Source organism: Pirellulales bacterium, from assembly GCA_035499655.1.
In the GTDB taxonomy this organism is placed as follows: Bacteria; Planctomycetota; Planctomycetia; order Pirellulales; family JADZDJ01; genus DATJYL01.
In genome coordinates this window covers 1-40,859 of sequence record DATJYL010000213.1, presented here as the reverse complement: position 1 = coordinate 40,859, position 40,859 = coordinate 1, and the positions used below count along the sequence as shown (strand labels likewise).

The 40,859-nt window shown below is 57.2% G+C and carries 33 protein-coding genes and 1 riboswitch; of the genes, 13 read left to right on the top strand and 20 right to left on the bottom strand.

Annotated elements, in window-relative coordinates:
* The 3 genes from VMJ32_16060 to VMJ32_16050 form a co-directional block, all read right to left on the bottom strand.
* Positions 1-678, bottom strand: a 678-nt coding sequence (locus VMJ32_16060; GenBank protein ID HTQ40541.1) for a hypothetical protein, incomplete at its 3' end; no start/stop codon positions are given.
* A gap of 33 nt (positions 679-711) precedes the next feature.
* Positions 712-1,641 carry a DUF1559 domain-containing protein gene (locus tag VMJ32_16055; protein ID HTQ40540.1) on the bottom strand — a complete coding sequence of 310 codons (930 nt, stop codon included), beginning with the start codon at positions 1,639-1,641 and terminating at the stop codon, positions 712-714.
* A gap of 67 nt (positions 1,642-1,708) precedes the next feature.
* Positions 1,709-1,944, bottom strand: a riboswitch (cobalamin riboswitch).
* A gap of 37 nt (positions 1,945-1,981) precedes the next feature.
* Entirely contained in the window at positions 1,982-2,890 is a 909-nt protein-coding gene (locus tag VMJ32_16050) for a site-specific DNA-methyltransferase (protein ID HTQ40539.1), read from the bottom strand.
* Between the two features lie 191 nt (positions 2,891-3,081).
* On the opposite strand from VMJ32_16050, the gene VMJ32_16045 reads away from it, so the two are divergent.
* The gene (locus VMJ32_16045) at positions 3,082-3,903 is read left to right on the top strand and encodes a sugar phosphate isomerase/epimerase family protein (GenBank protein ID HTQ40538.1); all 822 of its coding nucleotides are present in this window, start codon (positions 3,082-3,084) and stop codon (positions 3,901-3,903) included.
* An 85-nt stretch (positions 3,904-3,988) separates the two neighbouring features.
* Here the strand turns inward: VMJ32_16045 and VMJ32_16040 are convergent, their stop codons facing one another.
* From VMJ32_16040 to VMJ32_16025, 4 genes are all read right to left on the bottom strand, one after another.
* A complete protein-coding gene (locus VMJ32_16040) occupies positions 3,989-5,137 on the bottom strand; it encodes a DUF1559 domain-containing protein (GenBank protein HTQ40537.1) in 1,149 nt (382 codons plus the stop codon).
* 31 nt (positions 5,138-5,168) lie between these two features.
* Positions 5,169-6,284 (bottom strand): phytase, encoded by a 1,116-nt coding sequence (locus VMJ32_16035; GenBank protein ID HTQ40536.1) that lies wholly within the window; start codon positions 6,282-6,284, stop codon positions 5,169-5,171.
* Complete coding sequence (locus tag VMJ32_16030) at positions 6,284-7,393, bottom strand: hypothetical protein (protein HTQ40535.1); 1,110 nt, start codon at positions 7,391-7,393, stop codon at positions 6,284-6,286. Before VMJ32_16030 ends, VMJ32_16035 begins: the two co-directional genes overlap by 1 nt.
* 868 nt (positions 7,394-8,261) lie before the next feature.
* Positions 8,262-10,406 carry a hypothetical protein gene (locus VMJ32_16025; protein ID HTQ40534.1) on the bottom strand — a complete coding sequence of 715 codons (2,145 nt, stop codon included), beginning with the start codon at positions 10,404-10,406 and terminating at the stop codon, positions 8,262-8,264.
* Between the two features lie 323 nt (positions 10,407-10,729).
* On the opposite strand from VMJ32_16025, the gene VMJ32_16020 reads away from it, so the two are divergent.
* Complete coding sequence (locus tag VMJ32_16020) at positions 10,730-12,049, top strand: hypothetical protein (protein ID HTQ40533.1); 1,320 nt, start codon at positions 10,730-10,732, stop codon at positions 12,047-12,049.
* 108 nt (positions 12,050-12,157) lie between these two features.
* Here the strand turns inward: VMJ32_16020 and VMJ32_16015 are convergent, their stop codons facing one another.
* The 3 genes from VMJ32_16015 to VMJ32_16005 form a co-directional block, all read right to left on the bottom strand.
* A complete protein-coding gene (locus VMJ32_16015) occupies positions 12,158-13,540 on the bottom strand; it encodes a PDZ domain-containing protein (protein HTQ40532.1) in 1,383 nt (460 codons plus the stop codon).
* Positions 13,541-13,615: 75 nt separating this feature from the next.
* Positions 13,616-14,422 (bottom strand): hypothetical protein, encoded by an 807-nt coding sequence (locus VMJ32_16010; GenBank protein HTQ40531.1) that lies wholly within the window; start codon positions 14,420-14,422, stop codon positions 13,616-13,618.
* 26 nt (positions 14,423-14,448) lie between these two features.
* Positions 14,449-15,030 (bottom strand): RNA polymerase sigma factor, encoded by a 582-nt coding sequence (locus VMJ32_16005; GenBank protein HTQ40530.1) that lies wholly within the window; start codon positions 15,028-15,030, stop codon positions 14,449-14,451.
* A gap of 344 nt (positions 15,031-15,374) precedes the next feature.
* On the opposite strand from VMJ32_16005, the gene VMJ32_16000 reads away from it, so the two are divergent.
* Positions 15,375-17,252: a heavy metal translocating P-type ATPase gene (locus VMJ32_16000; GenBank protein HTQ40529.1), complete on the top strand. Its 1,878-nt coding sequence runs from the start codon at positions 15,375-15,377 to the stop codon at positions 17,250-17,252.
* A gap of 159 nt (positions 17,253-17,411) precedes the next feature.
* Here the strand turns inward: VMJ32_16000 and VMJ32_15995 are convergent, their stop codons facing one another.
* Positions 17,412-18,296: a rhamnogalacturonan acetylesterase gene (locus tag VMJ32_15995; protein ID HTQ40528.1), complete on the bottom strand. Its 885-nt coding sequence runs from the start codon at positions 18,294-18,296 to the stop codon at positions 17,412-17,414.
* Position 18,297: 1 nt separating this feature from the next.
* Positions 18,298-19,581: a rhamnogalacturonan acetylesterase gene (locus VMJ32_15990; GenBank protein ID HTQ40527.1), complete on the bottom strand. Its 1,284-nt coding sequence runs from the start codon at positions 19,579-19,581 to the stop codon at positions 18,298-18,300.
* A gap of 97 nt (positions 19,582-19,678) precedes the next feature.
* Between VMJ32_15990 and VMJ32_15985 the strand changes: the two genes are divergently transcribed.
* Positions 19,679-20,167 (top strand): type II toxin-antitoxin system VapC family toxin, encoded by a 489-nt coding sequence (locus tag VMJ32_15985; GenBank protein ID HTQ40526.1) that lies wholly within the window; start codon positions 19,679-19,681, stop codon positions 20,165-20,167.
* Positions 20,168-20,351: 184 nt separating this feature from the next.
* Entirely contained in the window at positions 20,352-20,792 is a 441-nt protein-coding gene (locus tag VMJ32_15980; protein ID HTQ40525.1) for a hypothetical protein, read from the top strand.
* 436 nt (positions 20,793-21,228) lie between these two features.
* On the opposite strand, the gene pckA is transcribed toward VMJ32_15980, so the two are convergent.
* The gene (pckA, locus tag VMJ32_15975) at positions 21,229-22,806 is read right to left on the bottom strand and encodes a phosphoenolpyruvate carboxykinase (ATP) (GenBank protein HTQ40524.1); all 1,578 of its coding nucleotides are present in this window, start codon (positions 22,804-22,806) and stop codon (positions 21,229-21,231) included.
* A gap of 387 nt (positions 22,807-23,193) precedes the next feature.
* Here pckA and VMJ32_15970 point away from each other — a divergent pair, with 387 nt between their 5' ends.
* From VMJ32_15970 to VMJ32_15950, 5 genes are all read left to right on the top strand, one after another.
* A complete protein-coding gene (locus tag VMJ32_15970) occupies positions 23,194-23,871 on the top strand; it encodes an ABC transporter ATP-binding protein (GenBank protein ID HTQ40523.1) in 678 nt (225 codons plus the stop codon).
* A 111-nt stretch (positions 23,872-23,982) separates the two neighbouring features.
* Positions 23,983-25,299 (top strand): FtsX-like permease family protein, encoded by a 1,317-nt coding sequence (locus tag VMJ32_15965; GenBank protein ID HTQ40522.1) that lies wholly within the window; start codon positions 23,983-23,985, stop codon positions 25,297-25,299.
* A gap of 67 nt (positions 25,300-25,366) precedes the next feature.
* Positions 25,367-26,656: a hypothetical protein gene (locus tag VMJ32_15960; GenBank protein ID HTQ40521.1), complete on the top strand. Its 1,290-nt coding sequence runs from the start codon at positions 25,367-25,369 to the stop codon at positions 26,654-26,656.
* Between the two features lie 64 nt (positions 26,657-26,720).
* A complete protein-coding gene (locus VMJ32_15955; GenBank protein HTQ40520.1) occupies positions 26,721-27,470 on the top strand; it encodes a DUF4190 domain-containing protein in 750 nt (249 codons plus the stop codon).
* Positions 27,467-28,162, top strand: a complete 696-nt coding sequence (locus tag VMJ32_15950; protein ID HTQ40519.1) for a DUF3299 domain-containing protein — start codon at positions 27,467-27,469, stop codon at positions 28,160-28,162. The genes VMJ32_15955 and VMJ32_15950 overlap by 4 nt, the downstream gene beginning before the upstream one ends.
* Before the next feature lie 188 nt (positions 28,163-28,350).
* On the opposite strand, the gene VMJ32_15945 is transcribed toward VMJ32_15950, so the two are convergent.
* Positions 28,351-30,432: a hypothetical protein gene (locus VMJ32_15945; GenBank protein HTQ40518.1), complete on the bottom strand. Its 2,082-nt coding sequence runs from the start codon at positions 30,430-30,432 to the stop codon at positions 28,351-28,353.
* Positions 30,433-30,643: 211 nt separating this feature from the next.
* Positions 30,644-31,333, bottom strand: coding sequence for a methyltransferase domain-containing protein (locus VMJ32_15940; GenBank protein HTQ40517.1), 690 nt, complete (start codon positions 31,331-31,333; stop codon positions 30,644-30,646).
* A 402-nt stretch (positions 31,334-31,735) separates the two neighbouring features.
* Between VMJ32_15940 and VMJ32_15935 the strand changes: the two genes are divergently transcribed.
* The 3 genes from VMJ32_15935 to VMJ32_15925 all read left to right on the top strand — a co-directional run bounded on the left by VMJ32_15935 (position 31,736) and on the right by VMJ32_15925 (position 35,845).
* Positions 31,736-34,696, top strand: a complete 2,961-nt coding sequence (locus VMJ32_15935) for a Tex-like N-terminal domain-containing protein (GenBank protein HTQ40516.1) — start codon at positions 31,736-31,738, stop codon at positions 34,694-34,696.
* A gap of 91 nt (positions 34,697-34,787) precedes the next feature.
* On the top strand, positions 34,788-35,273 hold the full coding sequence (locus tag VMJ32_15930) for a hypothetical protein (GenBank protein ID HTQ40515.1): 486 nt from the start codon (positions 34,788-34,790) through the stop codon (positions 35,271-35,273).
* 128 nt (positions 35,274-35,401) lie between these two features.
* Positions 35,402-35,845, top strand: coding sequence for a hypothetical protein (locus VMJ32_15925; protein ID HTQ40514.1), 444 nt, complete (start codon positions 35,402-35,404; stop codon positions 35,843-35,845).
* A gap of 180 nt (positions 35,846-36,025) precedes the next feature.
* Here VMJ32_15925 and VMJ32_15920 read toward each other — a convergent pair whose 3' ends face one another.
* From VMJ32_15920 to VMJ32_15900, 5 genes are all read right to left on the bottom strand, one after another.
* Positions 36,026-36,457, bottom strand: coding sequence for a hypothetical protein (locus tag VMJ32_15920; GenBank protein HTQ40513.1), 432 nt, complete (start codon positions 36,455-36,457; stop codon positions 36,026-36,028).
* Positions 36,458-36,566: 109 nt separating this feature from the next.
* Positions 36,567-38,825 (bottom strand): penicillin-binding transpeptidase domain-containing protein, encoded by a 2,259-nt coding sequence (locus VMJ32_15915; GenBank protein HTQ40512.1) that lies wholly within the window; start codon positions 38,823-38,825, stop codon positions 36,567-36,569.
* A gap of 18 nt (positions 38,826-38,843) precedes the next feature.
* Positions 38,844-39,335: a rod shape-determining protein MreD gene (gene mreD / locus VMJ32_15910; GenBank protein HTQ40511.1), complete on the bottom strand. Its 492-nt coding sequence runs from the start codon at positions 39,333-39,335 to the stop codon at positions 38,844-38,846.
* 45 nt (positions 39,336-39,380) lie between these two features.
* On the bottom strand, positions 39,381-40,397 hold the full coding sequence (locus VMJ32_15905; GenBank protein ID HTQ40510.1) for a rod shape-determining protein MreC: 1,017 nt from the start codon (positions 40,395-40,397) through the stop codon (positions 39,381-39,383).
* The coding region (locus tag VMJ32_15900) for a rod shape-determining protein (protein HTQ40509.1) at positions 40,384-40,859 on the bottom strand (476 nt) is incomplete at its 5' end. The genes VMJ32_15900 and VMJ32_15905, both read right to left, overlap by 14 nt.

The window sequence follows — 40,859 nt, the reverse complement described above, 5'->3', positions numbered from 1 at the left end:
CTCAGGATTGCCTCCATTCTGATAACCATTCAGATCAGCCAGTGCCGCCAGCATCGCCGAAATATCACCGGCATCGGTTGCCCCGTCGAGACTGAAATTTCCCTTGTTCGATTCAGAAACTGCCAGCGGCGTCCGCGGCTTGATCGAATCGTCCACAAACGAATTGTAAAAGCCGATGATGCCCGCAGTTCCCAAATAAGTATCAGGGTCGAACGTCGGGCTGGCCGAAAAATTATCCGTCGTTAGCGAGGAAAGTCCGGTGTCGGAAGTATTCCAGGAAATGCCGCCGCTGCCGTAACTGCCAACTTCCAATCGCCAATAATCGCTCTCATTTCCTTGCTCTGCTCCGTACTGAAAATTATCCACGTACGAACCATACGTTGGGTCGTCGATCACCGTGGGCTGGAGCGAAACACAGCTCGCGCTTTTGCCGCCGGCAAGGTCCTGCACCACCGTGCCGAAATCGGTCGGCGTGCTCCAGCGATAACCGAAGGCGTATGCCCCGCCGCCGGTGTCCGCAAAATCGATAATCACCAGCGAAAGATTCGGCCCGCTCCCCACGGTATACTCGGCGTTCAAAAAACCACCGGGCAAAGGCACGTCGCTCAGCGGCGCTGCCCCAGCGTGTTGGCACACCGTAAACACCACCCAGGTAAATATCGCCACGATTTTTTTCATAAGTTGCGCTCCTCTGATCAAAAAAGTAATCGCTTAATACGCATTGGCCGGAATCACCTCTTGTCCAGCGCGCGTGCACAGTGCAAATAGCACGCTGGTTTGCATTGCCTCCGACAAAAACCGTGCGGAGCCGTCGCAAAACGCCACGTTCACGCCCCCCGCATGGTCGCTCCACAATTCGTTGTTTTGACTTCTATTGATGGCCACGGTCACGTCGAAAATGTTTTGCCCGTCGACCCACTCGCCGTTCAGCAAAGGTCCCCGCCCGCTGTCTTCTCCAACCAGAATGGTTTGCGATAGGCCGTCGGTAATCTGCTGTACGGAAATGGCCTTCTCGTAAATCATGGCGCCGTTGCCCAGCACCAAATTGCCCTCCATCGCATAGCCGGCCAGGCTCGGCGGATGCCCGAACATGCCGCCGTAATCGATGTACGCCAGGTCGTCGCCCGGATCCCATTGCCCGTTGCCATTCACGTCGCCGGTGGTCAAGCCGGTGCGCTGCGGAGCCCTAACCGTGGAGGGGCACAAATAGGTCGCAATAATCGTTCGGGCCGCTTCATGATTGGCCGCGCTGTTGTACGGCTGCGTGGTGTCAAAAATTTCCCAAGCATGTTTTTCTTCGATGTAGGGAAGCAGATACGCGCTCCAGGCAATTTGCCGTAGCGGCGCACTGCAGCCTGGAACGGAATTGCAGCAAATGCACCCGATCGGAAATTCTCGCTTGGCTGCGTTGTAATGGTGCAGCCCGACGCCGATCTGCCGCAAATTGTTCAGGCAGGTCGCTCGCCGAGCCGCTTCCCGCGCCCCTTGCACCGCCGGCATGAGCAGCGCCACCAGCACGCCGATAATCGCCAGCACCACCAGCAGCTCCACCAGCGTGAATCCGCGCTCAACAATCAAGAAGCAATCACCCCCAAGCCCCAGGCTTTGCCGGGGGATCGTAGCGCGCAATCGCAAGCGCATGGCATTCATCCCAGCACAACATTTCAGCAAAATGAAATCGTGGGCCGATGCTGTCCCTCGCAGCACATACGGCACAAAAAGCGCTGGTAGGTCTTCTGACTTCCGAGCCGCACGTCGCCAAAGCCTTCTCGCCGCCGCAGCCAAATTGCTTTCACAATTTGAACCGCACAGCAATGGCAATTAGAAAACGACGTGCGTTACCGCTCGGTTACAGCGGCGGGGCCGTCCCGGATTCGCACCGGAGTTCCCTGTTTGTCGGCCGAAAATCAAACGCCTCGGCCAACCACCAACGCACTGATAGGCACTTTAGCGTCACATTTGACGACTGTCAACGGTCCAATTATCGTTTGGAAAGAACCGTTTTACGTTTGCCCGTTGATTTTCGCCGCTTGCCATTCACCGTCGCCGGCGCGCTGGCCAATGGATCGGCCGCGCCGTTCAGCGATTCGCCGACCGACGCCCGTTCAATCCGCTCCGTCGCCTGCCGCACATATTCTTGCGAAAGTTCGCAGCCAATCCAACTGCGTCCCAATTTTTTCGCCACCGTAAGTGTCGTGCCGCTGCCGGTGAATGGATCGAGCACCAAATCGCCGACATTTGAGCTGGCCCGCACAATCCGCCCCAACAATTGCTCGGGCATCTGGCAGCCGTGAAAGCCGGCCCGCTCTTTGAAAGTCCCCGCCACGCGCGGAAAATACCACGTGTCGGAATCTTCGCTGAAGCCGCCTTGCAAATCTTGCGGCCGCAAAATCCACGTATCGTCCGGCAACCGCCCCTTGGGATTGGCCCGAGCATCGGCATACACCAACTGCCGGGCCGAGGGAACGCGAATTGCCGGATCGTTCTCGTTGAATGTGAACCGCTTCGGGTCTTTCAAAAAATGGAACAGATGGGCGTGCGAGCGGTTGAACTTCCGTGTGCAGTTCACGCCGAACGTGTAATACCAAATCACCCAGCTCCGGCAACTGAAGCCCAAATCGCGGGCCGCCAGTTTCAGCTCCGCCGCATATTCATCGCCAATCGCCAGCCAGAACGTGCCATCGGGCCGCAAGGCCCGGTGCACGCCGGCCATCCACTCGCGCGACCAATCCAGATAATGCTCGTACGCCTTGCGGTCGTCGTACACGTCGTACTCGTAGCCGATGTTGAATGGCGGATCGGCAAATGCCAGATGCACACTGCCCGGCTCCAGCTTGGCCAGCAGTTCGACGCAATCGCCCTGATGAATGCGGTTGGGTTTCAAAGCCACACAGACACCTCTTGTGTCAAATTACGCGCCCGGTGAATTGGCATTCTACCAGAAAGTGGGCGCATGTACATATATTACTATCGCCGTGGAAAGACGCAATAATCTAATCCTTTCCGCACGGCTTTAACAGTGTGTGGAAAACAACCAGCCTGTTTCCTTGGTTCCTCACTCCTCACCCCTCACTCCTCGCCATGTTCCGCTACGCCATTTGCAACGAAACTTTCCAAGATTGGCCCTTCGATCGGGCGTTTGCTTTTGCCCGCGAGTGCGGCTATACCGGCATTGAAATTGCGCCGTTCACGCTGGCCCGGTATGCAACCGAAGTTTTGCCGCGCCAGCGCGCTCAAGTGCGGCGGCAGGCTGAAGCGGCGGGTTTGGAAGTCGTTGGCCTCCACTGGCTGCTGGCCAAGACCGAAGGATTTTATCTCACCTCGCCCGATCGGGCCGTGCAAAGTAAAACGGCCGACTACCTTTGCGAGCTGGCCCGGCTGTGCCGCGACTTGGGCGGCTCGATCATGGTCCTCGGCTCCCCGCAGCAGCGCAATCTGCTGCCCGGCGTCACCAAGCCGCAAGCGATGGGTTACGCGGCCGACGTTTTGCGGGCCGCGCTGCCGGTGCTGGACGAATGCGGCGTAACCATTGCCTTGGAACCGCTGGGTCCGGCCGAGGGAGATTTTTTGCTCACTGCCGCCGAGGGGCGCGAACTTATCAACCTTGTCAACTCGCCGCACGTGCGGCTGCATCTGGATTGCAAAGCCATGGCCAGCGAAGCGCAACCGCCGGCCGACATCATCCGGACCAACCGCGACATCATGGTTCACTTCCACGCCAACGATCCCAACCGCCAAGGCCCCGGCATGGGCCAGCTCGATATGAAGCCGATCTTTCAGGCGCTGAATGCCATCGACTGGCGCGGCTGGGTCTCCGTGGAAGTGTTCGACTACACCCCCGGCATCGAACACCTTGCCCGCCAAAGCATGCAAAACATGTTGGCCGCCGCTGCAGTTACATAATGCCGCTGTGTTAGTCAGACTGCACGCTGATTGTCATGCCTGGACGATTCGACGGGCACTTCGCGCGAACCCAGTATGCGCCGTGTCACGGATTCATTTCTGCTTCATTTCCGGCGCGTGTCGATAAAGCTTGCCAGACAGCAAGATCGATATTATCGACGAAGAAAGTTACCGAGCCGTCTCCCATAGCCGCCACCACACCTCCTGGATGACCGCTCCGCGCAGCGGCCCAAAGCTGGCCATCTATTTGGTTTTGGGTGCAATTCAATGGGTTGCTGGAGGGAATTGTGGAATCACAGCCGATGATGGTGTCGGGCATTACCGAATTCGGACCTGTTTTTGCCAGAAACGTCGATGCGCCCGGGGAGCCACAGGACCAGACTCCACGGACGTCTTTATAAGTATCCCAAATTTGCACTTCGGAAATCATGAGCGTTTTCGAAAGTCCGTCGGTGACTTCTCGCGGTTTTACCCCGCGATTGCGAGCCATTTTGAAAACTCCCTTTTGCTGGCTGGAAAAAAATGGCACTGGCAGCGAAACGACTTCAAACAGACCTGCGTTGCGCACGTCGTAATTGATACCGGGCATGCCGGCCATGCCTGGCGCCGCCGAATTAACGTAGGAGTCTTTGCCAAAATTTGCCGCGTAATTGCCCTTGGCCAAATTCTCCAAGCCGGCAACCGAGTCGCTGCCGCCGATCGTTCCACCCAAACCATTGACCACAGGGTCCTTACTGCCGAACAAAATCGACATACTCGAAGCGCTAGGGCAAAGATAGGCAGCGACCGTCATGCGAGTGGAGCCGCCGGTGCCAGGAGCGCCCCCTGCATCATCGTGCTCGCAATCGTCGCAAATGTGTTTATTGTACTGGGCGCACGCCCAGATGCGATCGTTGAAGAATTTTTCGCCTAAGAAATCGAAAATGTTCGACGCCCAACTGGGACCTTGGCAGGTTGCCATGTAATCGCCCATTTGCGCACCACCGCTTTCCCATTGGGAAGCCAAGGGAGAACAGTTCGGCAATCCAGGCGGAAAGGCCTTGTTGGCAGAAAGAAATGCATGAATTGCCAAAGCAATTTGCTTGGTGTTGTTGGTACACTGCATGCGGCGCGCCGATTCGCGAGCCGACTGCACCGCAGGCAACAGGAGTGCCACTAGAATTCCGATGATAGCGATGACCGCCAACAATTCGATCAAAGTAAACGCCTGCCGACGACAAGTGTGTGCTGACATCGGATAACCACCTTCGCCACACACTAAGAAACTATTTCGCCGACGCATTGGGATCGGTCAAGGCACTTCCAAGTTGTAGGGCCTTCGCACAGTCGGCCCAAGAATAATATTTGAAATCTTCGCTGGCGTTGGGATTGATGTGGTCGCGAATGAGCAATAACCCTTCGGGAAACTCGGGCAGCGGAGCGCTAGTCACGGCGACCGCGGATGCGAATTCGACGCCGTTGCCGTCTGCGGCCGATGGAATGATCGCACCCACAAAATGGTAGTCTTGGCGGTCATACACGTTCACTCGCGATCGGTCCGTCTTCTTGCCTTGGCCAACGACCACCAGGTAGCCTTTTGAGCCAGGCAGCGAATAGAGACCAATCCCTTCGACGTCGGGAATTAGCCCATGCTCACCAACGCTGATTACTTTCGCGCCTTGTTTACCTGCCTCAGGCTCGGCGTTGAATCGCCAGACGCCTGCCTTTTCTTCAGAAAAATAGACCACGCCGCGCTCTTCATCGGCGATGCATCCGTGAGTTTTACTAGGCACGCTGAAGTGGCAAACTGGCGTGGCCGTAACCTTGCCGTTCTTGTCGCTGGTAAGTTCTAACTGGTCGATCTCGCCCTCTTTTGACGAGACGAATACGTAGAACTTATCAGTCTTACGGCTGTGATAGGCGGCAATACCGTGAGGTTCGGGATTGTCCGGCACAACAAACTGGTCGCTGTCTAGCGGCTTGAGTTTGGCTTTTTCAGCCTGAATGCACCACATTTTCACGCCGCTCACGCGCTCATCGGGATAGGTTGCAAGCACCAAGTCGATCGGTTTGCCGGCGAGTGGAAAACCGTGCAAGATTATGATCGAATCAGTCTGAAAGCCTTCGTCCAAATGCTTGAGCAAGTACCCGGCCAGATCATGAACTTCGATTCCGCGGGACTGGTTGGTGATAATGACGCGACTTTCTGCCGCGTCCAGCGGATTGACCCAAATCGCAGCGCCGGTCAGTCGGTTAACCGGGGCCGGCTGCGAGCAATGCAGTGGCACTGGTACGGCTACGACCTCGGCTTCCGGAGCAACGGCTCCTGGCCCATCGGCGTCGGCGATAGCCATTGAGCCGGCCATCAACACCAGCATCCCATAAACCGTCAAAAGGCGCATTAACGAACTCTCCAACGACGGCAACCGAGGAAGAAAGGAATCGCTGCGGCTAGCAGAGTAACGGTCGCCGGTTCAGGAACGCTAAGAATTGCCATCCCCCGAAAACTCGCTGTACCACCGATAGTAAGGTATGGTGTTGGTGTTGTCGTGGCGAACGAGGCGCCACCGAAGCTGCTGTTGATTCCATTAGTGTCGGTAAATTGAAAGAGTTGACCAAGCTGCGTGGCTGCGAGCAGTTCGACATTGCCTTGATACACAAAAGCTTCGAGCGAGTTGATGTTGTTGATGCTAGTTTTTGTGCCGGTCCAGGTTCCAACCAAGTTCCAGTTCGTGCCGTCGAAATACCATTTTCCCAACAGATTTTTGCCGTCAGTCGAGTAAGCGGTTTCGTCTGTGCCGTCGTTATTCAAATCGAGGAAGATCACGTCGCTTTTCACGTAAGGACTATTCATCGTGCTGATTTGTGGAGCAGCGGAAGTTGGCAGGCTGTTACCGTAGTTTGTGCCGCTAGTGCTGCTGGAAAACGACCACAATTGGGTGCCGACAATTCTGTTACCGCGAGCATCGTTTCCTGTGATTAGCGTCTGCGTGGTGGTGGCGCCACTGGCATCAATGTAATATTGCCCGCCATCGGTGCCTTGATCGCCCCCCGTCCAAAAATGCTTTCCATCGGTCGAAACCACAGAACGCAACGATACACCTGTGTAATTGCTGACGGGGACCGTGGTAACGTTCCAATTGGAATCGACTACGCCAACCTCGTGAGCCGAGCCGGAGGTAATGACCGATGCGGTGCCTACGGCCGCCTGGTAGCCGCCAAAAGTCAGAACGTTGTCGTTCGTGCTTAAGTGAAGCAAACCGTCATGATCGTTCGCTCCGGGCAGCGTAAGCCCCGAAATAGAATGAGCGGTGGGCGTTGTGCCAAAGGTGCCTGTCAATGAATTGTAGGGATAGTCGTACAGTGTAATGGCGCTAGCGGCAGTGTCGGTATCTGTATTCGTGGCAGTACTTAGGATGACAAGATCGCCACCAATAAAGCCTGCGAAACTTGGTACCGCAGTTCCAATGATAATCGCAAAAAAACAAATCCACGGTGCATATCGAATCATCAAAATCCCCTCAAGCTCGAGAAAACAGGGTGAACAACAACAATCCAACTCGCCGTACCTTTTCGTTGAGCCGGTCCTCAATGCAAAAAGTAGGCCAAACTTGTGGAAGACGCATAAGTTATGCTTACCCCGATGATTTGAATTGTTGGCGCAACGACAAATCCCGATTGTGACAGCAGCGCTGCGACACTTCAGAACAAACAGCGGTGAAAAAAGCGTCTCGCGTGGCTATTCGCTGTCCATGTCCATACGCCTGAGTGGCCCAAATATTGATGAGATTTTTAGGCCACCGATCGAGTAAATTTCTCTTCGGAACTCTGTGTCCCGTCTGTCGATCCTTGGCAATTTATTTAATTCCGCTCGCATTGGACCCGGGTTATTGACCTAGGCAAACGATCGCTGTGCGCGCCTCGCCGCTGTTAATTTTGCGCCGGGCTTTCTCTGCAATGCAAAGTCAGAGCAGATTACTGGTTGCGACGTTTTCTCGGCGCAACTGCGAATCAGAAATGAAAGCCAATTCTTAGAATTTTGCTCGGTGATAACGTTCTGAACGCCGAGAATTTCAGCTTGCGGTTTGGAACGGCCGTGCAAAACGAGTCGAGTTTCGCACGAAAAATCGATTTCCTGCGGCGACGTGCAAAATTGCCCAACGGGCTATCTGCGCATGAAGAGGCCCCGGTGTTGCTTGTTGCATCTCGGGGGGGAGGTTCTGCAGCAACACCGGGGCGTGGGGATTGCGTGCTAATATACACATTCCTCGCCCGAGGCGGTGTTAGAACTCTGTCAGCTTTCGGCTTGAGAAATTGAACGAAACCGAAGCGTTCGGTGCGGTGCCGCAAAGTCGCAAGCGGATGGCAGCGCTGGTGCATCAATCCGGCAGCCACAGCGAAGATTTTTTTTCGCCGCCGGGTTGCGGAGCGTCGGGCGTCCACAATTTGCCTGGCTCGGCAGCGGCGCCGGGAACCACCAGCGGCGAGGCAGCCCCGGCCGCAGCGGCAGCCGGCGGCGCAGCGCCCACGGCCAGCCGGCCATCGGGCGTAATCAAGCCCGTTTGCATCAGCAGTTGCACCAGCGCCTGCGCCACGCCTGGTTCGCGGGCGTGCTGACGTTGAATGTGGTCGATGAGTTGCATGACCGCCGGTCCTTCGTCGCGTTGAATGCGGAACGAAAGCTCCATTAAATCCCAGGAGGCGGACGATTGCTTGTTCGCTTCCGCCAGTTTTCGGGCTTTGTCGATGATGCCGAGCGCCTCGGTCGAATTCGCCGCCGCTCGAACCAACCAACGATAAGCGGAAAGTTTGAATTCGGGGACCGGAATGTTTGGCCGCTTGACGACTTCGGGAGCCAAGCGTTTTAAGGCCAGAGCAAAATTCGCGACGACAGCCCGATTGAACGCCTGCTGCAGTTGCTCGTCGGTCAGCGATTCAGCCTTTAGCCGGCACAGGCGGTTCAAGGGAAGTCGGTTGACATCGAGCCCGGCGGAATCCAAATCGAAAAGTTCCGGGAAATTCAGTTCACGGCGGAGTTGATTATAGGTGTCGGGCGAACTGTCTGCATCGGATAATTGCAGCAGCAAGATCGCCGCCAGTAAGCGCGTGCGATATTGCGGCTCGGCGGCAGCTTGCTGCGGCGTGCGGCCGCCGAACAGGGGCAGCGGCAATTGCGGCCAGCGCTTGAGCACCAGAGCTGTTCGCTGTTCCAGCCCTAGCTTCAGCCGCACGTCTTCCGGCGTATCGTTAGGCATTCGCCAGTGCCAACTTAGTGCGTGTTCTACCTGGCCCAAATGGCCAATCGCGGTTTCCGAGGTGGGCGTGCCGAGCGCTTCGCCCAGGCTTTCGCGCAGCAGTTTTTGGGCGGCGGGCAATTCCGGCCGAAACAAGAGCAGTTCCAATCGGGCTTCGCGATCGGTCTGCTTGCCGAACAACAGCAATTGACCCAGCTGATTGGGAATTTGATCGGGCGTAATGTCTTTTCCGCTGGCCAGTGCCGGACGATCCAGCAGCGAAAAGGCGGCGCGCGGCGGCGGCTCGTTCTGCTCGGTCCACGGCCGAGCGTCCAGCGGCAGCCGTTCGAAGCGGCGATCGGCGGCAAACTTTTCCTGGGCAAGCTCGGCGCTGGCAATGTTGTACGTGAGCGAGATTTCGTCGACCTGGCCCTCGGATTCTTCCTTGGAAAGCAACTGTGCTGTTGCTTCGGCTTCCACGGAGTCATCGACGTTTGTTTCCAAGGCCGATAACTTACGCAAGGCTTCGACTGCCGCCGCATAGTTCCCCAAAAAGCCGTGAAGTGTGGCCAAATTTCGCCAGAAAGCCGACGACTTCAGGGCTTGTGCAGTCAGCGCCGCGAATTGCTCGGCCGCTTTTTTCCAGTGGCCGAGATGAGCCTCGCCCAGTGCCGCTTGAAACGCGGCGCCCCAGGCAACGTTCGTAGGCGCGGGCTCAAACGGCGGAGTGCTTTTCAGCAGCACATGAACGCCGGGTGCTCCTTCCAATTGCAGCAGCGCGGAAACGGCCCGTTCGTCGCGCGCTTGTGATAAACCCAATTGCAATTGCAAGTGTGCCCGGGCCGGAACAACATGGCCTGCCGACAGCAGCACCAAAGCCAACGCGCCGATGGCGTCGTAAACCTGGGCCGGCATTTCGGTCCCGCAGGCTTCAATGGACCGTTGCAACCACGCAATGCCGGCCAGCGGATCGCCTTGCGAGGCGGCGTGCAGCGATTGTTCCGCCAGCGCCACGGGATTTTCGGGATGTTGTTTAAGAAAGGACGCCAGCGTGACCTCGGCGGCGGCGGCATCGCCCGCGGCAGTTTCCAGCGATACCCGCATGCTTTGCAAGCAGGCGCGGCCGGGAAACTTTTCGTCCAATTTGCGAACGGCATCCAGGCAAGCGATCGGTTGATTCCCTTCCAGCATGCGCTGCAGCTTATCGAGCTCCTGCACCAAATCGGGGCAGCAGAATTTCACCTTTTTGCCGGTGCCACCGGGACACGGAGAGTAAGGATCAATGGGCATATCTCGTGGAAGTTAGCAACAAGTGAAGAGACGGCGATGGAATTTTTGCCCGTTCGTATCGAGCTGGAACGGCAATGGTAGCAGACGGGTGGCGAGTCTGCTACCAGCGTTAAGCCGTTGTGCGGGAACCGCTTGTGGATTTGGGGAACTGGAAAGTTTAGGAAGACACTGAGAATTTTGCCGATTCCAACGACTATTCCTGTGGCGTAAGTGGTACGGCATCCGATTCTTTGGGGAAGAAAAACCGGATCGAGGTGTATCCGGATATGCAACATCCAATCGAAGTTCATTGGTTCAGGAACTAAGGTGTGGAGGATCGTGGAGTGAAACTCTCGGCCTGGCATCTCACGGCGGTCACCGGAGCGCTACTTATGGCGGCAGGGTCGCTGCGCGCTCAAACGCCAGAGGTGTTGCCCGAGCCTGGCAATCCATCTTCCATGATTGCGCAGCCCAGTATATCTATTGCGCAACCCACTACATCGCTGTTTGAAACCCAGCCCGATTTACACCCGAGCGACGTTCCGTCTCAATCTGGCGATACATCGTCGAAGTTGGCCATCGAAGGGGAACACATCGAAGGCGGCAGCGCGGAAGACGCCATGGCTCCTGAACCGCGCGCTTACCCTGCCAGCTCCGGCTATTGGTGGCGCGATGGCTGTTGGTACGGTGATTTTGATTTTGTCATTTGGAATCGGACCAGGCCAGCGAAGCAAATCCTGGGTGTGGAAGAGAATTCCAACAGTCAGCTAACGGGAAATTTTTTGAATGCCCAGGGCCATGCGTTGCCATTGGATGCTGGCGGCCGCGGCACATTGGGTTATATTCTTGATCGCGATAGCGAAAATCGAGACCACAGCATCGAGTTCACCTATTTAGGGTTCAACAATTGGGAAGGAACCGATAGCCTTGCGGCGCAGGGAGGCAACTCGTTGGCGATTGTGCCATTGGGTCTTTCCTTCCCTGGATTTACCGGCAGCAGCGCCGCCACTTACACCACCACGTATCGCTCCGACCTGCAAAGCATGGAGTTGGATTACCGCGTTCGCAATCGTCCGGGCCGAGATCAAATGATGATGGGTCCCGACGGGTTTTGGTCGCGGCACCTTTCGCAGGGGCGAACCGAATCATTCTTTGTGGGCCTGCGCGGCATCGCGGAGGAGGAGAAATTCAATTGGATTAGCGGCACCTTTCCCGCTTCACCAACGACGTTTAGCGGCGACTACCAACTGAATACCAAAAATCATTTATTGGGATTCCAAGTGGGGGGCGATTGCTACGACGTGCATGAAGGATGGTACTGGGGAGTTAAGGGAGACGCCGGAATTTATTGCAACTTTGCCGATGGCTTTGCACACGTGGTCGGAATTGACACCTCCCAATCTTCCACGCCGTTTATCATCGGGGGCAAGGCCGACAATCAAACGGCTGCATTCTTGGGCGAGCTTAGCCTGGTGGCGGGCTACGACATCAACGATCATTTAATGCTTCACGCCGGCTGGGATTTGGTGCAGCTTGGGGGCCTGGCATCGGCCCCGAACGAAGTTTCCTTTACCTCTTTCCTGACCGAAGTCACGCCGTTCATTCGCAACGATGGACAGATTTTCTACAACGGCTTGTCGCTGGGGTTAGAAGCCTATTGGTAAGCGTTGTCAGCGGCGAGCGTTCAGTGATTGAATGCGAGGGCTTCCGGAAAAACATAAGCCCAGGGGTTGCAACCCCTGGGCTTTATTTGTTCGATTCAGCGACGCCGCCTATTGATCGTTCGGAGGGGGCTGGCGACCCGGGCCATCTGGCGGCGGATCTTGACGGTTGCCGTCGCGCGGCGGTGGATTACCATCGTTTGGCGGCGGACCACCTGGCGGACCATTGCGACCATCATCCGGACCGCGCGGCATCATGCGAGGCATTGCATTGTCGCCGTCCCGCGGACGCATTCTTGGCATGGGGCCGCCGCCGTCGCGGAGCCGTTGGATGTCTTGCTGGATCAAATCCAGACGCCGCTGGATTTCGTCGAGGCGCTGCATCAACTCGGGCGCGAGCTGCCCGGGCGGCATGATCTGCGGCCGCTGTCCACCCCGGCCATCAGGACCAGCTTGCGGCGGTCGTGGCCCATTTGGGCCATTGGGATTTCCATCTCTGGGGGGTGGATTTCCATCACGGGGCGGAGGGCCGCCATTGTCGGGCGGCCGATTACCATCGCGCCGCGGCGGGCCATTGCCGTCACGCGGCGGTGGACCATTTACGTCTCCCGGTGGACCATTTATGTCTCCAAGTGGCGGCGGGCCGTTGCCGTCACGGGGCGGCGGATTAGCTCCCGGTGGGCCCATCGGCATACCTTCGATGCGCATGCCGGGCATATTGAAACCACCTGGAAATTGCATCGCCCAGGGGCCACCGCCAATTGTCCGTTCCACGAGCGGGCGCAAATCGTCGGGTAATTTATTCAGTTCTTGGTCGGTCAGGTCCCATTTTTCGTCGCCGCGAGTCACGGTGATTTTTCCTGGCTCTTTCCCGTGATGGACGACCGTGACCGTGACGTTGTCGGGCAGATCAACGTGCGGGCCGCCGCCGGGGAACATGAAACCTGGTCCAGGCCGGGCGATGATGTGTGCACTACCCTGCTGACGTTCTGCAGGCGTCACGGCTATGGTTTGCTCTTTACCGCCGCGAATAATCTTGAGTGACAATTCTTTGCCATCGGCAGCGTTGACGGCTTTCACTAAATCGGCGGGATGACTCAGTTTTTCATCACCGGCCGAAATAATGACGTCGTGTTGTTTAATTCCCGCTTTGCTAGCCGGACCGTCTTCCGCAACGTGAACGACGACTAATCCTTCGTCGTCTTTCAGGCTGAGCTGGTCGCGAAGCTCCGGCTGCACCTCTCTACACTCCACGCCGAGCCAATATTTTCCGGTATCGCCAAACTGCGAACCTGCATATCGCAGCCAATCCAGGGCGGGTCGCACGGTATCGTTCGGCGCTTGGGCGATTAAATTTGAGACATCGTCGGGCGGGGCATTAGGATCGGCGTCATCGGCGGCGGCATGTTTTGATTGCGCCAGCGCGCCGGAAAACAGAATGATTGCCGCCAGGCAGATCCAACCGATGCGGCGTTGCCACAAATCGCTTTGCATGGGAGTACTCCTTTTTTGTTCAAAATGTGTCTACGAAGAATGAATTTCAAATTGCTTTCCTGGCCGGCTGCCAATTCATTGCCAATCGCCCGTGTCACGGACTTCGACAAAATCCATCGGCAACACGGCCTGCGTCCCGTCAGCCAATTGGACGGGATAATAGGCCCGGTGTTGTCCGACTTCGTGCCCGGTGCTTTCCAGCGTTTGTAAGGCGGAGTCGGACAGGACCGGTTCCTGTTTCGCCAAGATGGTTTGCACTTCGTCGGCGCTGGCCATCAACAGCGGCACTTGCACGCTTTGTTCGCCGTCGACTGTGGGCAGCGTGACTTTCAGCGCCTGCCATTTGCTAGTGGCCGTGGAAGTGGAATCGGCTGAATTGGCGATGTCGCCGGTCGATGGGGTTTGCGGCAAAGATGGATTTTGGACCAAGGCCACCTGCGTCTGCGTTGCAGGGGATGTTGATCGCGGGCCTTGTGTACCGGCAAGGTCTCGCGCTTGCTCCGAGAGTGTTCCGCTCATCCACCAGCCGCGAGCGGCCAGCCCGAGCGTAAATGCCACCAGCACGCTGGCCGCCAGCACGAACCATCCCAACCGAAATGCCAGCGGAGGCAGCGGACGTAAGACGCTCTTTGCATTCGCTACAATCGCGGTAGAACCGGAACCACTGACAGAATTATCTGCAATGGTGAGATGGCGAAATTCGCTCCGCAACGTTTGCGCTTCAATGAAGGCCAGGGCGCAGTGCCGCCAACTGTCGGGCTGTGCATCGAGGGCCAATAATAATTGGCGCTGCTGTTCGGCATTCAATTCGCCGTCCGCGAAACGCTCGAGCCAGCGCTGCGAGTCGTCGGCAAAGTTCAACCTATTTTGCGAATCAGTCATCGAAATCACCTTTATCGCTTTTTAAATCAACCGCTTTTTACTTCGACCACGTTCAAGGCCACCAATTCGTTTCGTAACCGGGCCCGGGCCCGATGCAGCCGCGTTTCCACTGCGGAATGACTAATCCCCAAACGGTCTGCCAATTGGTGGTAGTTCCAATCTTCCGTATATTTCAGCAACAAGATTTCAGCATCGCGCGGTTGCAGGCGGGCCACCGCTTGGCGCACCAAGCGATGGCGTTCGTCGGCCAGCAACCAAGAAAGTGGATCGGGGGAGCCGGCATCGTGATCTGGCGGCGGCCAGCGCTGCACAAATCGATCGATCAGCTTGCGTTGGCGTCCGTGCCGACGGCGGTACAATAGTGCCTGCAAAACCCCTAACCGGTACAACCAAGGCGCGGCCTTGGCGGGATCGTTTAAGGGGGCTTGCTGGCGAACCGCCGCCAACGCCACTTCCTGCAATACTTCATCCACCCCTTCGCTGTTCCCCAGGCGCGCAAACACGACGGTGCGCAACCAGCGCTCGTGCTGTGCCAGCAAGGCCGACCAGTCGAGCGGCTGAGGCCGGTGCGTGGCGCCAGGTTGCTCATCTGCCTGGGTATTGGTCATGCGTTAAAGTATGTTGCCGTGAGGGGGATGAGTCTTGCTGGAGGCTGAAAGGATAAACCGGGACGGAACTGCCATCGCTCTGGTTTGTTTTTGGGAGAGTCATCCATTATATTCTGCCGGCTGCATGACATCGCAGGCACAAAGGTAGATTTTCCAATCACTTACAACGCTTTAACGATGGGATCGCTGCGCGTCGTACAATTGAAAACAGCAGCAATTTCGTTTGGAAAAGACACGGGCAAACCATTACGAGAGCGTGAATGAGCCGGTTGGTGTGAAGACGCCCGCATTTCAATTTGACATTGATCAAATGCCTCGCTTTTGAATTTCGACAAGGATGATGCATGCCCTTGGCCGACGGACCCCCGTGGATGCGACAGCTTTACACGCGGCGATATCCTCTGATTGCCTCGCTGGCAATTACCGCGATTGGGGCCTATTTGCTGCTCTGGCTTTGCTTGGGTTCCCGGCAGGGAGCCGCCCTTTGGCCGCTGTACGTGGCCCTGGCCTTGGGAGGCGTGCCGATTGTGGTGGAATTGCTGGTGAAGTTGCTGCATCGCGAATTCGGTTCTGATTTGCTGGCGGGGATTTCGATTGTCACTTCGGTGTTATTGGGTGAATACCTGGCGGGCACCCTGGTGGTGTTGATGCTTTCCGGCGGCGAGGCGATCGAGAGCTATGCGGTCCGCAGCGCCGCGGGGGTGTTGCGTGCTTTGGCCAAGCGGATGCCGCTGGTGGCGCATTTGCGACGCAATTCGCAAATGGAAGACGTGCCGCTGGATGGTATCGTGGTTGGAGATTTGCTGGTGGTATTTCCGCACGAGATTTGTCCGGTTGACGGCGAGGTGCTGGAAGGGCACGGCGTGATGGACGAATCGTATCTTACCGGTGAGCCGTACCGCATGTCGAAAACTCCCGGTTCGACCGTGCTGTCGGGCTCGATCAATGGCGAAACCGCGCTGGTCATTCGCGCCACACGCCGGGCAGTGGATTCGCGCTATGCGCAAATTATGCGCGTGATGCAGGAATCGGAACAGCGGCGGCCGCGCATTCGCCGGCTGGCCGATCAATTGGGCGCGCTGTACACGCCGCTGGCGGTGGCGATTGCCGTAGCGGCCTGGGCAATCACGGGCCAGCCGGTGCGTTTTTTGGCGGTGCTGGTGGTCGCCACGCCTTGTCCCTTGTTAATTGCCATTCCGGTAGCGATTATTGGGAGCATATCGTTGGCTGCGCGGCGCGGCATCATCGTGCGCGATCCGGCGGTGCTGGAGCAAATCGACACTTGCAGAACTGTGATCTTCGATAAAACTGGAACGCTTACGTATGGCGAGCCGCGGCTGACGGAGCAACTTGTTTCGCCCGCCTTCACCGCCCACGAAGTATTGATCCTTGCCGCCACTTTGGAGCGTTATTCCAAACATCCGCTGGCTGAGGCGATTGTGCAGGAGGCGCAGCGTCAACGACTGGCGCCGTGCGAAGCGGCGGAAATTCACGAAAAACCCGGCGCCGGGTTGCAAGGTGTCGTGGCCGGGCGGAATGTGCAAATTACCAGTCGCCAAAAAATACTCGCCGCGCAACCGGAGCTGGCTACACAATTGCCGCCGCTAGCCGGCGGGCTGGAATGCGCCGTGTTGATCGACGGGAAGTATGCCGCCATTTATCGTTTTCGCGATCAGCCGCGGCATGAGGGGATTTCGTTCGTTCACCACTTGGCTCCCAAGCATCACTTTGACAAAGTGCTGTTGGTTTCCGGCGATCGTGAAAGCGAAGTGCGTTATCTGGCCGACCAGGTGGGCATTATAGACGTTTATGCCGAGCAAAGTCCGGAAGACAAAGTGAACATTGTTCGCCGGGAAACTCAACTTGCGCCCACGTTGTTTTTGGGCGACGGCATCAACGATGCTCCCGCGTTGTTGGCGGCCACCGTGGGCCTGGCGTTCGGCACAGGCAACGAAATCACGGGCGAAGCCAGCGGCGCGGTGGTGATGGATACCTCACTGGAACGGGTCGACGAATTCCTGCACATCAGCCGCCGGATGCGCCGCATTGCCTTGCAAAGCGCCGTGGGCGGCATGGCGGCCAGCATTTTGGCGATGGTGATCGCGGCGGCGGGATATTTGCCTCCCGTGGCCGGCGCCATTTTGCAAGAGGTGATCGATATTTTGGCGGTGACGAACGCAGTTCGCGCCGCTTGGCCGCCCAAATCGCTGAGCGATTTTTGATGCCCACAATTCGGTTGTTCAAACTAGCCGGACGGACCGGATGCCATAAACATCCGGCTAGAGCGCACCCCGCGAACGTGTAGCGGATGTAGTGGCCGCTGTCCTCAGCGGCTGGAGACCCCGGCGCGCCGGGGCCGCTACATGATCGTGAGACGATCTCTAGTTGCTGCGAGCTTCCGGCGCTGCTTTCTGCGCTTCCGCCGGGGGCGGCTGCACAAGATATTTCCCCAGCGGATCATCTTTCAATCCCCGCAAGCACTCCACCACGCAGGCTGCATTCAGGTCGGCCCCATCCGCGCTGGTGTGCGTGTTATCCAATGGCGTGAATAATTTTGATTTGATATCTGCCGGGTCCAGTCCCACGTAATGCTTCAAAATCGTCCGATTCAAATCCGCAAACAGCACGTCTTCGTTCTTCGCCACTTGCTCGGCCCAAGCCACGGTTTTCACGTTTTCCACCGCATCTGTTTCCACGGGCTTCTGCGGACAATGCGGAATTTGCGAACACAAAATCGGTGTCATCCCCTTGGCCCTGGCATCGGCAATATATTTCCGCAAGTACCAACCGTACGTGTGCACCACTTCGTGTTGGTGGGTTTGCGAATTGTCGATTTCTTGTGTCTCCTCCCCAATGCCCGGCAACGATCCCCGGGCGCGGCGTCCATCGTCCACCGGTCCACCGTCATTGTGCCCCATTTGAATGATGACAAAATCGCCGGGCTTGGCGTCTGCCAAAATTTTGTCCCAGCGTCCTTCGTTGATAAACGTCCGGCTGCTGCGTCCGGCAATGGCGCGGTTCGCTACGTTGATGTTGCTGGTGTCGAAGAACTTAGCGATCCGCTCTCCCCAGCCGCGCTGGTTGTTCGCGCCGTTTTTTACCGTCGAATCTCCCACGATGAACAGCGTCGGCCGGTTGTTGGCGGAATCGGCAGTTTTTTCTGTCGCTGCTGGCGGCGTTGGGATCGAATCGTCAGTCGCAAAACAAGGCAATACGGCCCAGCAAAACATGCTGCCCGCCATCAAAATCAATCTGCGTGCTCGCATGTCAATTTCCCTCCGGTTTGACAATCGATGTTTTCGGGCTGGCGGGCATGTGGAAGCTATCGACGGGATCAGGATGACTCGGGTCGAAATCTTGGAAATCGGCGACGATGAATTTTGCCAGGTCGAGCTTGTTTTGACGGATGCCTTCCACCACACATTTGGCCAGCTCGTAACTGCCGTAATTATTGTGGTGGGTTCCGTCTTGAAAGGCTTTACCGATGTTTTCCGAACCCAGCGCCTGGTAAAACTGCCAACTCATGTCGTGCAAATCGATGAGCGGCACATTTTCTTCTTTCGCCGTTTGGCGCACGGCTTCCGGATAATCGCCCAGCGTGTTGGTCATTTTCCCATCGGCTTCCAAACTTTTTTTGCGATCCATCGAGGTTACCAGCACCGGAATGCCGCCGTGTTGCCGGGCGCCGTCGATGAATTTTTTCAAATCGGCTTTGTAGGTGGTGAACGCGCCCACGCCGTCACCTTTTTCCTTCATGTCGTTGTGGCCGTACTGGATGAACAGATAATCGCCGGGCTTCATCGTGCTGAGCACTTTATCGAGCCGCTTGGCGCCGAGGGAACTGCGCAGGGTTTCGCCCGATTCTGCATGATTTGCCACCACGACGCCTGGCTGGAAAAACCGGGGCAGCATTTGGCCCCAACTATTCCACGGCTCCAGCGGTTGATCGCAGACGGTGGAATCGCCCAATAAATACACGGTGGGGATGTCGGGGGCCGGCTCGATTTCCAGCGCGCACAGGCAGGGCCTGGCGTCGTTGAATTCCAGCGTCAGCTTGTCGTCCCAGGCCCAGGTTTCATCGGTTTTTTCGCGGGGCTTAAGTTTTACGTTTCCGCCGCCGGCGATTTGCGGAGTGCGCACATTCACGTCGAATGTGCGCGTTTCGAATTGACCGGGCGAAGTGTGGATGTGCTGCAGCATCAGCCGGCGCAGCTCGGCTTTGACGGTGGTTGTGGATTCGCCCGCCGGATCGCCTAGCGTGACCGTGACTTTGTAATTTCCTTCCGGCAGCGCCACCGAGAAATAAAAGGGCTTGTCGCTGGTGATGCAGCCGCCATTTACCGCTTTCACTTCCGCTCCAGGCTCAAAGCCGTAGCCAAGTTCCTTGGAGTACAGAGTGTCGGGCGGAACTTGCTGATAGCCTTCTTTTGTTTTTCCCGGCGCGAAAGAAAATTTGTAGATAGGCGAGTGAATTTCAACTTGCGATTCGCCAATTGCACCCTGAAAAAATACCAAAGCGATCACAATACCGAATCGGCAAGTCGTCCACATACGGCAATTCCTCCCAAGTCCCGGATTATAGCCAGCTGGGATCAACAAACGCAAAAAAATGTTTTTCTTTCAGTCGATTGGGTTATAATTGATCGGCATGAAGCCAAGAGTTTACGTCGAGACAACCATTGTAAGTTACTTAACTGCCTGGGTAAGCCGTGACTTGGTGATGGCCGCGAACCAGGAAACCACACGCCAGTGGTGGACCGAGCGGAAGGAACATTTCGAGTTGTACGTGTCGCAAGCAGTGATTGAAGAGGCCACCGGCGGCGACAAAGAAGCTGCTCAACGCCGGCTGGAAATCATCGAAGAAATTTCGATACTATCGATAACCGACGAGGTAAAGGCGTTAGCAAAACTGCTGGTCGCGCAGGTGCCATTAGCGCAGCGGGCCCAAGTCGATGCCTTGCATATCGCCGCATCGGCAGTACATGGCATGGATTACTTGTTGACCTGGAACTGTTCCCATATTGCCAATGCGACTTTGCGTCCCAAGATTGAATCAATTTGCCGCGCAAATGGTTACGAACCTCCGGTCATTTGCACGCCACAAGAGTTAATGGAGACCGACCATGGCATTTCATGACACGGTAGTTGACGAAGTTCGAAAGGTGCGAGAGGATTACGCGCGGAAGTTTGAATTTGACATCGATGCCATCTGCGCCGATTTGCAGAAGAAGGAGCGCGAGGGTCATGCCAAAACCGTGACGCTACCTAAAAAATCGGTGCGAACTATTGCTGGTTCTTCACAATGCACATGAGAACCAACGATGAATGAGTTCATCAGTGCGTTTGTAAGCAAATTGAAACAAATTAAAACTAAGGAAGAACTCCTTTTAGTCTACGATTGGCTGTGGCGTAATCAGCTGAGCGTAAGGTCAACGGCACAGGAAATAAACCGTGAACTCCGATTGAGCGGTCCTTACGAGCTTAAAGAGGACTTACCATGTCTTTCGGTAGGTTCTCACAAGGGCCTTGTTGTGCTTGGCGCAAATCCGGGCTGGAAACGAGACAGAAATCCTCGGGAAAATGCATATTGTAGAGAGTCGCCAGGTGCATATGCAGATATGATGTTCAACTATTTCGAGTGCTATCCACGTGTGGTTGGAGCACGTGGGCGCTGGTGGCCACGTGCGATGACGTTTCTGCAGATGCTGCCAGACGGCTATGATATTAACACGCTTGGAAAACAAGCTATTCGTTGGCAATGAATCCATGAAAGTAGACTTCTAGGAGGTTGGGAGCTTTTTCCATGGCATTCGTGCAAAGATGGCATAACAGGCATCCGCAATAAGCCAACTTGGCTTCATGAATTCTTTTACGAGTCGATATCAGCAGTGTTACGCCTATCTCCGCGATTGTTATTAGTTGCTTCGCCAATAGGCTGGGAATTGGTTCGGCACAATATTCTCAAGAGCGTACCGTGGGCTGACGTCCCGCTTGGTTCAAAGTTGCCGTGTAACGTATCGTATACGAAGCTACCGTCAGGCACAGAAGTCGTTGCGATCCGACGACAGATATTTTCAAACGCACCCCGCGATTTCACAAATGCGGAACTCTTTGCGAGAGTACATGAACTCCGCCTGACCCAGCCCGCCCCATCAGAACCAAAAACCGCCAAACACACATTAGCACCGTAACCAAACACTACGGCCCGGCGGACGCCATGGCTGGTAAATCGGGGCCAGCGTATTTGGTGAAGTTTTCGTGGAAGAGCGTGGCCAGTTTTTGGGCCGTGGCTTCGTAGGCGGCGCGGTCTTTCCAGGCGGCCGCCGGTTGCAACAGAGAATCGGGCACGCCGGGGCAATGCGTGCAGTAATCGAGTTTGAAGTACGGATCGCGCTGGAGCGGCACATCATTTAAGATGCCGGAATGGATGGTGTCAATGATGGCCCGGGTGTGCCTCAACGGAATGCGCGAGCCCACGCCGTAAGCGCCCCCCGACCAGCCGGTATTCACCAACCAGGCTTGGGCGCGGTGGCGTCGGAGCCGTTCGGCCAGCATGGTGGCGTACACCGTGGGGTGCCGCACCAAAAACGCGGCGCTATAACAGGCGGAGAACGCGACTTGTGGTTCTTTCACTCCCATTTCCGTGCCAGCCACCCGCGCTGTGTAGCCGCTAATGAAGTGATACATTGCTTGTTCCGGCGAGAGCCGGCTGACCGGGGGAATCGCGCCGAATGCGTCGCACGTGAGGAAAATGATATTCCGCGGATGACTGCCCACGCACGGCACCTTGGCGTTGGCAATGTACTCGATGGGGTAAGCGGCGCGCGTGTTTTCGGTGAGGGCTGCGCTGTCGAAATCGACCGCCCGTGTTTCTTCGTTGTAGACCACGTTTTCCAACACGGCGCCGAAGCGAATGGCGTCGTAGATTTCCGGCTCCTTTTCGCGGGTAAGGCCAATGCACTTGGCGTAGCAGCCTCCTTCGATGTTGAAAATGCCGTCATCGCTCCAGCAGTGTTCGTCGTCGCCGATTAACCGGCGGCGGGGATCGGCGGACAGCGTGGTTTTGCCGGTACCGGAGAGGCCGAAGAAGAGTGATAAATCGCCTTGCTCTCCTTCGTTCGCCGAACAGTGCATCGAGAGGACGCCCCGCGCCGGCATCACATAGTGCATGAGCGTGAAGACACCTTTTTTCATTTCGCCGGCGTACTCGGTGCCCAAGATCACCATTTCGCGCCGTTCTAAACTGATGTCGATGCTGGTGCGCGAAGTCATTTGGTGCGTATGCGGATTGGCAGGAAATTGGCCGGCGTTGTAAATCACGTAATCGGGCTCGCCGAAGTTCTCCAGTTCTTCCTGGGTGGGGCGGATGAGCATGTTGCGCATGAACAGGGCGTGGTAAGCGCGGGCACAAATTACGCGCACTTTCACTCGATAGCGCGGATCCCAGCCGGCAAAGCCATCGAACACGTAGAGTTGCTCGCGGGTATTGAGATAATCGATTGCCCGTTGTCGATTGATGATGAACACTTGCTCGTTCAGTTTGATGTTTACGGGCCCCCACCAAATGTTGCCGGAGCTATCCGGGTGATCGACGATGCGTTTGTCCAAGGGGCTGCGGCCGGTCTTTTTTCCGGAGCGAATAATGAGGGCCCCGCTGTCGGCAATGGCCGCGTGCTCGATGGAGATAGCATCTTCATAGAGCGCCGCCGGCGGGGCATTGCGAACTGCGAATTCGGCGTCGATTTCGTGGCGCGAAAGATCAAGGGTTTGTGACATAGCAAGTTTATTCGTCAATAGGGTTCGATGAGGACAGAATGGGGAGTTATGTTTATGTGTTGGGCGGCGGCAATCGCAATCGAACGCGGCGGGCAAATTCGGAGTTGCCAGATTTTAGGATTTCGATGTGGTCGTTTGACAGCGACAGCATCGCCGGCAAATCCGTAAGCACCGGCGGCGAAACATTTTTACAACTTCTTCAAGTTCGTGGAGGATAAGCTTACCGAACCTTTGGGCGTTTTCGCACGTATTTATTGGGCGGTAATAGCGCGCGAGTGCACCGGGTTGGGCTTTGTGCCGTGTGCGTAAACCATTATCATCATGCGGTTTTGGGTCATTCTAGTGCTATCCAGGCAGTAACATTTGCAAATCTTAGGCCCCACGCCCATGCTCACCCTGGAAAACGTGAAAAAATCGTTTATGGAGCCGGGTGGCGGGCGGCTGCCGATTTTGAATGTGCAGCAATTTCACGTCGCAGCGGGCGAACAAATTGTGCTGGTCGGCCGCAGCGGATCGGGCAAAACCACGTTGCTGCACATGATTGCCGGGATCAGCCGGCCGGACGAAGGGAAGATTCGGATCGACGGCGTCGACATTGCACGATTGCCTGAGGCGGGGCGCGACCGCTTCCGCGCTGATAAAATCGGTTACGTGTTTCAAACATTCAATTTGCTGCCCGGCTTTACCGCGCTAGAAAACGTGCTCTTGGGCATGTCGTTCGCCACGGGTCGAGCGAAGCCGGAACGGGCACGGCATTTATTGGACCGCGTGGGATTATCGAAACGGCTCCACCATAAGCCGGCACAGCTTTCCGTCGGCGAACAGCAGCGCGTGGCGGTGGCCCGGGCCTTGGCGAATAAGCCGAAACTGCTATTGGCCGATGAGCCTACGGCGAACATCGACACGCGGCATCAACAGCAAGTAGTCGATTTAATCCGCGATACGTGCCGCGAAGAAAACGTGACCTTGGTATTGGTGACTCACACGCCGCAAGTGGCGGAACAGTTTCAGCGCGTGGAAAATTTGGAGGAAATTAATCGGCTGACGCCGATGGGGGCATCGTGAAGCGTTTGTTGGTTCGCGCGCTTCCCTGTTGGGTCGCGGCTAAACCGCAAGCGGAGAATTAACTCAGCGAACAAACATCATTTTTCTACCATTGAATTCTAAAACTCACGTATGACTCTTCCGAAAATCGCTTGGCGCAGCATTCAGCAACGGTCGCTGGCTTCGTTTCTAACGGGCCTGTCGATGGCGCTGGGGGTATCGCTGGTGGTGGCCGTGTTGGTGATTGGGCAAATTGTGCAGAAGTCGTTCGCGTCGGGCAATTCGCTGGGTTACAACGTCATCATCGGGGCTAAGGGAGGTCGCTTAGATCTGCTGCTGAACACGGTTTATTATCTGAACCGCCCTATCGAAAACATTCCCTGGGATTATTATCAGCAGTTTTTGCACGCCAACGAGCGCAGCGATCATAAAGACGGCAAATATGCCGACGATGTCGACTTGGCCATTCCAGTATGTCTGGGCGACGTCGTTGGTGAAAACGGACAATATCGAGTGGTCGGCACCACGCCGGAATTATTCAGCAAATTGCTGCACGCTACTTTTTCATCTGGCGAGAATTTCAAGACGCCCGATTTCACTACCGCCGTGGTCGGGGCCGAAGTTGCCAAGCACATGGGCTTCAAAGTGGGCGACAGTTTTTCGCCCGCACACGGTGTCGGCGGCGAAAAGCACATGCCCTTCAAAATTGTGGGCATTCTCGACCGCATGAGCACGCCGGTCGATCGGGCTGCCTTTGTGAACATCGAAGGTTTTTTCCTGATTCCCGATCATGCCAAGGGGCATGTGGAAGAGGTTCACAAACCGGGCGAAAAAGAGGAGCCGGATGAAATTCTCAAAACGCCGCTCCCGGAAGATCAACGGGAAACGACCGCCGTTTTGATCCGCACGGCCAGCATTGGCGGCGCGCCGCCCGAATTGGTTGCGCCCGATTTGGTCAAGCACGTCAATAAAGAATTTGTGGCGCAAGCCATTGAGCCGATTAAAGAAATAACGGTGCTGACGAATACCTTTGTCCAGCCGTTACAATGGATTTTGCTGGTGCTCACGGTATTAATTGTCATTGTGGCTGGCATTGGAATCTTGGTGAGCATCTATAATTCCATGTCGGAACGGCGGCACGAAATTGCCGTGATGCGGGCGTTGGGCGCCCACCGGGGCAAAATTATGATGATTGTATTAACCGAGTCCATTATGCTCGCCTTGGGAGGCGGATTGGCTGGCTGGCTGGTGGGCCATCTGCTGGTGGGCGCGGCGGCCCCCACCATTACGGAGTACACTGGAGTGGCGGTTAACTTCTTGCAATTTGTGCCGACATCGGAGTTAATTTTAATACCGGGATTGATTGTGCTGGCTTCGCTCGTGGGTTACTTGCCGGCGCTGTCGGCCTACCGAACTGACGTGGCCCGGGCATTAACCGCCGCGCCGTGAATTCAGAAGGCATGCCGCGGAAAATCAGTGGCCGCACGCAGCGGCGGAAAACAGAAGGAGCCGAGTGATGACAGGTCGAATTACAAAGCAATTTTTTCTTGCCGCTTTCGTCGGCGTGTCGCTATTGATCGTGGGGCCGGCAGTTAAAGCATGCCCCTTCTGCGGCCAAGTGTCGCTGACGTGGTCGGAAGAAATGAAAGCTGCTGATGCGGTGGTGATTGCCGAAATGACGGAAACGCCGGCGCGTCCAGCCGGGGCCGATGGCGCTTTTGCGCCGGGCATTAGCGAGCAATTGGCGAAATCAAAATTCCGCATTGTGGAAATTCTCAAGGGCGCCGACCTACTCAAAAAGACCAAACAAATCGACGCTATTTATTTGGGAGATGCTCCCGTCGGAACCAAGTTTTTAATCACGGCGGTCGATCCGAAGTCGCTCTCATGGGCCACCCCCACCGCGCTGACAGCACGCAGCCTGCCGTACATTGACACGTTGCTCAAGCTGCCCGAAAAAGGGGCCGACCGATTGCTCTTCTTCCAAGATTATTTGGAAGACGAAGACCCGGTGCTGAAGCAAGACTCGTTCGACGAGTTTGCCAAAGCCACGTACGACGATCTGAAAGCTTACGGGCCGCGGGCCAATTACAACCAGTTAATCAAGTGGATATCGGACCCGGATATTTCGCCCAGCCACCGGCGGTTGTACTTCACGCTGCTAGGCGTGTGCGGCTCGGAAAAAGACGTGCCGCTGATCGAATCGCTGTTCCACTCCAAGGATCGGAAATTTAAGGCGGGCCTGGATGCGATGATCGGCTCCTACCTGGCGATCAAAGGTCCCACCGGGATGGCGCTGGTGGAAGACATGTTCCTGAAAAATCAGGATGCGGAGTTCACGGACACTTATGCGGCTATTCAGGCGGTCCGCATTTCGCAGGAGGCGGGCATCATTACTAAGGACAATGCCGCCAAGGCGTTTCATTTGATGCTCAGCCGTCCGAAAATGGCCGATTTGGTCATTCCTGACCTGGCCCGTTGGCAGGACTGGACCGTCATGAACCAACTGGTCGATTTATTTGTGAAGGCGGATGCCGATTCCGCCTGGGTGCGCGTCCCCGTGTTAAAATACTTACAGGTTTGCCCGTTGCCGGAAGCCAAGGAGCAATTGGCCCAATTGGAGAAGCTTGACCCCACTGCGGCCAAGCAGGCGCAATCGTTTTTGTTGCCCGGCGGAGCCGCGTTAGCGCCAGCGCCGGCGGGGACGCCCAAGAACGGGGCTTCTAACGCACCAAATGGCAACACGCCTTCCAGCAATACGCAATCGAACAACTTGATGCCCAGCGGCAACGTAAAGAAGAATTAAGCGTGGCTTGCCCAAGATTAACGCAGCATAGAGGTTTCGCCATGCGGTCGAGAGGTAAGTGAACGTGGAAACTGGACCAGCCCAACTCGCTACACCGGCGGCGGACGACAGCGCCCTTCAGCGCCCGGTTCCGATCAAGCGGGAAGCGGAACCGCAATACGAGGACGATGATTACAATCCGTCTGATTCCTACCGTGCGCTTTCAACCCCGGCGGTGGCTTCGCTGGTATTGGGCGTGCTGTCCGCATTGGCGTTGCTGGATTGGTGGTTGGCGTTAATCCCATTCAGCGCCCTTGTGCTGGGTCTGGTGGCGTTGCGGAAAATTCGCAGTCAGCCCCAAGAATACACGGGCCGGGGCGTGGCGCAATTTGGGATTGTTTTAGCGATCGTATTTTGGCTGGGAGGATTCGGGCGGCTGGGCTATATTCATGCCACCGAAGTGCCGGCGGGTTACAACCGCGTGGATTATTCTCTGCTGCAGCCGCAGCCTGACGATCCGCCTAACGCCATTCCGCCGGAGGCCAAAGAGCTGGACGGGAAAAAGATATTTATCAAAGGGTACATTTATCCCGGGCTGCGCAAAGACGGCATTACTGAATTTTTATTAGTGCGCGATCAAGGGACGTGCTGCTTCGGCGGCAATCCGAAAATCACGGATCGGATACAGGTGGCGCTGGCGCCGGGTTCCAAAGGTTTTGAATTTACCAGCAATTTATTTAAGATCGCTGGGAAATTCCGCATTACGGAACCCAAGCAGGCGATCGATGCCAAGGGAATTGTGTTTTACCATCTGGATGAGGCGATTTTGCCATGACCACTGCTGCGGCTTCAGGCAAATCCGGCTTCTTTCTGCTGTCAGCGTTTTGCCTGCTGCCTGCGGCCAGTTGCCTGTTCCTGCTTGCCGGCGGTTGCGGAGAACGATCTTTACCAGCGGCTACCACTGCGTCGGCTGCGCCCCAAGCTGCGCGATCGGGAGTTGCCACGGAGAGTGGGACGAACAAAGCGAATGTCGATTCGGTTTCCGCCGATGCGCCCGCTACGTCGGCGGGAACCGCGGCGGGTTCCGGAACAGCGGATTCGTCGATCGCGGCAGCGATTTCTCCGGCAGAAGCAGCGGCCAGGGCAGCGAACCAGCCGGCGCGAGACATAGGATTTGACAACATCAAATTCAACATGCAAAAGGACGAGCCGTTCCAACGCAACATGATTACGCCGGCGATCGAAAGTTACGACAATTCCAAAATTCGCATCCGCGGTTACATTTTGCCCAGCTTTCAGCAGACCGGCCTCTCGCAATTTGTGCTGGTGCGCGACAACATGCAATGCTGCTTCGGCCCCGGCGCTGCGCTGTACGATTGCATCGTGGTGCAAATGAACGATGGGCACACGGCGGACTTCACCACCCGTCCCGTGGCGGTGGAGGGAGTATTTTCCATTCAGGAAATTGCCAGTCCCGAAGGGAAGTGCTTGGCCATCTATCACATGCAGGCCGATAAAGTGCAGTGAGGATGGCAGCAGGTGTCGATGCCGAATTGGATTGGCTTTTCGGTGGTGGGACAATTTGAAATTCCGACAGCCGCTTTTCCCGACTGACACAGTCGGGCTATGTTCAAATTGGCCCACGATTGGCTTTTCGCAGCGCACAATTCGTCCACTTTCGGATTCGCAAGCATTGCCCTGCTGATGGCAGATGCCTACTCCCTGTCGTTTTCCTTAATTCCCAAACGGGTCAGCCAACGCCGCCCGGGCTTTTTGGATAAGTCAGTGGCCGACGATTCGCCGGAACCCTTTTGTCCGGCCAGCAACCCTTTTTCGGCTTCCAGCAAGCGTAACTGTTCGTCGACTCCGCTGCGTTCGCGAGCCAGGCGTGCCCGTTGGACCGAAATTTCGACTTCTGCTTGGCGCATTTTTTCCTGCCATTCTTGCTGGAGGTCCAACAACCGCTGTCGTTCTTGCTGGATGAGGGCGTCTTGATCGAGGACTTCGGCCTCGGCGGCGGAAACGACGGTGGTAAGCTCGCCTGCGGCCAGCGGGCTTTCTGTGAGTGCCAATTGTTCCGCTAAGCGTTCTTTTAACTCGGTGATTTCCCGATCTCGCTGGGCCACCATTTCGTCGGTGATGCGGATGGTTCCCTCGACGGTCAGCCGCTCCTCTTCCGTCAGGGGTTCGGTTTCGGACGGCGAGTCATCATTCTGCAATTCCGCCATGAGGCGTTTTTTGGTTGCTTCCCAATCACCGGTGAACTCGCTGTTGGGAGTTTGGGGTTGCGGCTGCGCTTTGGCATGCAGATCGGCCAGTTCTTTTTCCAGATCGGCGTTGCGGCGCTTCAGTTGCCGGACATCGTCGAGGGCCAATTCGAAGCGTCGATACAGATCTTCGGTCCGTTGTCCGTCGGCAGCCGGCGGCATGGTAATTAACTGTTGCTGCGCGGCCGCCAGTTGAGCTTCCAAGGCCTCGACCCGTGCGGTCAGAGCAGCTCGTTCTGACTTCAGCAAGTCGCGTTCGGTTTGCAGCGTGTCCGATTCTTCGGTTGGCAAGGGGGACAAATTTTGTGCCGCTGCATCTGCTGCACCTTTTTGTTGAGCGAGTTCCCGTTGCAACGTTTCGTGTTCTTGCAAGAGCTGGGTGAGCTTTTCCATGGCCTGGGCGGCGGTTTTTTCCGCTTGGAGCAACTGCACGTTGAGTTGTTGAATTTCGTGCTCGGCGGCCAGCAAATCGGCCGATTGGTCGGTGGAGTTTTTACTGGCTTGGCGGCGCGACTCTTCCCATTGGCGGCGGGCGTGTTCCAGGGCCGTTTCTTCATCCTCCAACAGTTCGCGGTCGCGGCGCAATTGTTGTCGTGCGCGGTTCAATTCCTGCTCGAAGGCCTCGCGGTCCTGGCTAAGCCGGGCTCGTTCTCGTTCGATTTCCTTTTCCAGCGCGGCGCGATGACGGTCGACTTCCGCATGGGCGAGCTCGCACTCCTGCAATTGAGCCGAGCGTTCGATTCGCAACTGCTGGGCGATGCGGCGGCGCTGGGTCCGGGTTTCTTCACGGCGGGCCTCCAGCTCTTCCAATTCTTTTTCCAATCGCAGGTGCTGCTGTTCGAAGTGTTCGCGCCGGTTGGCGAAATGCCGAACTTCGCTTTGATGTTCCTCTTGGGCCACGGCGAAAGTGTGTTCGGCCTGTTTGAGTTTTGTTTCCGATGCTTGTAGTTCTGCGGCCCGGCGGTCGAGTTGCTCGCTTTCAAGGCGCTGCCGGTCGGCCAGTTCTTGCTGCCGGAGGCGGCTTTCATGGCGAAATTCTTCCTGGGCTTGGGCCAGCTCGCGTTGAGCTTGCTTGGCTTTGGCTTCGGAAGCCTGCAGCTCTGCGGCCCGGTGGTCAAGCAGTTCCCGTTCTTGTTGAGCTTGCAGCAGCAGCTCCTGGTGCTGGCGAGCCAACTGTTCGCGTGCCAAGTGCAATTCGGCCTGGCGTGAATCAATTTCGGCGCGGTCGGCGGCCAACTCCGCTTGTTGGCGGGTCATTTCCGCGGCCTGTTCGCGAATGTGCTGTGCCTGTTGATCGAGTTCGTCTTTCAGATGGGGGCTGGAAGCGGGCGATTGAGCGTCGCCCAAGCCGGCTGCCAGTTGCTGTTCGATCTGGGTCAAATGCGCTTCCAGCGCTGAATCGACTTGCTCGAGCTGTTGGCGTTGGTTGGCCAGTAGTTCGAGAGCCTGCTGTCGGCGCTGGGGGAGCAGGCGAGCAAGCTCGTCGCTGGACGGTTCCTCGGGAGTCGATGGATGATCTAGCTCTTCCATGGCATTTTATTTGAAGGGACACACTCAGCGCAGCCGCCCGCCGCGGCCGAACTTGCGCACCGGTAGAGGGTATCTCCAGCGTCTGCCGGGAAACCATCGGCCGAAGGCACCTATAGTGCTATAGGCTGTAGAGTTACGGCGGTCAAAACGGAATGGCCGCGAAACGATGGTTATGCCGGCTGTACGTTTTGTCCGGCCGTCATGGCGCTGGTCAGGTGCCGCTAAACCGGACGTGATGCACCCAAGCGGGCGGAACGTTGGGCCACACCCAATCGCGTTTGATTTCGCGTCCGGACAGCGTGCGGTGTAAAACCTGGCCAATGCCGCGCAGCCGAGCGCGCCCTTTTGGTCCGCACACCAGGGCCTTGGCCCGCCGAATGGCGATGTACTCAAAAAACGAAAGCGTGCCACCGGGCGACAAGAGCCGCTGAAAAATTCCCACAATCTGCTCCACTTCGCTGACCGCAAAGTTATTCAGCGGCAGGCCGGAAATAATCAGATGGAAACAGTGTTGGCCGGGCAAATGTTCCAAGGGGGCGTGGATAATTTGAGTTCGTGAAGCGACGGCTTGGAACGCCGGCTGGGTTTCGAAGCGAGTGTGCAAGTGGTGAACAAAATCGTCGTTTAATTCCACCAACGTGAGGCGATCTTCCGGCTGCATTTGCGCCACCAGCCGTGCCGTGACAGCACCGGTTCCCGGGCCAACTTCCAGTATTTCCCGCTTGCCGGAGCATGGTGATCCGAGGGAGGATTCAGCTTTGGATTTGGCGAGCGCGTTTGCATCCGATCGCACATATCGGCAGAGGGCTTTGGCCAGCGCCGGGCTGCTTGGCCAGATCGATCCGGTGGTGTGATATTGCTTAAAGAATTGTCGTAGAAATACACGCTGATCGCGGAACATGCGTGGTGACCTAAGTGGTAAAATCGAGAAGACGGTGTAAGTTGCGAGCAAGGCGATTGTAAACGGTCTAAGCAGAAATGGTGAGCCTGTTTTTGGCGCGCAAGTTTCAACAAAATCAAGGGGAAGCATGGGGCGAATCGATATCGGGAATGGAACCGGCTTGTCACAGCACAGCCTGCTCCCCCTGCTATTTTCGATGACAGCTTGACAACTTTGCCAGCGGCAGCTTACATTGTGGCAGTGTAACACTCGCGCGCCGCCAGCATTCGCGCGTCTTTTTTATATTCGCTTCGTTCGCCGCAAGGGCAGATTTACTTGCAATTCACGCGCACACGCTAACCGTGCATCTCCCGCTGCACTGACCAGCGTCTCTGATGGGATGCGATCACTTGGCTCCTCTGCATGGGCTTCACCACTACCATTGATCTTGCGCCTGTCGCCCATCATCTTTCGCTGCCACTGGGGCAAGTGGAAAGCGCCGTGCAGTTGTTGGATGCGGGCAATACGATTCCATTCATCACGCGGTACCGCAAAGACCAAACCGGCGGGCTGGACGAAGAGCAAATTCGGCAGATTCAAGATCACGTAGGCCGGTTGCGCATGCTGGCGGAACGGAAGCAAACCATTCTGCGTTCGATCGACAGCCAAGGTAAACTGACCGCAGAGCTGGCCCAAGCCATCGAACGGGCGGAAAACATCAAGTGGTTGGAAGACCTGTATCTGCCTTACAAACCGAAGAAGCAATCGCTGGCCACGCTGGCACGTGAACGAAAGCTGGAGCCGCTGGCTGATGAAGTTCTGAAAGCCAATGCGGCTGCCGCCGATTTGGACCGCCGGGCGGCCGATTTCGTGGATGCCGACCGGCAACTGGCCACCATTGCCGACGTGCTGCTGGGGGTGGGGCACATTCTGGCCGAAGATTTCAGCGAGCGGGCCGATTTGCGCGCCCGCCTGCGGCGTATTCTCAAAAAGACGGGCCGGTTGGTCGCCGGCAAAACTGAAATTGCCGAGCAGCAGGGGAAGGAATTCCGGGACTACTTTGACTTCAAAGAACCCTTGAACAAAATACCTCCGCACCGGGTGTTGGCCATCAATCGTGGCGAGCGAGCCAAACTGCTGCGTGTAAAAATCGAGGCCGACGAAGGGGCGCTGGTTCAGGAAACCGAAACTTTTCTGGCGCCGCCGGACCATCCGCATGCGGAGTTCCTTCGGGCTTGCGCCCGCGATGCATTGCAACGGCTGGTGTTTCCCAGCCTGGAGCGGGAAATTCGCCGGGAAATGACCGATGCGGCCGAAGCCCACGCCGTGGTGGTGTTCGCAAAGAATTTGCGCAATTTGTTGTTGTTGCCGCCGGTGTGCGGGCGGCGGGTGCTGGCCATTGACCCGGGCTTTAAGAGCGGTTGCAAACTGGCGGCGCTGGATGAGTTTGGCAATTTGTTGGATCAGGCGGTGATTCAATTGGTCGGCAAGGACGAGCGGAAAGCCGAAGGCCGGGCCAAGTTGGTCGAGCTGATTAAAACTCACAATCTGGCGGTGATGGCATTGGGCAATGGCACGGCGTGCCGCGAAACGGAAGATTTGCTGACCGATTTACTTTCCAACGAATTGAAAGAAGACGGAGTCGCCTACGTCATCGTGAACGAAGCCGGCGCCAGCGTTTATTCCACCAGCCCGTTGGGGCGCGAGGAATTGCCGCAGTACGACGCGACCCTGCGGAGCGCCATCAACATTGGCCGGCGGCTGCTCGACCCGTTGAGCGAGTTGGTGAAAATCGACCCCGGCAGCCTGGGCGTGGGATTGTACCAGCACGACGTGAAAGCGAAGCATCTGCGAACTTCGCTGGATGCGGTGGTGGAATCGTGCGTGAATTACGTGGGCGTCGATTTGAACACGGCCAGCCCGGCGCTGTTGCGCTATGTTAGCGGATTGAATCAACTGACGGCGCGACGGTTGTACGACCATCGCCTGTCCAACGGTCCGTTCCGCAACCTGGAGCAATTGAAAGAAATTTCCGGATTGGGCGAAGCCACGTTCGTGCAGGCGGCTGGCTTTTTGAAAGTAGCGGACGGGGACAACCCGCTCGACGCCACCTGGATTCATCCGGAAAGTTACGAAGTGGCGCAGAAGATATTAGGGAAACTCGGTTTTTCGGTGGACGATTTGCGGCACAAGGAAAAAGTTGCGGCGGTGGCCCAAAAGATTTCGGAATTGGAAGGGCAGGCCGAACAACTGGCCGCGGATTGGCAAGTCGGCTTGCTGACGCTGCGTGACATCTTGGCGCAGCTGACTCGTCCGGGGCGCGACCCCCGGGAAGATTTGCCGCAGCCCATTTTCAAGCGCGGTGTGCTCAAGCTGGATGATTTGCAGCCGGGAATGGAATTGATGGGGAGCGTGTTGAACGTGGTCGATTTCGGCGCGTTTGTGGATATTGGCCTGCACGATAGCGGGCTGGTGCACGTCAGCCACCTGGCTAACCGCTTTGTGCGCGACCCGCACGAGGTGGTTTCGGTGGGAGACATTGTCAAAGTGTGGGTGGTGGAGATCGATAAAGCGAGGCGGCGAGTATCGCTAACGATGATTGCGCCCGGCACGCCGCGTCACGAACCACAGCGGGGCGCGGCCGGAGGAGAGCGCCGGGAAGGGGGACCGCGGCGGGGAGATCGTCCGCCGGGCGGTGAACGACAGCCACGGAGTGAGCGGCGACCTCGCCCTGGCCGCGCCACAACCCCATCGGCCGGGAATGGAAATGCAACTTCGGCCGCTGACGCTGGAACGTTTGGTCAGACTCCCGCGGCGCCGGTCGGCGAAGGAAGCAACGCCCCGCCATCAACGGCAGCGCCGACAGGCGGTTCCGGCTTGGGCGTTCGCCCACCGCATGTTGGGGGCAAGCGTTTCGGACGATCGCAGGGTGGCCGATCTCAAGGGGGTCGTCCCCAGCATCAGCATCACCAAGCCCACGCTCGCGCTGCCAAGCCCAAGCCTAAACCGCTGATCCCGATCACCAAAGCGATGAAAGAGGGGAAGGAACCGTTGCGTACCTTCAGCGACTTATTTCAGTTCCACCAACTTAAATCGGGCCAAACGGAAGCGACCACGGCCGCTGCCGCGTCGCCCCAGGCAGCGAAGCCCGTCACCCAGAAACCAGAAACGCAACGGCAACCTTCCAGCGGTGACGAAAGTTCCGGGGCGGGTGATGAGCGTCCCCTGGGCGGCGCCGCAGGACAAGCCAATTTGGCATCGGAGCCAGCAGGGACCCCTGTGAGCGAGACTGTGGCTGCTGAAGCGGCCGCCAGGGACACCATTGCAAAAGAAGCCGCCACGAGCATGACCGATGCGAATTCTAGGGCAGATTCGCCGGTATAGCGCCGCACGGTGATGGTTTTTCGTGTTTTCAGTGTCCGGCTTATTTTTTCATTAGGCCTTCGAGTTCAACATTTTACCTGGACGATTGCCTGTGGATTTTGACGAGCGGCTGCAACGTGCCATCCAACGGGGCAATCAGGCGGCGCGACAACGCCGAGGCGAGGAGGCTGCCCAAGCGCTGAGCGAGGAACAGTTTAAGCGGCTGCATTCGCAGTATCGGCTGCAGCTATCGGAGCACGTGGAGTTATGCCTGCGGCGTTTGCCGCAGCATTTTCCGGGCTTTGAGTACGAGAATGTGGTCAGCGACCGGGGGTGGGGAGCCGCTGTCAACCGGGATGATGCCGATTTCACCCCCGGGCAGCAACGCTCCAACGTATTCAGCCGCTTGGAAATGACCGTCCGGCCGTACAGTTCGGCCCATGTGCTGGAGCTTACGGCGCATGGGACCATTCGGAACAAGGAAGTGTATAATCGCACCCATTTTCAGCTTTTGATCGAGGTTCATTTAGAGCGATTTATGGAAATGATCGATCTGTGGGTACTGGAATACGCGGAACTATACGCGGCCCGGCAGTGAGCCGATGCAGCAACAATTTAGTTAGGAAATGCTCTTAATCGGATCTGGCAACCATCGATTTATCTGCTTTTCCAGCGATCGTATTCGGGCTAAGTACCCAAAAGAATTGCCCCGCGTTTGCCAACCGGATGGCTGGCAAAGGCGGGGCATATATCGGTCAAAAGACCGCCGTCTTCCGTGCGGTCGCTTGGAGTCCATCCCAAATCAAACGTTACTTTGCTGCGGAGCAGCTTGGGGTGCAAGCCGGAGCGGCGGCGGGGGCGGCAGCGCAACCGCTGGAGCAACTGCTGCAGCTAGAGCAAGAATCGCAGCAACGGTGGCGGCGGCAGCATGCCTGGGACAATTCCGGCAAGGAGGCAGCCACAACAGCCAAAGCCAACACAACCACTTTCACAATCTTCATAATCAAATCCTCCACTGACATGAAACTAAGGGACAACAACACACACACTTCACGGTCCTTGCCCGGCTTCCAGCCGATCGGAAGCGTTCCCGGCGGCATCCGAGCAACCGGCCAGCGATGCTATCACCTTCTGCCGGTTTCCACTTGGCCGTTGATGATCCCCGCATAGCGATGTCAAAATCGCTAGATTGGGAAGCATTTAACGACTCATGGACAAACCCTTAGAACACATGCCTAGGCCACCTTCAAGCCCCTGGAAGGACTTTCTGAGAAAATAGAAAATCTGTGGGCCTTGATAAAATAGATAATCTATCGCTCAAGTGTTTTAGCAGGAGTGATTTACGCTCTTTCATTCGGGCTTGAGCGACGGTTTGGACTCCGGAAGTTTCGTAATATCGGGGGGCAAATACGTTTGTTTTGCCTCACGCGATATCAGGCGATCGCGGGAATAGAAGAGCCGTAAGACCTTCATTTGCCAAAGTTGCGGATGCTGGTCGACAAATTCGTCGGCAGTATTGACCGGACCGTACTCGCAGAGGGTGAAGTACACCAACCGCATCCATGCTTGCGTTAGCGTTTCGTGATAGCCTCGATCCAACGCATCCGGCACTTGGTGAGTTGCGTTGTATCGCTTCAGTCCAACGCACATCCGATGGAGGGCTTCGTCAAAGGAAAATCGCCGCAAGTAAAGATAGGCAATTTTCACATGCTCCCGGTGGTGAAACTGTTCTAGCGGCCAAGTGCAATCTTCAAACTGGCGGAGAAATGCTTCGTCGTCCATGTTCAATGAAGTCCGCGCTCAATGAAACCGCGTTGCCAACGTAGACAGTCCGGGGTGACGGTAGTTGGTAAATTTGCCCACGGCTGGGTCACATGCGAGAAAGGGGACCTCATTTAAGCGTTTCATGGGGGCCGGCGCCAGGGACGGCACCATCGGCAATTCGTTCTTTTTCCGCGCCAAAATAGCCCAATTCGTCCATCCGCTTTGCCAAATACTGCACCACCGGGCCGGTTGCCGGGGCCGAGTTGCCGGCATGTTCCATCACCACCACAAAAGCCACCTGCGGGTTATCGGCGGGAGCATAACCGGCGAACCAAGCGTGCTCCGGCTGGTTACCGCCGGTTTCGGCCGTGCCCGTTTTGCCTGCGATGGCAACTTGCTGCACATTCACGACATGATACGCGGTTCCTTGCTCATCGGCGACCGTCTGGCGGAGCCCCTTTCGAATCACGTCCGAGATTTGGACGGTAAGGCCTTGAATCGGGCGCGGCGGTTGATGGCGAATAACTTCGTCAAGCGGGCTCGCTTGCCGCGCTGCTTCGGTTGGTAGGGAATTTCCACCGGGGGGCTCAGCCAATCGTTCCGCCACATACGGGGTGACTAAGTTACCGCCGTTGGCGATTGCCGCCACCATCCGCACAATTTGCAATGGGGTGGCGGTGATCGGCCCTTGCCCGATGGCAATCATCAGGGCGTCGGGCTGCGATATTTTTGAATCCACCGCATCGCTGGCCGGATTGCTAGCCGGCACATTTCCGGCAACTTCGCTGGGCAAATCGATCCCGGTAGCTCGGCCCAATCCCAAACGCTGCGCCCAATCGAGCAATGGATTTGCGCCAACTTGCTCCGCGTAATGAAAGAAATACACGTTGCAACTCCGCGCCAGCGCATCGACCATGGTCACCGGCCCGTGGCCGATGCCATAGCGGCGATATACCGCACAACGCAGGGCGTCGGGTTGGCGGAGGTAACCCTGGCAATCGAAGGGGGCTTGCGGATCAATACCGGCGGACAGCAACGCCGCGGCCGACACAATTTTGAAAACCGAGCCCGGGGGCAAAGCCATTTGTACGGTGCGGTCGAAGAGCGGACGAGCCGGATCATTTAGCCAATGCTGGACGGCTTGACTGTCGCGCTGCGGAAATGCGTTGGGATCGAAGCGGGGAGACGAAGCGGCCGCCAAAACCGCTCCGGTGTGCACATCGATTGCCAGCAGCGCTGCGCCGGCGGCGGCATCCAACTGTTCATCACCGCTGGGCAGCCGGCGGGCCAGGGCTTCGTCCAGCAGGGTTTGTGCGGTGCGTTGCAAGGCCGGATCGAGCGTGAGCACCACATCGCTTCCGGCGGAAGGCTGGCGAACGGTGGTAGAACTAACGATGCGCCCGCGCGGATCGAGTTGATCGACGGTTAAACCGCGATGTCCGCGGAGCCGCGATTCGTATTGGCGTTCGATGCCGGTCCGGCCCAGCCAATCGTCGGTGTGATAGGCGTCAGCACTGTTTTCCGCGGCCGCAATTTCTTCCGCGGTTGGCCGGCCCAAGTATCCGACCACATGCGCCGCCAAATTTCCTTCCGGATAGGCCCGGCGGTACGAGTGAATCAACTTCACGCCGGGATAATTTTGCGGATGCGTTTCGATTTCGGCCACGGCGTCCAGCGGCAAGCCTTCGTAAACCACGTGCTCTGTCAATTCCTCGGCGGCGGTCACCGGTGGCGATGACGAATCGTCATCCCATTCGAAAAGCGCTTCCGCAATGCTGCGGCCGACTAATGCCAGCCAGCCCGCCGGAGAATCAGAGTGTGATTCGTCGAAATCTGCGTCGCGAAGTTTTTCCGCGCTCGCGTTTTCACGTCGGGCATTCACACCGGCGGCTATGGCCTCCACGCGCTGTTGAATTTGCTCCGTGCGCGCTTGCCACTGGGCGGTGGTCAAGCCGCAGAGCGAGGCCAACCGCTTCCATAATTCGATTCGCTCGGCAAGAAAGCGTTGTTCCTCTTCAGCCAGGCGCCGGGTGTCGCGACGCTCGGCGGGAGAAAGTTGGGCTCGCACCATCTGCCTGAGCCAGCGGGGGTTGGGCGGTTCTTCCAGCCAGCGATAATTGACCGCCACGTCAACCAGTGGTTCGTCATAGGCCAATACGGCGCCGTCGCGAGCCAGAATTCGTCCGCGCATGCCAGGAACGGATTGCCGGCGCACGATCGGTTCGGCGGCGATGGCGCGGAATTCCGGCCCGTCGCGTAGTTCTAAAGCGATCAACCGGCCATAAACGGTGAGCAGCAACATGACGAACATCGCGAACAACCAGCGCAGCCGATTGCGCAGCACGGCAGGGGGTAAACGGCGGCAGGGGGTCGGTTCCAAGTTCATGCTCCACCGGCTTGCCGATTATCGAAACTGTTCTTGAGGCGTGCGCCGCCAAAAGGCGAAGACCAAAATGGGCAGGGCCGTGCACATCGTGTACAATCCCACCAGCGCACTGCGCTCGATCAGCGCGCTCCACGCCGCGGGGGATTGTCCCAAGCACTTGATGAGCGCCCCTTGCCAGAGGGTGATGGTGGTGGCCGCAAACCAGACCACGGACAGTTGTGCCGGAAAGCCATCGAGGTTGAGCCGCCGGCGCAGCCAGATGACGCTGTAAGCGACTGCGGCAAACAAAGCCAGGCCCAAACCCAAGGGCGCCGGCGAATTCAAGTCGCTCACCAAGCCGGCCAGGGCGGCCACCAGCAGGCCGCGTCGACTGCCTGTTTGGGTTAACCACAAAAACCCGCCCAGGACCAGCAAATTCGGCCCCACGCCGAATGCATCCCAACGTGTGGCAAAAGAAGTTTGCAGCACGGCGGCCATGTACATCACAGGAATGAATAACAGCGACGTCATGAATTTTCTGATTCCTAATCTCCGACGACGGATCAGCGAGACTGTTCACTCGCCATTGTCCGCGGCGGCCAATCGGGCGGGATTCAACTCCATGCGCAGCACGGTCACTTGCGTCGGCGGCGAATGAGCTTCCACGGCCGGCTCCATCCAAATTTCCCATTGGGTGGAGCCCGGTTTACGTTCCACACGGGCCACGCGGCCGTATAGCAGGGGAGCATCGAGCACGCCGTCGTCGACGGTGAACACTAAATCGCCGACGGTCACCAAGTCGGCGGCTTCGACCATTTCAATTTTGCACAGTGCTTCTCCGCGCCCCACCAACATTCCGCGCGCGGCAAAATGCAAGCGGCCATCCTGTTGCCGGGCCAATTGGACCAAATCGCGATAGCCGGGGTCGGTGACGCGCTGCACGGTGCTGGTATGCGGACCCGCTTCGGCCACTTTTCCCCAGACCCGGGCGCCGGCCAGGACCAGCCGGCCGCGCTGTACGGCCGCATCGTGCCCTTGGTCCAAGAGCGGCGCAGCGGAAGTGATGGCGGATGAAATGGAAGAAGCCGATGAGATAGCTCCATCGTCCAGGACCAAGGCTTGGGGTGTAGCGCCCTTGGTGCGACCAACATCCAACAAATCGCGCGGGGGCAAAAACATTTGCGCCTGGCGGCCCAGCACGCGCGCAGAAATGGATTGCGCAATCAATAAGGGGGGCGGTTGGCCCAGATCGTGCGGCTGACTCGGCGGGCCGGGCGGACGATCGCTATGGGCCAATAATAGTTGTGTACGGAGGGTGCGCAGCTGTTCGTTCAACGCGGCGATTTTCTGTTCCGCTTCCGGGAGCCGCGAATCGCCGCAGCGGAATTCCGCCCAGCGGTTACCAATCCAATCGCCAGTGTTGCTCAGCGCCACCAGGCTTGGCCGCAGGGCTTCGCGCCAAGCGTCGCGCAACGAGCCGGTGATTCGCTGCGGCGTAAATGCCAAGGCGAGCGCAGCGGCCCAGGTGGCCGCCAGGAGCATGGCGGGGGAAATCAAGAGCCAACGTTGGTCCAGCGGATCAGAAACTTGCATCGCTCGATTCCACAAAACTGCGCCACGTATCGAGATGTTCCAGGCAAGTCAGCGTTCCTTGCACGACCGCTGTGAGCGGTTCGGCGGCCACGTGGGCGGGCAGCCCGGTGCGCTGGGTGATCCAGCGATCGACACCGGCCAACAGTGCGCCGCCGCCGCATAGTTGCACGCCGCGATCGACCAAATCCGAAACCAAATCGGGGCTGCACCGGTCGAGCGTGGTGCGAATGGTTTCCAGAATTTTTTCCAGCGGGGCGGCCAATGCCGCGCGGACTTCGGCGGCGTTGATTTCCATGCGTCGCGGCAGTCCGTTGGCCAGATCCAGGCCACAGACTTCGGTTGATCGCTGGTCGTCGATGGGCCAGGCACTGCCCAATTCCATCCGCAATTGCTCGGCGGTCGATAAACCGATGCGCAAGGCGTGGCTGCGGCGCAAATGGTCGACAATGGCCTGATCCATTT

Excerpts from the sequence above, each read along its gene's own strand:
- VMJ32_16055 (HTQ40540.1), bottom strand. The coding sequence starts at position 1,641 with ATGCGCTTGCGATTGCGCGCTACGATCCCCCGGCAAAGCCTGGGGCTT.
- VMJ32_16045 (HTQ40538.1), top strand. The coding sequence starts at position 3,082 with ATGTTCCGCTACGCCATTTGCAACGAAACTTTCCAAGATTGGCCCTTC.
- VMJ32_16040 (HTQ40537.1), bottom strand. The coding sequence starts at position 5,137 with ATGTCAGCACACACTTGTCGTCGGCAGGCGTTTACTTTGATCGAATTG.
- VMJ32_16035 (HTQ40536.1), bottom strand. The coding sequence starts at position 6,284 with ATGCGCCTTTTGACGGTTTATGGGATGCTGGTGTTGATGGCCGGCTCA.
- VMJ32_16030 (HTQ40535.1), bottom strand. The coding sequence starts at position 7,393 with ATGATTCGATATGCACCGTGGATTTGTTTTTTTGCGATTATCATTGGA.
- VMJ32_16025 (HTQ40534.1), bottom strand. The coding sequence starts at position 10,406 with ATGCCCATTGATCCTTACTCTCCGTGTCCCGGTGGCACCGGCAAAAAG.
- VMJ32_16015 (HTQ40532.1), bottom strand. The coding sequence starts at position 13,540 with ATGCAAAGCGATTTGTGGCAACGCCGCATCGGTTGGATCTGCCTGGCG.
- VMJ32_16010 (HTQ40531.1), bottom strand. The coding sequence starts at position 14,422 with ATGACTGATTCGCAAAATAGGTTGAACTTTGCCGACGACTCGCAGCGC.
- VMJ32_16005 (HTQ40530.1), bottom strand. The coding sequence starts at position 15,030 with ATGACCAATACCCAGGCAGATGAGCAACCTGGCGCCACGCACCGGCCT.
- VMJ32_16000 (HTQ40529.1), top strand. The coding sequence starts at position 15,375 with ATGCCCTTGGCCGACGGACCCCCGTGGATGCGACAGCTTTACACGCGG.
- VMJ32_15995 (HTQ40528.1), bottom strand. The coding sequence starts at position 18,296 with ATGCGAGCACGCAGATTGATTTTGATGGCGGGCAGCATGTTTTGCTGG.
- VMJ32_15990 (HTQ40527.1), bottom strand. The coding sequence starts at position 19,581 with ATGTGGACGACTTGCCGATTCGGTATTGTGATCGCTTTGGTATTTTTT.
- VMJ32_15985 (HTQ40526.1), top strand. The coding sequence starts at position 19,679 with ATGAAGCCAAGAGTTTACGTCGAGACAACCATTGTAAGTTACTTAACT.
- VMJ32_15980 (HTQ40525.1), top strand. The coding sequence starts at position 20,352 with ATGAATGAGTTCATCAGTGCGTTTGTAAGCAAATTGAAACAAATTAAA.
- pckA (HTQ40524.1), bottom strand. The coding sequence starts at position 22,806 with ATGTCACAAACCCTTGATCTTTCGCGCCACGAAATCGACGCCGAATTC.
- VMJ32_15970 (HTQ40523.1), top strand. The coding sequence starts at position 23,194 with ATGCTCACCCTGGAAAACGTGAAAAAATCGTTTATGGAGCCGGGTGGC.
- VMJ32_15965 (HTQ40522.1), top strand. The coding sequence starts at position 23,983 with ATGACTCTTCCGAAAATCGCTTGGCGCAGCATTCAGCAACGGTCGCTG.
- VMJ32_15960 (HTQ40521.1), top strand. The coding sequence starts at position 25,367 with ATGACAGGTCGAATTACAAAGCAATTTTTTCTTGCCGCTTTCGTCGGC.
- VMJ32_15950 (HTQ40519.1), top strand. The coding sequence starts at position 27,467 with ATGACCACTGCTGCGGCTTCAGGCAAATCCGGCTTCTTTCTGCTGTCA.
- VMJ32_15945 (HTQ40518.1), bottom strand. The coding sequence starts at position 30,432 with ATGGAAGAGCTAGATCATCCATCGACTCCCGAGGAACCGTCCAGCGAC.
- VMJ32_15940 (HTQ40517.1), bottom strand. The coding sequence starts at position 31,333 with ATGTTCCGCGATCAGCGTGTATTTCTACGACAATTCTTTAAGCAATAT.
- VMJ32_15935 (HTQ40516.1), top strand. The coding sequence starts at position 31,736 with ATGGGCTTCACCACTACCATTGATCTTGCGCCTGTCGCCCATCATCTT.
- VMJ32_15925 (HTQ40514.1), top strand. The coding sequence starts at position 35,402 with ATGGCTGGCAAAGGCGGGGCATATATCGGTCAAAAGACCGCCGTCTTC.
- VMJ32_15920 (HTQ40513.1), bottom strand. The coding sequence starts at position 36,457 with ATGGACGACGAAGCATTTCTCCGCCAGTTTGAAGATTGCACTTGGCCG.
- VMJ32_15915 (HTQ40512.1), bottom strand. The coding sequence starts at position 38,825 with ATGAACTTGGAACCGACCCCCTGCCGCCGTTTACCCCCTGCCGTGCTG.
- mreD (HTQ40511.1), bottom strand. The coding sequence starts at position 39,335 with ATGACGTCGCTGTTATTCATTCCTGTGATGTACATGGCCGCCGTGCTG.
- VMJ32_15905 (HTQ40510.1), bottom strand. The coding sequence starts at position 40,397 with ATGCAAGTTTCTGATCCGCTGGACCAACGTTGGCTCTTGATTTCCCCC.